A 56654-nucleotide genomic window follows, 5' to 3' on the forward strand; every position below is an offset into this window, starting at 1 on the left:
GCGGTCGGGTGCGTCGGTCTCGACGATGGCGATGACCTTGGCCGGATCGCAGCGCAGGTACGGCTCGCCGATGCGGTCGTCCGGATGCACCAGCGGGATGGGCTTGCGGTTCGGCGGCAGCGCGGTGCCGTAGTACACGTCGTGCATGCCCTCCAGGCCCGCGGGCTGCCAGCGGTTGACCTCCAGGATCACCTTGTCGGCCTGGTCCAGCCAGGTCTTGTTGTTGCCCACCGACGACGATGGCACCAGGCGGCCGTCCTCGGTGATGGCGGTGACCTCGACCACGGCCACGTCGACCGCGCCGAAGAAACCGAACCACGTGTGCTGGGCGACGTGGCTCAGGTGCAGGTCGATGTAGTTCAGCTCGCCGGCGTTGATGCGGTCGCGCAGGTTGGGGTCGGACTGGTACGGCAGGCGCAGTTCGATGCCTTCGGCGCGGGCCAGCACGCCGTCCAGCTCGGGCGCGGTGGACGCGCCGGTCATCACCTTCACGCGGAACGGCTCGCCGCGCGCGTGTGCCTGCTCGATCTGTGCGGCCAGGGCCTGCGGGACGGCCTTGGGATAGCCGGCGCCGGTGAAGCCGCTCATGGCCACGGTCATGCCGGGACGGATCAGGGCGGCGGCCTGCTCGGCGCTCATGCGCTTCTCGCGCAGGCCGGCGTGACGGATGCGGTCGTTCATGGGAATGGATGGCTCGGGGGAAAGGGAAGTCTAGTGGTCGTCCGTGCCAGCCGGGTTCCGGCGCCGGCGCGCCGGCTTTGCCGCGGATGGCAGGCGGCATCGTGGCCGGGCCTGTGGCGGTTTAACCTGACTGCGCGCAATTCCGGAGTCCACCATGCTGAACTCGCTGCTCGCCATCGCCGTGGGTGCCACGCTGGGCGCCTGGGCCCGCTGGGGACTGTCGATGCTGCTCAATCCGCTGCATGCGAACCTGCCGCTGGGCACGCTGGCGGCCAACCTGATCGGCGGCTACTTCATCGGCGTCGCGGTCGCGGTGTTCGCGCAATGGCCGTCGCTGGCGCCGGAGTGGCGCCTGTTCGTGATCACCGGATTGCTGGGCGGGCTGACCACGTTCTCCACCTTCTCCGCCGAGGCCATCGCGCTGCTGCAGCGGCAGGACCTGGGTGCGGCCTTCCTGCTGATAGTGGCGCATCTCATCGGCTCGCTGCTGATGACGGCGCTGGGGCTGCTGACGGTACGCGCGATCGCCTGACGCGACTGGCCTAGATGACGCGCAGCGTGATCGCCTTGAGCACCGCGCGCGTACGGTCGCGCGTGCCCAGCTTCTCCAGGATCACCGACACGTAGTTCTTCACCGTGCCTTCGGCCAGGAACATCGCGCGCGCGATTTCCTTGTTGGAGTAGCCACCGGCCAGCAGGCGCAGGATCGCCACCTCGCGTTCGGTGAAGTGTTCGCGTGGCGCGTCCTGCGCGTGGTACTGGTAGCGCGCGCGCACCGGTTCGGTGCTCACCGGCTGCAGCAGCGCTTCGCCGCCGGCCACGCGCACGATGGCCTCGCGCAGGTCCTCGGGCGCGGCGTCCTTGAGCAGGAAGCCCTGCGCGCCGGCCTCGGTCGCGCGCAGCAGCAGTTCGCTCTCGTCGAAGGTGGTGAGCAGCAGCACCGGAGTGCGATCTCCGCGTTCGCGCAGGCGACGCAACGCCTCGATGCCGTCCACGCCCGCCATGCGGATATCGCTGAGGATCACGTCGACGGGCGTTCCGGCAAGACGTTCGAGCAGTTGCGCGCCATCCTCCGCTTCGAAGGCGACTTCGATGCCGTGGCGTTCGAGCAGCGCGCGCAGCCCCGCGCGGACGATGGCCTGGTCGTCCGCCAGCGCGATGCGGATCGGCGTGCTCATGCGGGCAGGCTCGCGTCGATGCGCAACGCTCCGCGTTCGGAGGTTCCCAGTTCGATGCGTCCGCCGGCGGCGGCGATGCGCTCGCGCATGCCGGACAGCCCGTTGCCTTCACGTACGGGCGAACTCACGCGGCCGTCGTCCTCGACGTGGATGCGCAGGCGACCGTCACGGCAGGCCAGCGATACGTGCACCACGTCCGCATCGGCATGCCGTGCGCTGTTGGTCAGTGCTTCCTGCACCAAGCGCAGCACCGCTTCGGCGATGGCCGGGTCGGTCACGCGCACGGAGTCCTCGATCTGCAGTCGCAGTGCCGGACGCGGCAACGGTGCGGCCAGCGCGCGCAGCGCGGTCGCCAGGTCCAGGCCCTGGTCGAAGCGCATCGCCTGCACGATGCTGCGGATGTCGGACAACAGCTCGCTCGACAGCTGCTGCGCGAGCGCGATTTCCTGCCGCCCGGCGAACGCAGGATCGGCCGCCAGCGCGCGCAGGTTCAGCGTCATCGCGGTGAGCTTGTGGCCAGCGACGTCGTGCAGTTCGCGCGCCACGCGCAGCCGCTCGTTGTCGCGCGCGCTGTCGGCCAGCAACGCGCGCGTGGCGAGCAGGTCGGCATTCACCAGCGCCAGCCGGTCGCGAGCGCGCTCGGCGCTGCGCGCGTAGTGCGTGGTCAGTGCGGCGAACGCCTGGAAGCCGATGTACAGCGTCAACTGGATGTGCGGCGACGAATGCCCGCCCGCCTGCAGCGCCATGTAGAGCGCCGTGTTGAGCAGCACCGCCAGCACCAGCACCGTGCGCGGCGAGTAGTCCATCGCCAGCTCGGCCACCAGCACCACCAGCAGGATCGGCGCGATGCCGGTGCGCGGCGCGATGGCGATCAGCGCGAAGGCGCAAGCGGCCTGCAACAGGTACGAGCCTGCGCGCAGCACGGGTCTGCGCGGAACCCAGTCCACTGCCAGTACGCCCAGCATGGTGGCGCCGAGCAGCGGCCAGATCAGCGCGCGCTGCGGTCCTTCCACTTCGTGCTGCAGGCCATAGCCCACCGCCAGCAATGTGAATGCGGCGGCGAGGTTGAGCGGCTCCAGGGCCTTGCGGATGCGTTCGTGCATGGGCACATGCTGCGACCGGCGCCGCGGCCCCGCAATGGCGCCGGCGCAGAAAGTGACTTCCGGCAGGTCGTGGCGATGACTGCGGGCACTGCGGCCGCGGGCAGCCCGGGCGCATCGTGGCGGCACGTTCGATCAACCCGGAAGGATCGCTGTCATGACCGCCTACAAGCTGCTGGTCGCCGTGCACGTACTGGTGGGCGTCGTCGCCCTGGTCACGTTCTGGACCGCCGGACTGCTGCGCAAGGGCACGCCTGCGCACCGCAACACGGGTCGCGTTTACCTGCTGGCGATGCTCGGCATCATCGTCACCGGCGCGCCGATGGCCGTCGCGCGCTGGATCGACGGGCACGTCGTGACAGCGGCGTTCCTGGGTTACCTGGTTGTCATCACGGCTACGGGCACGTGGGTATCGTGGCGCGCGGTGCGCGACAAGGCGTCGATCGAACGCTTCACCGGCCCCGCGTACGTGGCATTGGGCGTGCTGTCGCTCGCGTCGGGTGCCGCAGTGCTGGCGTTGGGATTGAAGAACGGAACGCCGCTGCTGATCGGCTTCTCCAGCGTCGGCCTGATCACCGGCGCGGACATGCTGCGTCGCCGCCTGCGTCGTGCGCGCTCCGCAACACCGCGCTGGTGGATGACCCAGCACTACACCGCGATGATCGGCAACGGCATCGCCACGCACATCGCGTTCCTCGGCATCGGCCTGCCGCGACTGCTGCCGTGGGCCAACGGCACCGTGCTGCATTACCTGGCGTGGTTCGGCCCTCTGGCGGTGGCGATCGTCGCCAAGGTGGTGCTCGATCGCCGCTGGAAGCCGCGGCCCGCGCGCAACGCGATGCCGCAGGCCGCACGGGCGCAGGGCGCGTGAAGACCAGATTCCGATCGGTTATGTCGCGCTGACGAACCGTTGCCTGCGAACGGCCGCTGCATAACCCGTCGTTTACTTCCGCGCGCGCGCGTTCGCCTACGAATAGGCGCACCACGACCGGGAGGTACGACATGCGCATCAGCATCATCGGCGCCGGATTCAGCGGTTGCGCCCTGGCCACCGAACTCGCCCGCGCCGCACCGGCGGGCGTGGACATCCAGCTGGTCGGCGTGGCCGACACGTTCGGGCGCGGCGTCGCCTACGGCGAGGCGCGACCGGAGCACCTGCTAAACGTGCGGGCGCGCGACCTGGGGGCCACCGCCGACCATCCCGGCGAGTTCGCCGACTGGCTCAACCTCACCGAGCGCGCCCGCACCAGCTTCCTGCCACGCCTGGTGTACGGCGAGTACCTGCACTCGCGGCTGCAGGCTGCGGCGCAGCTGTCGCTGGCGGCGTTCAACCGCATCCCGCAGGAAGCCATCGCCATCGAGCGCGATGGCCGCGATTTCCGCGTGCACCTGGCCGACGGCTCGGACTTCCTCAGCGATCGCGTGGTGCTGACCGTGGGCGCGCTGCCGCCGCAGCCCCTTCCCGGCATCGGCCCGCGCCTGGCCGTGCACCCCAGCTACATCGCGTGGCCGTGGCAGAACGGGCTGGACGGCGTCGGCGCCATCGATCACATCGCCACGCACCAGCGCGTGCTGATCATCGGCACCGGGCTGACGATGGCCGATGTCGTTGCGACGCTGCACCGGCGCGGCCATCGCGGGCCGATCACCGCGCTGTCGCGCCACGGCCTGCTGCCGCAACCGCATACCGAAGAACCGGCGGCGCCGATCGCGTTGCCGCCGACGGTGCTGCAGGCGATCGGTGCGCACGACCTTCGCCAGCTGGTGCGCGCGTTGCGGGCGCTCACGCCGATCGTGCCGGACTGGCGTTGCCTGGTGGATGCGTTGCGGCCGTACCTGCAGAACTTCTGGCGCGGATTGTCGTCGACGCAGCGCGCGCAGTTCCTGCGTCATCTGCGTTCGCACTGGGAAGTGCTGCGCCATCGCCTCGCACCGCCACTGTCGCGCGAACTCGAAGAACTGCGCACGCGTGGCCGGTTGCGCGTGCGTGCCGGACGGCTGCTGCGCGCGCGACGCATCAACGACGCGGTGGAAGTGCTGATCCGCGAGCGGGGCTTCGCCCATGCCAGCCGTGAGGAGTTCGACGTGGTGGTGCGCGCTACCGGATTCGACACCGACGTCGATCGCACCAGCCACCCGCTGGTGTCGCAACTGCGCGATTCCGGCCTGATCAGCGCCGACCCGCTCGGCCTGGGCATCGAGGCCTCGCCGCGTTTCGAGGCGCTCGACCGCAACGGCCTGCCGGTGCGCGGGCTCTACGCGCTGGGCCCGCTGTTGCGCGCGCAGCTTTGGGAGATCACCGCGGTGCCCGAACTGCGCGTGGCCGCGCGCACGCTCGCCCGGCAACTGCTCGATCAGGAGCGGCGCGCAAGTGCTGATGTGTTGCGCGGCATGGAGGCGCTGGCGCGGCCGTGATCATTCAATGACTACGACTGTCGGAACGCACATCAACATGGATTCCAGCTTTCGCTGGAATGACGGCGAAGGAGGCGGATGCGCTGCGGGCCTGGGTCTCGGCCTTCGCCGGGACGGCGGTTCAAGCCCCTCTCCCTGTGGCGACCGTAGGGAGTGCAGGGCTGAGAGGGGTTGGGGTGAGGGTCGGCGGAGTGGGGTCGGCGCAGGTCGCCATACTGTCGTGAGCGACAGGCTGCGCGTCGCCTTGCATATGTCACAGACCAAGATGGATTCCAGCCTTCGCTGGAATGACGGCGAAGGACGGCGATGCGCTATGGGCCTGGGTCCGGCCTTCGCCGGGACGACGCGGGAAGGCGTGTACCGATTCCCTATTCCCCATTTCCTATTCCCAGGCCCTAAGCCTCACACATCCCCGTCCGTCGCCCAGCCCTCGCCGGTGCCGCGGTGGAACACGGTGTCGGTACCCAGCACGCTGCCGGCCGGGATCGACTCCTGCTGCGCCAGCTTCGCGTAGATCGGGGTGAAGTCCGGGCGCGTGGCGTCCATCAGCTGCTCGTAGCTGTCGATGACGAAGTACGTCTTCTGGTACGTATCGATGCGATAGCGCGTGCGCATGATCCGCTCCAGGTCGAAGCCGATGCGGTTGGGCGCGGCGCTTTCCAGGCTGTGGATCGATTCGCTCTTCGACGAGACGATGCCGCTGCCGTAGATGCGCAGCCCGTCGTCCTGGCGGATCAGGCCGAACTCCACCGTGTACCAGTACAGGCGCGTCAGGTTGACCAGCGCCTCCGGGTCGATGCCGTGCGCCTTCACGCCGCCGCGGCCGTAGGCCTGCATGTAGTCGGCGAAGACGGGATTCATCAGCAGCGGCACGTGGCCGAACAGGTCGTGGAACAGGTCGGGCTCGGCCAGGTAGTCCAGCTGCTCGGGCTTGCGGATCCACCAGGTCACCGGGAAGCGGCGGTTGGCCAGATGGTCGAAGAAAGTCAGCTCGGGCAGCAGGCCTTCCACGCCGATCAGTTCCCAGCCCGTGGTCTTGCGCAGGGTGCGGTTGAGCTCGTCGAACTTCGGGATGCGGTCCGGGCTCATGCCCATCGCCTCCTGCGTCCGCAGGAACTCGTCGCTGGCCCGTCCGACCAGGACTTCGCGCTGGCGCTTGAACAGCGTCGCCCACACCTCGTGGTCGGTGGCGCTGTAGCTGGACCAGGGCTGCTCCACGACCGTGGTCGTATACACCGGCACATAGCCCTTGTCGGTGAGCTGGTGTTCCACGCGATTGGGGGTGCCGAGGTTCATGGCGGTGCTCCTGGGTCGAACTTCGACTCTAGCGATGGCCACGCGCAATAGGCTTGCGTTGTTGCTCGACTGTGCACACCAAGCGCAAGATCCTTGCGTATCGGAGAAACCAGGCGCAATTCCATGCCAGCCATCGACCTCGACCGTACCGACCTGCTGGTGCTTGCCGAACTGCAGCGCCACGGCCGCCTGACCAATGCCGAACTGGCCGAGCGGGTGCATCTGTCGGCCTCGGCCTGCCTGCGCCGGGTGCAGCGGCTGGAGCGCGAGGGAGTGATCGCCGGTTATCGGGCCGAAGTCGACCCCGAACGCTTGGGCCTCGGGCTGCAGGCCTTCGTCCGCGTGCAACTTTCCCGGCACGATGCCGACTCGGTCGCCGCTTTTCGCGACTTCGTGAACCAGTGGGACGAGGTCGTGGCCTGCCATGCGCTGACCGGCGACATGGATTACCTGCTGCAGGTCGTGGTGCAGGACCTGGAGCACTTCTCGCGCTTCCTGCTGGACCGGTTGCTCAACCAGACCGGCGTGGCCGACGTGAATTCCAGCTTCGTCCTGCGCACCGTGAAGGCGTTCGGCGGGATGCCGCTGCCCGGTCGATGACCGTCTAAAGGCCGGGTTCTGCCACCAACGTCCGCGATCCGGCAATGATCATGCGCGACATCAGGGTCAGTTCGCGGATCAGCTCCGGGTCTCGCTCGCGTGGCAGGTCCATCGCGGTGGCGCCCATCGCGAACACTAGGCGGGTGATCGCCTTGGCGACCAGCGCCGGCTCGCGCAGCACGATCCCCTGGGCCGCATTGATCTGGATGAGGCTGACACGCAGCTCTTCCTCGAAGAACCGCAGCTGACGCTCGACCGCCTGCTTGAAGGCGTCCGAGCCTACCGTGCCCTCGCGCAGCAGCACGTGCAGCAGCTTGTCGTCGGCGCGCAGCTGCTCCATGAACGCCTCGACGGCGCCGCGCACCGCGCTGCGGTCGGTCGCGGCGCGCTGGCGGGCCGCCTCGATGATCTTCTGCAACGAATGCCCGGCAAGATCGATCAGCGCCACCGCCAGCTCGTCCATGTCGCGGAACTGGCGATAGAAGCTGTTGGGCGCGATGCCGGCCTCGCGGGCGACCTCGCGCAGGCTCAGCGTGGACACGCTGCGATGCGGGCCAATCAGCTTGAGCGCCGCCGCCAGCAGGTCCTCGCGGGAAATGGTGGCCTTGCGCCCGGCGGCATGCTCGCCGTCGGCGTGGAGTTCGGTACGTGGGCTCACGTGAAGGTCGGCCGCCGGCGTGTGACAGGTTCCGCATCATAATGAAGCATTGCTATACAGTCGTATACACATCTGTCTTTGCGCCTGTATAGTGCCTGGGCGATGAACGTTACCGCTGCTGTCCCCCGCTCCCGCCCCGGCCGCCTGCGCCGGCTTGTCCGTGCCGTCGTGGCGCCGGACGTGTTCGATTTCTGGGCCGGTCGGGTCAACCGCACCTGGGCCTGGGAACGCCCGCTGGCGCGGATCGTCGAGCGCCGCGTGGAGTCGGCCGACGCCGTGACCCTGGTGCTCAAGCCCAACCGCCACTGGCGCGGCTTCCGCGCCGGCCAGCACGTCAACATCGGCGTGGAGATCGGCGGTGCGCGGCTGACCCGCAGCTACAGCCTCAGCGAGGCACCGCGCGCCGACGGCCGCATCGCCATCACGGTCAAGCGCATCGAGGGCGGGCGGATGAGCGCCCACCTGCACGACCGCGCCTGCGTGGGCGACGTGATCACCCTCGACCAGGCTTTCGGCGAGATGACCTGGCGCGAGGCCGACGGCGGCTGGCTGTTCCTGGCCGCCGGCAGCGGCATCACGCCACTGATGGCGCTGGTGCGCGAGCACGCCGCGCGCGGCATGCCGGTACCGCTGACCCTGCTGTACTGGGCGCGCACCCGCGAGGAACTCTGCTTCGCCGACGAACTGCTCAAGCTCTCGGACGCGCACGCCAACTTCGCCGTGCATTGCCTGCTGACGCGGGAAACCGACGGCGGCGAGGCACCGCAGGGCCGCATCGATGCGGCGCAGCTGTCCGCGCGCGTGCCGGACCTGGCGACGCGGCACGTCTATGCCTGCGGTCCGGGTGGCTTCGTCGAAACCGCGCGCACGCTGGCGTCCGGCGCCGCGCGCAGCTTCCAGGCCGAAGCCTTCACCCCGCTCCCGCAGGCGTTCGAGGACAGCGGCGAAGCGCAGGTCACCCTGCAGCGCAGCGGCCGCCAGCTCACCGTGCCGCGCGGCCAGTCGCTGCTGACGGCGCTGGAGGCGGCGGGCCTGAAGCCCGCATCCGGCTGCCGCATGGGCATCTGCAACACCTGCGCGTGCGGCAAGGCATCGGGCGTCACACGCGACCTCAACACTGGCGACGTCCAGGCCGAGCCGGTATCCGCGCTGCGCCTGTGCATCAACGCCGCCGCCGGCGACCTCGTACTCGACCTGTAATGAACCGCACCATGACTTCATCCCGCAGCCGTGCCCTCATCCCCGCCGAACTCGACCGCTTCGGCGAGGAGCTCGACGCATTGCGCGCGCGCACCGTTGCCACGCTGGGCCAGCGCGACGCCGACTACATCCGCCGCATCGTCGCCTGGGTCCGCTGGACCGAGGTCGCCGGCCGCGGCCTGTTGTACGTGGGCGCGTTCTCGCTGCTGTTCGCCCCGGCGCTGCTGTGGCCGCTGTGTGTGCTCGGCGCGCTGGTGCTGGGCCTGTCCAAGATCCTCGAGAACATGGAGCTGGGCCACAACGTCATCCACGGCCAGTACGACTGGATGCGCGACCCGCATCTGGACGGCAAGACGTACGAGTGGGACATCGTCGGCACCGCGGACAACTGGCGGCACACGCACAACTTCCGCCACCACACCTACACCAACGTGCGCGGCCTGGACGACGACATCGGCTACGGCCTGCTGCGCATCTTCCCGGAACAGCGCTGGCGCCCGTACTACCTGATGCAGCCGGTCATCGCGGTGGTGTTCGCGCTGCTGTTCGAGTGGGGCGTGGCCATCCAGAACCTCAAGCTGGGCCGCTGGATCCACGGCAAGGTCTCCAACCGCCAGATGTGGCGCATGTTCAAGCCGGTGGGCCGCAAGATGGCGCGCCAGCTGGCCAAGGACTACGTCGTGTTCCCCGCGCTGGCCGGCCCCTTCTTCCTGCCGGTGCTGCTGGGCAACGTGGTGGCCAACATCCTGCGCAACCTGTGGACGTACACAATCATCTTCTGCGGGCACTTCACCGCCGATGCGGAGACGTTTCCGAAGGAATGCGTACGCAACGAATCGCGCGGCCACTGGTACCTGCGCCAGCTGCGCGGCTCGTCCAACATCGGCGGCGGGCGACTGATCGACGTGCTCTCGGGCAACCTGAGCCATCAGATCGAACACCACTTCTACCCGGACGTACCGGCCAACCGCTACGCGGAAATGGCGGTGGAAGTGCGCAAGATCTGCGCCCGCTACGGCCAGCACTACAACACCGGCTCGCTGCCGCGCCAGTTCGGCGAAGTGATCTGGCGCATCGTGCGCCACGCCTTCCCGAGCCGTCCGCGCAGGACGGCGCCGCTTGTGGCGGCGGAAGCGGCGTGATGCTTTTAGCCCGTCCTACCCTCGGGAGAGGGGCTGGGGTGAGGGTAACGAAGCGAACGCATAAAAAAAGCCCAGTGCATCACTGCACTGGGCTTTGTGCTTTAAAGCGCCTCGCCTCGCGGCGACCGCAGGGAGTGCAGGGCTGAGAGGGGTTGGGGTGAGGGTCGGGACAAGCGAGCACGTTCGCATTTGCAGTGCACCTCGCTTTAGGTCTCAGAAGAAAAACCAGCGCGTGTTGGCACTTGGTGTGTCGATGCTCCCGCTTCGTTGCCCCTCACCCCAACCCCTCTCCCGACGGGAGAGGGGCTAAAAACCTGGCCTAGGCCAGAACCTCACCGCGAAATCACGCCCTGCTCCGCCAATGCCTTGCACTGCGGGTCGCGGCGCAGCTTCGACATCCACTTGCGGTCTTCCTCTTCGCAGAACGCGCGCAGGCGGGCCTGCTCGGCCTTGGCGTCGGCGGCGCGGCGTGCGGCGAGCTGTTCGTCCACGCGCGCCTTCTGCCATTGCGCGACCTTCGCGCGGATCTGCGGCATCGCCGCCAGCGCGGCGCGTTCGCCTTCCATGATGGCGTTGTTGCGCTGCTCGAAATCGGCGGGGCCGATCTCGTTGACGCTCGGTCGGATCACCACGTCGGCGCGCGCCAGCTCCTGCGCGCCCAGCTTCTGTCCCATGATGGTGATCGACTGGTTGATGTTGCCCAGCACACTGCCCGGATTCTTGCCGCTGGCCTTGCTGGAGATGTCCACGGCGATGACGAGGTCCGCGCCGAGCTGGCGCGCGGCGTCCACCGGCACGGGGCTGACCACGCCGCCATCGACGTAGTGGAACTTGCCGATCGGCACCGCTTCGAACACGCCCGGGATGCTGCTGGAGGCGCGCACCGCCTGGCCGGTGTTGCCGCGCACGAACACGGTGCGGTCGCCGGTTTCCAGGTTGGTCGCCACCGCGGCGAACGGCTTCTTCATGCGTTCGATGGATTTGCCGCCCACCAGCTGGTTCACGTAGTCCTGCAGCTTCTGGCCCTTCACCAGGCCGCCGGAGAACAGGCTGACGTCGCGGATCGACGCCTCGTCGAGCGCGAAGGCGGTCTTCTGCATCGCGAAGGCGTCCATGCCGCTGGCGTACAGCGCGCCGACCACGCTGCCGGCGCTGGTGCCGGACACCACTTCGGGCTGGAAGCCATTGGCTTCCAGCATCTTGATCACGCCGATGTGCGCGAAGCCCTTGGCCGCGCCGCCGCCCAGTGCGATGCCGATGCGCACCTTCGGCGCCGCCACGGGCGGCGCGACCACGACGTTCGACGGCGGCGTCGGCTTGACGGCTTCGCCGCCTCCGCAGGCAGCGAGCACGACGGCAAGGAAGGTCAGGAGCAGCGGGCGCAACGAGGGGGACGGCGTCATCGTAGGACGGAAAGCGGAGGCGATCAGCGGCGCAGCATACATGCGGATGGAGGCGGATTCCGTGCGCAGACGGCGGCCGCGCAGGGGTGCAGGCTGGCGTTCATTTCTGCGGTTCGTCTTCGCGGGTGAAAAGCGAATCCCCCTTGATCCCCCTTTTTCAAAGGGGGAAATGAAGCGGTGGCCCGGATGCACCGTACCTGCTCCCCTCCCCTGATGGGGAGGGGTCGGGGGAGAGGAGAGAAGCGCCGTCACGGTCCGGCGTCGCGCGTGCGTCGCCGACAAGCGGCCTTCGCTCTCGACGTGCCGCGCATGGCCGTCAAACCTGCGCTCAGAAGCTGTTGTCGCCGTCCAGGATGCGGCCCAGTCCGCCGAGCACCGAACCCTCGCCGCGGGCCTGGCCGCCGCCCTGCGGCGCCGCGGCCAGCATGCGGCCGGCCATGCGCGAGAACGGCAGCGACTGCAGCCATACCTTGCCCGGTCCGGTCAGCGTGGCCAGGAACATGCCTTCGCCGCCGAACAGCATCGTCTTGACGCCGCCGACCGCGCGCACGTCCATCTGCACGGTGTCGTGGTAGGCCATGACGCAGCCGGTGTCGACGTCCAGGCGCTCGCCGGCGCGCAGTTCGCGCTCGATCACCGTGCCGCCGGCGTGCACGAATACCCAACCGTCGCCTTCGAGCTTCTGCATGATGAAACCCTCGCCGCCGAACAGGCCGGTGAGGATGCGCTTCTGGAACGCGATGCCCACCGACACGCCGCGCGCGCCGGCCAGGAAGCTGTCCTTCTGGCAGATCAGGCGGCCGCCGTGCTCGTCCAGCTTCATCGCCAGCACGGTGCCGGGGTACGGCGCGGCGAAAGCGACGCGCGCCTTGCCGCTGCCGGTGTGCGTGAACATCGTGGTGAACAGGCTCTCGCCGGTCAGCACGCGCTTGCCGGCCGAGAAGATCTTGTCCATGAGGCCGCCGCCCTGGCCGGTGTGGCGGCCGTCGCCGAACACCGTGTCCATCTGGATGGACGCGTCCTTGTACATCATGGCGCCCGCCTCGGCGATCGCGCTTTCGCCCGGGTCCAGTTCCACTTCGACGAACTGCATGTCGTTGCCGACGATGCGGTAGTCGATATCGTCGCTGCGGCCGCTCACCGGCGGCGCGGGCGGCGGCGTGTGCATCGGCTGTGCGCCGGTCGCCTCCGCGAATTCGGGCATCGACTTCACCGCCTGCCAGCCGGACAGCCCTTCGCGCCAGCACAGATCGTTGGGATGCCGGCGCGCGTGCGCCTGTGCGGCCACCGGATCGAGGGGCCCGACGCGCTGCGAATTGGCGCTGGAAACGAAGTACCACTGGGTCATTGCGGATCCTGCTGGCTGGGTCGAGCGGGCGAGTGTAGCCGCGCGCTGCGACAGCGCATCGGCTTGGAGGTCATCCGCGATTGGCTCCCCGTGCATCCACGTGCGACGGGAACCATGAGTTCCGGCACTGCAGGCGCCGCGCGGGCTGCGTTCCACTGCGCGGGCGCCGCATCGTCACGGAGGCTCCCATGCGAACCCGCGCGATCCTGTTCGTCGTCCTGCTGGTGCCGGCGGCTGCTGTCGCCGAATCGCGGTCCCTGCCGCTGCCCGATCCACCCGGCTACACGCTCAAGCGCACCGGCAACGTCGGCGACTTCGACTACTTCGCCGGCGGCTGGACCACGCACCAGCGACGCCTGAAGGAGCGTGGCGTGGGCAGCGACCAATGGGAGGAGTTCCCGGCGACGCTATGCATGTCGCCGCACCTGGACGGCATCGCCACGGTGGACGAGCTGTATTTCCCGACCAGGGGATGGGCCGGCCTCACCGTGCGCACGTTCGACCGGCAGAAGAAGCAGTGGTCGATCTACTGGGTCAGCAGCGAACGCGGCGTGCTGGAACCGCCGGTACTGGGCGGATTCGACGGCCGCGTCGGCGAGTTCTACGGCGAGGACCGCGACGGCGAGCGGCCGGTGAAGGTGCGCTATCGCTGGGACAAGCGCGACGCGGACCACGCGCGCTGGGAGCAAGCGTTCTCGTACGACGGCCGCACCTGGGAGACCAACTGGACCGCCGACTTCACCCGCGGCGACACCGCGACGCTGTGCCGCGACGGGCGCCCCAGGCGCTGAGCGTGCGCTGTCGGGATGTGCGTCGGACCGCTCCAGGCAAAAAGCCTGGTCGACGAGGTGGTCGAGCCTGGCGCGCCAGGCAAAAAGACTCGACGCCCAGGCAAAAAGGGTGGCGCACCAGGCAATAACACTGACGCGCCAGGTTCAAAGGCTCGTCGCAGTCGCGACCTGGGACCATCCGCCAGTCTTTTTGCCTCGCGCACCAGGTTTCGAGCCTGGCGTGCGAGTCTTTTTGCCTGGACGACGAGGCTCCGAGCCTGGCGCGCGAGTATTTTTGCCTGGCGCGCGTGGGCCGTCGGGCTAGCGCAGCGCCGCAAGCGCCGCGTGGCGGGCGTGCAGCGCGGTCGTGTCGAACAGCGGCACGTCGGCGTCGCCGTCGCCGATCAGCAGGCCGATCTCGGTGCAGCCCAGGATCACCGCCTGCGCGCCGCGTTCGACCAGGCGCGCGATGATCCGCCGGTACTGTTCGCGCGATTCCTCGCGGATCGTGCCCAGGCACAGCTCGTCGTAGATCACGCGGTGCACGGTCTCGCGGTCGTCCGCGTCCGGCACCAGCACCTCCAGTCCGTGCCGGTCAGCCAGGCGCTGGCGGTAGAAGTCCTGCTCCATCGTGAAGCGCGTGCCGAGCAGGCCCACGCGCTGCAGGCCATGACGGCGGATTTCCTCGCCGGTCGGATCGGCGATATGCAGCAGCGGCAGGCCGCTCGCCGCCTCCACCGCGTGAGCGACCTTGTGCATGGTGTTGGTGCAGATGACCAGCAGCTGCGCGCCACCGGCCTTCAGCGCGCGCGCCGCTTCGGCCAGCACCGCACCGGCCGCGTCCCAGTCGCCGGCGTGCTGCAGCTTCTCGATCTGCGCGAAGTCCACGCTGTACAGCAGCAGCCGCGCCGAATGCAGGCCGCCGAGTTGTTCCTTCACGGTCTGGTTGATCAGGCGGTAGTACGGCACCGTCGATTCCCAGCTCATGCCGCCGATCAGGCCCAGCGTCTTCATCGGGGTGTCCTCATGTCATCGCCTCGATCATCGCCTGTTCGAGCGAGCGCCGCGGGTCGGCGCGGATCGCTTCCAGTTCGCCCTTCGTCCATTGCCGGTGCAGGCGGCCGTCCACCATCAGCACGGCGCGGGTGATGAAGCGCTCGGCCATCTCCAGCGAATGCGTCGCCAGCAGCACGGCCGTGCCGCGCGCGCTGCACAGCTGCCGCAGGTGCTGCTTGAGCGCATGGGCGCTGACCGGGTCCAGGCCGTTCAGCGGTTCGTCCAGCACCAGCAGCGGCGGTTCGCCCAGCAGCGCCAGCACGATGCCCAGCTTCTGCCGCGTGCCGAGCGAGCAGTGCTCCACCCAGCGGTCGAGCATGGGCGTCAGCGCCAGCGCGTCGCACAACTGCAGCGCGTGCGACGGCACGGCCTGCAGTCCGCGCGCGCCGGCAAACAGCGCCAGGCATTCGCGCACCGTCAGCAGCGGCGGCAGCGCGTGCGGCTCCACCGAAAGGCCGAGCCGTTGCCGCGCGGCGACCGGATCAACCGCCATGTCGACGCCGCCGACGCGCACGCATCCCGACGTGGGCGCCAGCACGCCCGCCAGGCAGCGCAGCAGCGAGGTCTTGCCCGCGCCGTTCGGACCGATGAGCGCGACGAACTCGCCGACCTCCACCGACAGGTCGATGCCGTGCAGCACGGCGTGCCGGCCGATCGCCAGGTGCAGTCCGTCGACGTGCAGCGCGTGGGTCATGCGGCCCCGCGCGTCGCGCTGTGCAGCCGCCACGCCACGGGAATACAGGCGAGCACCAGCGCGATGATCCAGAGGGACAACGGCCCGCCGGTGAAGCCGAGCAGGGCATCGCCCAGCACGGCCAGCCCGAGCGCGCAGGCGGCGGCGAACAGCGGGTAGCGGATTGCGGCGTCGCGCCAGTCGCGCTGCGTCGCCGGCGTCGCGCGCAGCAGCTGCCAGGTCTGGATCGCGGCATCCGCGCACGCGCGCAGCGTGCTGGCCAGCCAGAGCCACGAGACCGTCACCAGCAGCAGGCCGAGCGCGCGCGTGATGCCGACGCGATCCGGCAGCGTCAACAGCAACGCACCGATGATCCAGAAATGCCCGCCCTGCCCCAGCCGCCATCGCACCAGCGCGGTGCGCCGTTGCCAGTCGGCCAGGTGCGGAAGGCGTGGGTGGTTCCTCGGCGTCCAGGCGAACAGCGCCTCGCGCCGACCCGTCCGCACCATCGCGTCATGCAGGGGCGGACGGCGCAGTCCCTGCCCGAGCGCCAGCGCGCTCCCGAGCAGCAGCCCGGTCGCGACGGGCAACCATGAGCCGGCCGGCGGAATGCTTTGCGGCGCATCGATGGCGGCCAGCGCGACCACCCCGCCCCATGCCGCCACGCCGATGGCCACGCGCACGAGCGCCGAGGCGACCAGCGCCAGCGGGATGCAGCGCGGCGCGACGGGCATGGCCGCCCACCAGCCGGTGCGCAGTTCGCGCGAGAGGTGGGCCAGCCGCGGTCCGATGGAGGCCGCCGCGATCAGCGACACCAGCATCAGCACCATGACGGGCCACCGCAGCGCGATGTCGGCCAGCCTGGCGGCGATGCGCGTCGGCGGCAGTTCCAGTGCGGCGGCAACCGCCAGGATCGTCGCCATTGCCGCCGCGGCCAGCAGCACCGGCCGCAGCGGCACTCCGCCGCGGCGCAGCGTGCGCCAGCGTTGCGCGAACCAGGGATGCAGCCAGCCGCCGCTCCGGTCGACGGTGACGATCCACATCCCGGTCAGTCGGCGGCCTTGGCGCTGCCGGTCTTCGCCGGCGTGCCGAACTTCTCGCCGAAGAAGTCGCCGGCGTTCCAGGCCGGACGCTGCGGTGCGTCCGCGATGCGGCGGCCGATGCGGGCATTGAGTTCGGCCAGTCGCGCCGCGTCGCCGTACTGGATGGGTTGCGACAGATCGTCGCCGGGCTGGTGGTAGCGCTGGCGCAGGAAGTCCTCCTGCACCTTCTTCGCGTCGCCGTCCACGCCCTGGTAGCCGCCGTCCAGGTACACCGCCGGCACGCCCGCGCGGATGAACGCGTACTGGTCGCTGCGCACGAACACCACTTCTTCCGGCGAGGGGTCGGGCGACAGCGCCACGCCGATCTCCTTCGCCGCCTGCTCCACCACGCCCTGCAGCGACGAATGCTCGATGCCGATGGGCACCACGTCCCTGGTCGGCGCCAGCAGCATCGGCATGTCCATGTTGACGTTGGCGACCAGTGAACCGGCCGGCACGGTGGGGTGCTGGGCGAACCATTCCGCACCCAGCAGGCCCTTCTCCTCGGCCGTCACCGCGACGAACAACAGCGAACGCTGCGTCGGCGTGTCGCCGTGCGCCAGGCGGTTGGCGGCCTCCAGCATCACCGCGATGCCCAGCGCATTGTCGAGTGCGCCGTTGTAGATCGCATCGCCGTCCACCGGCGCGCCGATGCCAACGTGGTCCAGGTGCGCGCTGAACACCACGAACTCGTTCTTCTTCGCCGCGTCGCGGCCGTCGATGCGTGCGACGACGTTGCGCGAATCCACCGGCGTGATCTGCGTGTGCGCGCGCAGGCTCACCGTGCCGGGCAGGTCGAACGCGGGCAGCTTGCCGTCGCGCAGCGCCTGGAACAGCTGCGCGGCATTGCGCCCGCCGCCGGACAGCAGCGCGTCGGCGGCGGCGGCGCTGACCATCGCGCTCACGCGCAGCTCGGGGAAGGTATCCACGCCCTTGCCGTCCTCGCCGCGCAGGCGCATGGACGGGCGGTTCCAGTTGCCGGCGAAGCGCGTCCACGGCGACTGCTTCTCCTCGTCGTCGGTCTGCACGACGATCGCGCCGATCGCGCCACGGCGGACCAGCTCCTCGGCCTTGGTGCGGCGCGAGGAATAGAACGCGCGGCGGTCGTTGTCGAAGCGCGCGGGCGCGCCGTTGAACAGCACCGCGATCTTGCCCTTCACGTCGACGCCGGCGAAGTCGTCCTGCTGCAGCTCGGGCGCGTACACGCCCTGCCCCACGAACACCGCCGGCGCCTCGACCGCCGCCTGCGCCTCGTTGAGGTTGGCGCTGGGCAGGAATTCGTCGCGGAAGCGCAGCGCGCGGGTCGTGCCGTCGCGTGCGATCGCCAGCTCGTTGCCTTCGGCCTGCAGCACGCCGCGCAGCATCGGCACGCGCTGGTAGTAGCTGCCGTCCTCGCCCGCGGGCGCCAGACCCATCGCGCGGAAGCGCTGGGCGACGTACAGCGAGGCGAGGTCGTAACCGCGGGTGCCGGCTTCGCGGCCTTCGAGCAGGTCGTCGGCCAGGAAGCGCACGTCCGCCTCGATGCGGCGCGCATCGGCGCTGGCGCTGGCATCGTACGTTTCCTTCACCGGCGCCGGCGTGGCGGCAGGCGGCGCCGCCTTCTGGCAGGCGGTAAGGGCAAGGGCGAGGCTGAGCAGCGCGATGCGGCGCATCGGTCGGTCCGGGCGATGGAAAGCCCGGACGCTAGCACCCGCCCGGGGCGCCGCCAATGCCGCAGGGCGACGGGTCACTCGTCGCGTGGACGGAAGCGCAGCACCACGCCGTGCTGGCGGTCGGGACGGTTCCACAGCACCGGCACCTCGCGCGGCGGCGGAGGTTCCAGTTCGTCCGACAGCGGGGTGATGGTCGCCTCTTCCTCGTCTTCCCAGCTGTAGCGCTTGCGCGGCGGCAGCGGGTCGATGCGTTGCAGCAGCCAAGCGGCGAGCACGCCCGCCATCGCGCCGCCCAGGTGCGCCTGCCAGGACACGCCCGGCTCGCGCGGCAGGATGGTCAGCAGCATGCCGCCGTAGAACATGAAGACCAGCATGGCCGCGGCGATGGAGGCGCGGTCGCGCCGCAGCAGGCCCAGCACGAACACCAGAAACATCAGGCCGTGGGTCAGTCCGCTCGCGCCCAGGTGCCGGCTGCCGGGATCGCCCAGCAGCCACGCGCCCAGCCCGGAACCCAGCCACAGCAGCGGCAGCGCGCGCAGCGTCGCGCGGGGGTACAGCCCGCCGGCCAGCGTGCCCAGCATCAGCAACGCGATCGCGTTGGCGGCCACGTGCTCGAACGAGCCGTGCAGCAGAGGCGCGGCCAGCACGCCGCGCAGGCCCTCCAACGACCACGGCTGCACCGTCCAGGCGGCCAAGTCGAAGTGGCCCTGCGCGCTGAACACGGCGATCAGCACCAGCACGAAGGCCAGGCTGAGGTTGAAGGCGCGCAGCCAGCGGCGCTTGTCGGCCTTGCGCTGCTCGGGCGTGTCGGGGACGGCTTCGGGCGTGGGCAGGTGCATGAGGAGGAGGTTGCGCCCGTGCGCGGCGAATGCAAGCGGCCCCTCGCGGGCTTGAGCGTCCCTCAGGTGGGCGGATGGGCCGATCGTTACGGTGGCGGCGTTGCGAGGTGGAGCAACAGCGAATCCCCCTCGGTCCCCCTTCTTCGAAGGGGGAAGAACAGCGGGTTGGTCGGGCTATCCGCTCGATTGTCTTCCTCGCTCACTTCAGGCCACCTCACTCAGGCCACCTCATCAGCTTTCTCACCTCGGCCTTGCTCATCTCAGCCTCCCTCACCTCAGGCGGCCCACCCCTGACAGCGCGCCTTCTTCTCCCCTCTTTGGAAAAGAGGGGTTGGGGAGATTCGCTCTTAGCAGCCCCCTCGCCTCAGCCTTCTCACCGACAACGCGCCCTTCTCCCCTCTGTGGAAAAGAGGGGCCGGGGGAGATTCGCTTTTAGCGGCCACCTTCACCTCAGCCTTCTCACCCCCGACAGCGCGCCCTTCTCCCCTCTTTGGAAAAGAGGGGTTGGGGAGATTCGCTCTCAGCAGCCACCTTCACCTCACCCTTCTCACCGAGAACGCGCCCTTTTCCCCTCTTCGGAAAAGAGGGGCTGGGGATTCGCTCTTAGCAGCCACCTTCACCTCACCTTCTCATCCACGACAGCGCGCACCTCTCCCCTCTTTGAAAAAGAGGGGCCGGGGGAGATTCGCTCTTCGCAGTCACCAATAACCCCGAATCACCGGCCAACCGGCGCCAACCCCGTAAAATGCCGCGATGAATACCCCCCTCCCCGCCGTACGCCTCAAGAACGCCTGGAAATCCACCCATCCCTGGATCTTCCAGCGCCTCGTCGAAAAGCCCGCCCAGCGGCCCAAGCCCGGCGCCATCGTCGACGTGATCGGTGTGGACGGCGACTGGATCGGCCGCGGCTTCTACAACGGCCACTCGCGCATCGCCGTGCGCATCCTCGAGACCCATCCGGATATCCAGGTCGATGCGGACTGGTTCGCGCGCAAGATCGCCGAGGCCGTGTCGCTGCGTCGCGACGTGCTGAAGCTGGACGAGGTCAGCGACGCTTGGCGCGTCGTGCACAGCGAGGGCGACGGGCTCTCGGGCCTGGTCGTGGACCGCTACGGCGACCTGCTGGTGGTGGAGTTCTTCAGCGCCGGCATGTTCCGCCATCGCGAATGGATCTACGACGCGCTGAAGCAGCAGTTTCCGGGCTGCCGCTTCTACAGCTTCGCCGACGAACACGTGCAGAAGCAGGAGTCGTTCGATTTCCGCGGCAGCGAGCCCGTGCAGCCGGCGGTGATCACCGAGTACGGCGTGAAGTTCCGCGCCGATCCGGCCGGTGCGCACAAGACGGGCTTCTTCGCCGACCAGCGCGAGAACCGCCAGTGGCTGTCGCAGCAGGTCGAAGGCAAACGCGTGCTCGACCTGTGCTGCAACACCGGCGGTTTCGCGGTGTACAGCGCCGTGCGTGGTGCCAGCGAAGTGACCGGCGTGGACATCGACGCCGACGTGATCGAGATCGCCAAGGGCAACGCGAAGCTCAACAACGTGCGCCCGCGCTTCGTGCAGGCCGACATCTTCCCGTGGCTGCGCGACGCCGGCATCCGCGGCGACCAGTACGACGTGGTGATCCTCGACCCGGCCAAGATGACGCGCGACCGCGAGCAGGTCATCCCGGCGCTCAAGAAATACCTCGACATGAACAAGCTGGCCCTGGGCGTGGTGAAGCCCGGCGGCCTGTTCGCCACGTTCTCGTGCACCGGCCTGGTCAGCGAGGAGCAGTTCCTCGACATGCTGCGCCGCGCCGCGTTCTATTCGAACCGCACCGTGCAGGTGCTGAAGATCGCCGGCGCCGGCGCCGACCACCCGTGGCTGGCCCAGGTGCAGGAATCGCGCTACCTCAAGGCGGTGTTCTGCCGGGTGCTGGACTGAACGTCGCGCTGCAACGCGCCGCATGCGCAAGGGCGTCGCGCGTGGTCTCAACTCCTGAGATGCATGCCGATACACTGGACCGTGTATCGAACCGCAAGAGGCCGCATCCATGGACACGCTGATCTACGCCGCCGGCGCCGTCATCGTGATCATGCTGGCCTACGTGGCGTGGCTGCTCACGCGGCTGGCGCGAGGCCAGCAGCACGGCGCCGACGGCATGGAAGTGGCCACGCTGCGTGAAGCCGAGCGGGCCAAGGCCATCGAACTGTCCGCGTTGCAGGTGCGACTGGCCGAGCGTGATGCGGATCTGGAATCGCGCGATCGCGAGCTGGCACGCATCGCGACCGAGCTGGAACAGGCCCGCGCCCGCGCCGAGCACCACGCCGCCGCCAGCACCGGCCTTTCGGCGCAACTGGGATCGAAGGAAACCGAACTGACCGACCTGCGCGCGCGCTTCGATGCGGAGCGTGCCGAGCTGTCCGCGCTGCGCGCGGAACTGCTGCAGCTGCGCGAGAAGCAGGCGCAGACCGAGGCGAACCTGGCGCATGCCGAGCAGGCCAAGGCCGAGATCAAGGGCTTCCTTGAAACCGCACAGTCGAAGCTGTCGGCCACCTTCGCGGAGCTTGCGGGCAAGACGTTCGAGGAGCGCGGCGCGCAGTTCGAACACAACGTGCGCAACGCTACGCAGCAGTCGAAGTCGGACATCGAAACGCTGCTCAAGCCGTTCGCCGAGCAGCTCAACACCTTCCGCACGCGCGTGGACACCGTCTACGGCGAGGAAGCCAAGCAGCGCGCCGAGCTCACCGGCGCGGTGAACGAGCTGAAGACGCTGAACCAGGACATGGCCGCGCAGGCATCGGCGCTTACGCGCGCGCTGAAGGGCAGCGCGAAGGTGCGCGGCGACTGGGGCGAATTGATGCTGGAGAGCGTGCTGCGCGGCTCCGGGCTGGAGGAAGGCACGCATTACGACCGCCAGTCCACCAGCGAGGACGACGACGGCCGACGCCTGCGCCCCGACGTGGTGGTGCGCCTGCCGGGCGATCGCCGCATCGTCATCGACAGCAAGGTCAACCTGATCGACTGGCAGCAGGCGATGAACGCTGAAACGCCGGAAGAGCAGCACGATGCGCTGCGCCGCCACGCCGTTGCGCTGCGCCAGCACATGAAGGACCTGGCCGACAAGAACTACCCCCGGGCCGTGGGCGAATCCGCGCTTGAAGTCACCGTGGCGTTCGTGCCGATCGAAGGCGCGCTGTCGGCCGCGCTGGGTTCGGATGCGGCGCTGCAGACCGATGCATTCGCGCGCGGCATCGTGTTCGCCTCGCCCAACACGCTGATGGCGGTGCTGCGCGTGATCGAGCGCCTGTGGACGCGCGACAAGATCCAGCGCCAGGCCATCGAGATCAGCAAGGCCGGCGGCCTGGTCCTCGACGCGCTGCAGAATTTCCTGTCCGATTTCGACGTGGTCGGCCGCAAGCTCACCGACGCGCACACGGCATTCACCGATGCGCGCAGCAAGCTCTCCGAATCCAGGCAGGCGGTGATCCCGCGTGCGCAGCGCCTGGTCGAGCTGGGCGTGAAAGGCAAGAAGACGCTGTCGTCCGAGCTGACGCCGGAAGAACAGGTGCTGCCGTTGCCGCTGGAGCGGTCGGGCTCGGGCGACTGAAGCGAATCCCCCTTGATCCCCCTTTTCCAAAGGGGGAAAAAGCATCGTGGTGTAGCGGCCGACGGTTGCACCGGTGTCGTGCCCGCTACGTCCACGTACCGATGCCTATACCTGCCCTCGCGACTTCAGCGTAGCAATGCCTGCTCCCCTCCCCTGATGGGAGGGGTTGGGGGAGAGGAGAGAAGGCCCGGCTCGCTTGCAGCACTGCGGCCAAATGTCCAGAAGCGAATCCCCCTTGATCACCCTTTTCCAAAGGGGAAAGAACGCCGTGGTCTGGCGCCGACGGTTGCATCGGTGTCGCGCTCGCTACGTCCGGGTACCGATGCCTATACCTGCTCTCGCGAATTCAGCGTAGCGATGCCTGCTCCCCTCCCCTGATGGGGAGGGGTTGGGGGAGAGGAGAGAAGGGCCGACACGCTTGCAGCACTGCGGCCAATGCGCAGAAGCGAATCCCCCTCGATCCCCCTTTTCAAAAGGGGGATGCGATGCACCGACGCCCCTTCCTCACGAATCCCGCAAAAGAAAAGCGGGCCATCGGCCCGCTTCTCGAAACAGCACCTTGCGCGAAACTCAGTTCACGTCGGTCGGCATCACTGGCATCGCGTCTACCGGCACGGTCGGGTTGTTCTCTTCGCGCAGGTAGTCGGGCAGCTGGTCGCTGTCGTCGCCGTTCATGCGGTCGCCGAAGATCTGGTAGTCGCGGCGCTGCATCCACGCGTCGCGCACCAGCGCGTAGTCGTCCTCGGCGCCTTCGCGGAAACTGTCGGTGGCCAGCAACTGCGAACGCACGTCGACCAGCTGCACGCCCTGCAAGGGGATGCGGATGTTGTCGGCTTCCACCTGGCGCAGCGGGCTCAGCGGTGCGTCGCCGACCATGCCGAAGCTGTCGCGCAGCGTGCGTGGGCCGAACAGCGGCAGCTCGACGTAGCGCGATTTCTTCCAGCCCCACACGCCCAGCGTCTGGCCGAAGTCCTCGCTCTTGTTGGGCAGCTTGGCGTCGGACGCCGGATCGAAGATGCCGGCGATGCCCAGCGTGGAATTGATCAGGAAGCGGCCCAGCGACTGGCCCGCCTGCTTCGGCTTGCCCTGCAGCAGCGCGTTGACCGCGGACACCGGCTGGCCGAGGTTGTTGAAGAAGTTGCTCACGCCCAGGCGGAACGGGCGCGGCACCACCTTCACGTAGCCACGGGCGAGCGGCTTGGCGACGGTGCGATCGACCGCGTTGTTGAAGCGGTGCATCTGCCGGTTGTAGCGCTCCCACGGGTCGTAGGTGCTGGGCGCGGCAGCAGGTGAGGGCAGGTTCGGGTCGCCGTACTCGCCGTAGAGGGCGTCGTAGTCGCGCTCCGCATCGGTGCGCGCATCACCTTCGTCCCTTGGCGGCACGGGTTCGGTTGCGGGCTCGGTCGGCGTCGGCGGGATGTCCGTCGGCGGCGGCGCGTCCGGAGGCGTGATTTCGCTGGGCGGGATCGTGGGCGCGGGTTCGGTGGTCGCCGGCGGCACGGTTTCCGGCGTCGGGCTCGGCGGCACGATCGGCTGCGTCGGCGGCGTGGTTTCCGGCGGCGGGGCCTGCACCGGTTCGCCGTCCTGCGCGGCCTTCACGCAGGCGCGTACGGCCTCGGTGTTCTCGCCGGCGGCCTTCATGCAGCGCTCGAAGGCTTCGCGCTGCTGTCCCGACAACGGACGGACGAGGATCTGCGCGTCGCCGATCAGCGGCACGCAGGCGAGCACGAATGCGATGAGGGGTGCGTGGGGGCGCATGGTCGCAGTTTAAGGGGCTCGGGGAAGGCGCGGCCGGGCGTCATGCGGCCACGGCCGGAACGGAGTGTCGCGGCTCAGCCGGCGAAGCCGAGCCTGGCGTCCAGGCGGTAGGCGGCGCGCAGCTCGGCCAGGCCGGGCGGCTCGCCGACCACCTCGGCGATGCCGAGGCGCTCGCACAGTTCGGCCAGCAGGGCCAGGCCGGCGCTGTCGACGCTGTCGACGGCCGTCAGGTCGATGCGGCGCGCGGCAGCATTGCGGACCTGGGGCCACAGGGGAGCGACGGCGGCGCGGTCGAGCGCGCCGCCGAATGCGAGGGTGTCACCGTCCTGGCGGACCGTCGCGGTCGTCATGTCAGTTGGTCGTTGCGGCCTGCGCCTGCAGCCTGCCCGCCTTGATGTCGGCAGCGACCTGCGGGATCGACTTCTGCTTGAGCGGCGCGTCGAACTGGTTGCGGAAGGTCTGCACGAAGCTGACGCCTTCCACCATCACGTCGAACACCTTCCACTGCGAGCCGACCTTGCGCATCAGGTAGTCGACCGGCACCGGCTCGTTGCCCTGGCGCAGGTACTCGCTGGAGACCTTGACGATGGCGCCGCCGCGCAGCGGCGTTTCGGACTTCACGCGAACCTTCAGCTTGGTGTTGAGGTCCAGCAGCGAGGAGCCGTAGCGCTGCATCAGGCTGTCGGCCAGCGCGTCGGCGAAGACCTTCACGTCAGCGTCCGAGGCACCGCGGCCGTGCACGCCCAGCACCAGGCGGGCGGAGTAGTCGCGGTCGAACATGTTGTCGAACTCGCTGGAGATGAAGTCGCGCAGCGCGGCGCGGTTCTGCATGAACTCGGAGCGGCGCGATTCCAGCGTGGCCAAGATGCGGGTGCTGTTGCTCAGCACCAGCTGGCTGGGCGAGCCGGCCGGTGCGGCGGTGGCGGCCGGCGCGGGTGCCGCGGCCTGGGCCAGCACGGCGGCGGGGGCCGCCACGGCCAGCGCGGCGGCGATGATCAGGGTCAGCGAACGGTGTGGGGTGCGCTTCATGGGGTCGGGGTCTCGTCCTTGGGGGCGGTATCGCCCTGGAGGTAATCGGGCACGGCGGTCTGGCCGGCGTCCTGCGCGGCATTGTCGGCGGGCTTGGCGCCACCGCCGCTGAACATGTACTTGCCCACCAGCTGGATCAGGTCCACGGCCGACTGGGTCAGGTAGAGCTCGTCGCCTGGCTTGAGGGTCTCCGGGTCGCCGCCCGGGGCCAGGTTGACGTAGCTCTCGCCCAGCAGGCCGCTGGTGAGGATGCTGGCGGCGGTGTCGGCGGGCAGCTTGTCGTAGCGCTTGTTCACCGCCAGGGTGACAACGGTATCGAACTTGACAGGATCGACGTCGATCTTGGCGACATGTCCGATGGAAACACCGCCAATCTTGATGGGCGCGTTGGGTCGCAGGGCGCCGATGGTGGAGAAGCGGGCAGTCAACTCGTAGGTGTCGCCGCCCACGCCCCAGCGACCGTTGGTCGAGGCCAGGGCCAGCACCAGCAGCGAGGCCAGTGCCAGCAGCAGGAAGGCGCCTACGGCGAATTCGATTCGGGGAGCGCGAATGCTCATGGTGTTTCCTTGAAAGCCCTTTCGACGCGGATGAACGCAGATGAAGGCCGATAAGGCCCAAACGGCAGGGCCCTATCCGCGCTCGTTTGCACTGGTCCGTGTCTGAAAGTCACTGGAAGAGAAAGGCCGACATGACGAAGTTGAACATCAGCACCAGCAGCGAGGCGTTGACCACCGCGCGGGTGGTCGCCACCGAGGTGCCCTCGATGGTCGGCTCGGCGTGGTAGCCGACGTAGGCGGCCACGAGGGCCGACGTGCCGCCGAACACCGCCGCCTTGACGAAGGCCATCAGGAAGTCGTCGGTGAAATCGACGCTGTCCCGTAGCACCTGCCAGAAGGTGCCGTTGTCCAGGCCGATCACGTGGATCGACTCGAAGTAGCTGGCCGTGATCGCGGAGCTGATGAAGAAGGCCGTCAGCAGCGGCACGCACAGCACCGCGGCCCAGAAGCGCGGCGCCACGGCCTTGCCGATCGGATCGATGGCCATCAGTCCCAGCGCGGTGATCTGGTCGGTGGCGCGCATCAGGCCCAGTTCGGCGGCGATCGAGCTGCCGGCGCGGCCGACGAAGAGCAGGGCGGTCAGCACCGGGCCGAGTTCGCGGTACAGGCCCAGGCCGAGCAGGGCGCTGACCTGCGCCGTCGCACCATACGTCTCGAGCGCGCGGTAGCCCAGCAGGGTGACCGAAAGTCCGACGAAAGCGCCACCAACGACGATGATCGGCAGCGAACGTGCACCGATCTTGTAGATTTCGCGAACGAGCTCGCGCCAGAAGTCGGCGGTGGGCCGGGAGGCCCGCAGGACCGACAGGGCGAACAGGCCGGCCCGGCCAAGCGAGCGGGTGGCGGCGACGAAGGGCATCAGGCGGCCTCCGAACTGCGGGGGGCTGCATCGAACGCGATCGGCCCGTCCGGTTCGCCCCGCAGGAACTGGCGCACGAACGGGTCCTGGCTGGCTTCCAGCTCGGCCGGCGTGCCCGAGAAGACGATGCCGCCGTTGGCGATCACGATGGCGTGGTCGGCCACCGGCAGGGTTTCGTGCACGTGGTGGGTGACGACGACGCTGGTCAGGCCCAGCGTGTCGTTGAGGCGGCGGACCAGGTCCATCACGACGCCGGAGGCGATGGGATCGAGGCCGGTCAGCGGCTCGTCGTAGATCATCAGCGGCGGATCCAGCGCCAGTGCGCGCGCCAGCGCGACCCGACGCGCCATGCCGCCGGACAGCTCGCGCGGATACGCATCGGCCACCGCGCGCAGGCCGACCGCGTGCAGCTTCATCAGCACCAGCCGGCGGATCACCGCGTCCGGCAGGTGGGTGTGCGCACGCAGGGGCAGGGCGACGTTCTCGGCCGCGGTGAGGTCGGTCAGCAGCCCATTGCCCTGCAACAGCACGCCGATGCCCTTGCGCAGCTCGAGCAGTGCGCGGCGGCCCTGCGGCACCGGCTGACCCAGCACTTCGACCGTGCCCGATGCCGGCGCGAGTTCGCCGGTCAGCGCGGACAGCAGCGTCGACTTGCCGCTGCCGGACGGACCGAGCACCGCGACGATGCTGCCGCGCGGAACGTCCAGGCTGATGTCGCGCAGCACGCTGCGTCCACCGCGATCGAGGCGGAGCTGGCTGAGGCGGACGATGGGACCGGGCTGGCTCATGCGCGAGGGCGTGGAAGGTCGGCTGCGGAGCAAGGCTCGGCAGCTTGGCCGGAGGTGACTGAACGGGAACCGGCATTGTGGCAGGTTCCCCGGTGATCCTCGACAGCACGGGATCGGCGCCATTGTCGACGCGCGTTTTTGGGGCCGCTTAAACATCGCGTCTCGGCGCGCGCGACGGCGCTCCGGCAAGATAAACGCGATGCCCAGCCGCCCCGACTTCCGTCTTTACCATTCCAACGCTCTGGACGTGCTGGCTGGCCTGTTGGCCGAACAGGTGGCGACGCTGCCCGCCGACGGCGACTGGCTGCGTCCTGACGTGGTGCTGGTGCCGCAGTTCTCGATGCGGCGGTGGCTGCAGCAGGTGCTGGCCGAGCGCCTGGGCATCTGCGCGAATCTGGTGTTTCTGACGCCGGGCGAGTTCGTCGACCGCGTGCTCGACGCCAACCTGGGCGATGCGCCGGCATCCGAACGCCTGGCGCCCGACACGTTGCGCTGGCACCTGCTGCGCGAACTGCGCACGGCGCCACCGCAGGCGCTGGCCGGCTTCACCGGCGACGATCCGCTGCGCGCGTGGACGCTGGCCGAAGCGCTGGCGGAAACCTACGAGCGTTACCAGGCCTGGCGCCGCGACTGGCTGCTGCGCTGGGAGCGCGGCCCGAAGGATGCGGACGACTGGCAGGCGGCGCTGTGGCGCCGCATCGCGCGTGGCCGCGCGCATCGTGCGCAACGCATCGACGAATACCTGCGCCGTTTCGACCACGACGGCAGCGACGTGCCGCACGGCGTGCCGCCGCGGCTGTTCGTGTTCGCCTGCCAGAACGTCTCGCCCGACGTGCTGCGCCTGATCACCAGCCAGGCGCGCGCCGGCGAGCAGCACTTCTACCTGCACACGCCGGCCCGGGCGTTCTGGGGCGACCTGTCGCGCTGGGATGCGTACCAGCCGGCCAGCGACGACGACTTCCTGGACGGCGATGGCGCTCCCAATCCGCTGCTGGCCGCATGGGGCCAGGCCGGACGGGACTTCGTCGCCGCGCTGGTCGGCGGCGAGGCGAGGGTGCCGAGTTTCGAACTGGCGCCGCATGCGGAACCCACGCACGCGACGTTGCTCGGACGCCTGCAGGCGGACGTGCTGGACAACCGTGCGCCGCTGGCTGGTTTGCGGGACTCGGGACTCGGGATCCGGGACCCGGAGGCGGCAACCGCAACGACAACGGCAACAGCAGCGCCTGGATCTGCGACCGCCGAGCAAACGACAAGTGCTTCCGGGCGCGCGGCGCAAACCTCAGGCGCAGGCCACGAGTCCCGAGTCCCGAGTCCCGAGTCCCGGCGTTCCTGGCCCCGTAACCAAGTCGACCGGCACGACGCCAGCCTGCAGTTCCACGCCTGCCACACGCGACTGCGCGAAGTGCAGGTGCTGCACGACCAGCTGCGCGCGCTGCTGGAATCGCCACCGCGCGATGGCGAGGAACCGCTGCAGCCGCGCGACATCGCCGTGCTGGCGCCCAACATCGACCTGTACACGCCGCACATCGAGGCCGTGTTCGGCAGCGCGCTGGGCACCTCGCGCGAGCTGCCGTACACCATCGCCGACACCAGCCCGCTGGCGAGCTCGCCGCTGGCCGAAGCCTTCCTGCGGTTGCTGGAACTGCCGCTGCGCGCGCCGGACCTGGTCGACGTGCTCGACCTGCTGGCCGTGCCCGCGGTCGCGGCGCGCTTCGGCATCGACGACCAGGACCGCGGCGCGCTGCAGGACTGGCTGGAGCAGGCCGGCGCGCGCTGGGGCCTGGACGCACTCGACCGTGCGCGCGAAGACGACGCAGGGCGAGGTAACGGTGCGTACACGTTCGAGTTCGCCCTCGACCGGCTGCTATTGGGCTATGCCAGCGGCAGCGACGAGGACATCGGCGACGTCGCGCCCTGGCCGGAACTCGAAGGCCAAGCCGCCGACACGCTGGACGCGCTGCTGCGCCTGCTCGCGGTGCTGCGCATGGCCCGCGTGCGCCTGGCGCAGCCGCAGTCGCCGCTGCAGTGGCAGCAGGCGCTGGAAGACCTGCTGGACGGCGCGTTCGCCGCAGAGCGCGACGGAGCCGACGCGGTCGTGCTGCGCCGCCTGCGCGAGGCCATCGCGGAATTCGCGCAGGGCGCGGCGATCGCGCAGTTCGATTCGCCGGTCGAACACGCCGTGGTGCTGGAACATCTGCGCGCGGAACTGGGCAGCGCCGATGCACGCGCACCGTTCCTGAGCGGCGGCGTGTGCTTCGGCCGGATGGTGCCGATGCGGCTGATTCCGTTCCGCGCGATCTGCCTGCTGGGCATGGAGGAGAACGCGTTTCCCGCGCGCGATCCGCGCGACCCGCTCAACCGCATTACCCGCGCGCTGGACACGCGCGAGCGCCGGGTCGGAGATCCTTCGCGGCGCGATGCCGACCGCTACCTGTTCCTGCAGCTGTTCGCCTCCGCCGGCCGCGTGCTGTACCTGAGCTGGTGCGGCATGGATCCGCGCGACAACTCGCGGCGGGAACCGTCGGCGGTGGTCAGCGAACTGCTCGACGTGGCCGCGCGCTACCACGCCGGCGAGCCCGAAGCGGTGCGCGAGGCGCTGGTGGTGCGGCATGCGCTGCAGCCGTTCGCACCGGCGGCCTTCGGCGCACCGCACGAAGGCGAACATCTGCCCGAAGGCCTCGCCCATGAGCCGCGCCGTTTCAGCTTCGACGCGCGCTGGTTTCCGGCCGCCAACGAGGCGCCGCGCGCCGACCTGCCCGGCCCGTTCGCGCCGCCGCAACTGTGGTTGCCGGAACGCCGTGTGGATTCGACCAGCATCGTCACGATGGACCGCGTGCGGCGCGCGCTGATGCGCCCGCATGCGGTGTACCTGCAGGACGGACTGGGCCTGCGCCTGCCCGAGGACGAGCCGCCGCTGCCCGAGCACGAACCGCTCGGCGCACCGGACGCGCTCCAGCAGTACGGCCTGCGCCAGGCAGTGTTCGGGGCCTGGCTGTGTGCGCAGCGCCGGCCCGATGCGAAGGCGCTGCACGCGCACCTGCTGGCGCGCGCGCAGGCGGCGCCCGGTGCGGACGGCCTGGCCACGGTGGCGGAGGTGATCGAGGAGATCGAACCCTTCGCGCTTCTTGCGCTGGAGTCTGGCTTCGGCGCGCAGAGCGCCCGCGTGCCGGTCAGCATCGAGTGCGGTGCGCATCAATTGCGCGCCACGCTCGACCAGGTGCACGGCGACCGCGTGCTTCGTGTCGCCCTGCGTCCGAAGGGGCTGCATGGCGGCCACGCGGTGCGGCACGGCCTGGATCGCCTGTGCGCCGCGGTGACCGGGCTGTCGCTGTACGAACTCGCGCGGCCCGCCGACGGTGAGGAGCCGCAATGGCTGGAACAGCCGCCGCTCGACGCGTCGCAGGTGCCGGCCATCCTCGACTCGCTGCGTGCGCTGCGCGAACGCGCGCTGCACACGCCGTTGCCATTCCTGCCGCGTTCTGGCTACAGCTACGTGCTGGCCCTGGCGGACAAGGGCGAGGACGGCGCGCTCAAGGCTGCGCGCGACTGCTGGGCGGGCAGCGACTGGCAGCAGGACGCGGCCGAAGCATCGCCGGCCACGCGGCTGGCGCTGCGCGGTCGCGATCCCTTCCTCGATGACGATGCGGAATCGCAGGCGCGTTTTGTCGCGCTCGCCGATGCGGTGTTCGCGGCGCTGCGCGGCGAAGCGCCGGTCGATGTGGAGGCGCTGGCATGAGCGCCACCGTCTTCGACACTCCGCTCGATGCGCGCGGCCTGATCGAGGCCAGCGCCGGCACCGGCAAGACGTATGCGCTGGCCGGCCTGTTCGCGCGTGCGGTGATCGTTGGCCGCCTGCGCGTGCCGCAGATCCTCGCCGTCACCTACACGGTCGCCGCCACGCAGGAGCTGCACGAACGCGTGCGCCTGCGCCTGCAGCAGGCCGCCGAACTGGCCCAGCAATGGCGCGAAGGCGATGCGGCGGAAGTCCCCGGCGACAGCGCCGAGACCGCGCTGCTGCGCCGCCTGATCCACGCGGCGCTGCACGACGAACCTCGCGAATCGCTGGACGCATTGCGCCTGCGCCTGCAACGCGCCGCGCGCGAGATGGACCTGGCCGCCATCACCACCATCCACGGTTTCTGCCAGCGCGTGCTGGCCGAGCACGCACTGGAAACCGGCCAGCCGCTGCTCGCGCCCGACGTGATGCCCGGCAACGCCGCGCAGCGCAGTCTGCTGGCGGTGGAATTGTGGCGCGATCTTGCGCACGACCCGGCCGGTGCCGCGTTCCTGCAGGCGCATTTCGGCGGCGTGGACGCGCTGGCCGAGGCGATGCGCACGCTGCTGTCGCCGGAACCGCTGCTGCCGCTCGCACCGCAAAACGACGCTGTCGCCGCGTGCGCGCGGGCGTGGGATGCGCTGTGGCAGGGCTATCTGGAAACCGGCGAGCAGGCGCGAGCGGAACTCATCGAGGCCAACCGCAAGCGCGTGCTGAGCAGCGCGCGCGACAAGGCGATCCCGGTCGACGAATTGTTCGACTGGCTCGCGGCGCAGGACGGCACGCAGCCGCTGCGGGCGCATCCGCTGCTGTCGCGGCTGACCCATGCGGGGCTGGAGCGCGCCTACCTGAAGAGTTCCAAGGCGCCGCTGCCGGAGCCGGCGTTGCTGGTGCACGTCGAAGCCTGGCTGCGCGCGACGGAGGCGGCCGATGTGCAACGCCTGCACGCGCTGCGTGACGCCGCGCGCCGGCGCGATGCGGCCGACAAGCAGGCCTACCGCTACGTGGATTTCGACGACCTGGTGAACGCAGTGCACGCAGCCGCGGTCGATCCGAACGTGGCGCCGGGCCTGTCCGCGGCGCTGCGCGAGCAGTTCGCGCTGGTGCTGGTGGACGAGTTCCAGGACACCGATGCGCGGCAGTGGACCATCTTCGAGCGCCTGTTCGGCGAAGGCGGGCTGCTGCTGGTCGGCGATCCCAAGCAGGCCATCTACCGCTTCCGCGGCGGCGACGTCGAGACCTACCTGCTGGCCCGCGGCAGCGCTGCGCTGGCGGCGCCATTGCGCGAGAACTTCCGCTCGCGGCCGTGCGTGCTGGCGGCGGTCAACGCGATGTTCGAGGCGGCGCCGCAGGGCGTGCTGGGGCAGGGCATCGGGTTCCTGTCCACCGGCGCGGGCGGCAAGGCCTGCGACGAGGACCTGCTGATCGAGGATGCACCGGCGCGCGCGTTGATCTTCCATCGCGTGCCGCCGCGGCAGGACACCGGCAAGGAGTGGAACAAGCGCGACTCCATCCGCATCGCCGCGCAGCTGTGCGCCGATGCGATCCGCGACCTGCTGCATCGCGGCCGCAAGGGCCGTGCGCAGCGTGTGGACCGCGGCCGGCTGCGCACGCTGCAGCCGCGCGACTTCGCGGTGCTGGTGCGCACGCACGACGAAGGCGCCGCGATCCGCGAGGAACTCGCGCGCCGCAACGTTCCGGCCGTGACGGCCGGGCGCGGCAGCATCTTCGCCAGCGAACAGGCGCAGATGCTGCTGATGCTGCTGCTCGCGCTGGCCGCGCCGGGTGACGAGCGCCGGTTGCGCGCCCTGCTCGCCACGCCGCTGTTCGGCTTCGATGCCGCCGCGCTGTGCGCGTTGGACGACGACGGCGAGGCGCTGCGCCGCTGGCAGGACGAGCTGATGCACTGGCGCCTGCGCTGGGAGCGCCACGGCCCGCAGGCGCTCCTCGCCGACGTGCTGGCTCGCCAGGCCTCGCAGCTGCTGGTCCGTGCCGACGGCGAGCGCGAGCTCACCTACCTGTTGCAACTGGGCGAACTGATGCAGGAAGCGCGCTCGCGCCGGCTCGGGCCGCAGGGCCAGCTCGACTGGCTGCAGGGCGCGATCACGCATGCAGACGCCGACGACGAGACACAGTGGCCGCGCCTGGAATCCGATGCGGGCCGCGTGCAGATCCTCACCCTGCACAAGAGCAAGGGCCTGGAGTTCCCGCTGGTGTTCCTGCCGTTCGCGGGCATCGGCCGCGGCAACGGTCGCGGCAGGGAGTTCATCGACTACCACGACGACGCCGGCCGGCGCGTGCGCCAGTGGCGCACGGATTTCGTGCACGGCCACGAACTGCCCTGGAAGGACGCATGCCGGCGCGCCGAAGAGGAAGAGAAGGCCGAGGACATGCGCCTGCTCTACGTCGGCCTCACCCGCGCGCGCGACGCGCTGTGGCTGTGCGGCGGCGCGCTGGCGTCCAGCGGCAACACCGCGCTGCATCGGCTGCTGGGCGGCAACGCTCCCAACGAGACGCTGATCGAGGCGCTGGGCGATGCCTTCGTGATGAGTGAGGGATTGCCGATGGCACAGCCTTCGAGCCTGCCGCCACCACCGCTGCCCGCCGTGCCGGAACCGCGCGTGGCGCATCGCGTGCTGCGCCGCGACTGGTGGATCCACAGCTTCAGCCAGCTGCACCGGCAGCGGCCGCACGGCGCCAATGCGCTGGTCGAGGAAGCGCCCGCCGACGACGAACGGCCGCTCGCCGCTGCCGCCGTGCCCCTCGCGCCGGTACGCTTCGGCGGTACGCGCTTCGGCAACGCGCTGCATCTGGCGCTGGAGCGCGTGGACTTCGCGCGCTGGTGCGACGTGGATGGCAGCGACGTGCCGGAAGGCCAGCACAAACCGCTGGTGGATGCGCTGCGCGCGCAGGACTATGCCGAGGCCGACCTGGAAGACGGCGTGCGCGAACTCGCGCCGCTGATCGCACGCACGCTCAACGCACCGTTGCCGACGACCGACGGCGCGGCGGCGGTGCGCCTGTGCGAACTCGCGCCGGCCGCGCGCCTGTCCGAACTCGAATTCCACTTCACCCTGGCCGACACCGACACCGCCGCGCTGCTCGCGCTGCTGCATCGCCATGGCGTCGCGGCGGACCGGCAGGGTTTCGGCGCCTGGCCGAGCCTGTCCGGCCTGATGAACGGCAAGATCGACCTGACCTACCGCCATGACGGCCGCATCTACGTGCTGGACTACAAGTCGAACCTGCTGCCCGACTACGGCGAGGACGCGCTGGCGCAGGCGATGCGCCACAGCGAGTACGACCTGCAGGCGCTGCTGTACGTGGTCGCGCTGCACCGCTGGCTGCGGCTGCGCCTGGGGGCGGCTTACGACTACGCACGCGACTTCGGCGGCGTGCGTTACGTGTTCTGCCGCGGCCTAGAGCCGGACGACCCCGCGCGCGGCGTGATCGCGCCGCGCTTCGATGCGGCACTGGTGGAAGCGGCCGACGCCCTGTTCGCGCCGAACGGAGGCCGCGCATGAGTCGGCCGGTGCTGTTCGACTCTCCGCTGCGCGTGGTGGACCGCGCGTTTGCGACGACGCTGCAGCGCCTGCAGCCCGACACCGACCCGCAGGTGCTGCGCGCCGCGGAACTGGCCACGTGGGTGGTCAGCCTGGGCCATGCCGGACTGGACCTGCGCGACCCGCCCGAAGGCATCGACGCACCCGACGCGGACCGCTGGCGCGCCGCGCTGCAGGCCTCGCGCTGGGTGGCCACGCCGGAACCCGACGCGCCCGCGCCGGCGGACGTGCCGCTGGTGCTCGAAGGCGACCTGCTCTACCTGCGCCGCTATCGCGAATACGAGCGCCGCCTCGCCGCACGCCTGCGCGCGCTGGCGGGGCAGGGCAGGGACGTTGGCGACCTGGCGTCGCTGAAGCCGCTGTTCGCGCAGTTGTTCCCGCACGGGCGCGGCCGCAATGCGGACGATGGCGGACAGGCGCGCGCGGCCGCGCTGGCGCTGGTGCAGCCGCTGCTGCTGCTCACCGGCGGCCCCGGCACCGGCAAGACGACCACGCTCGCTCGCCTGCTGCTGTTGTCGATCGCACGGCAGCGGCAACTGGGGCGCATGCCGCGCATCGCGCTGGCCGCGCCGACCGGCCGTGCCGCCGACCGCATGGCGCAGAGCCTGCAGCACGCCGCGACGCAGCTGCGCACGGCCGGTGTCGATCCGGAACTGTGCGATGCCTTGCCGCTGCAGGCGCAGACGCTCCACCGCCTGCTGGGCACCATTCCGGACCGGCCGCGTTTCCGCTTCGACGCGGATCATCCGCTGCCGTACGACATGGTGGTGGTCGACGAAGCCTCGATGGTCGACCTGCCGCTGATGTGCAAGCTCGCCGAGGCGGTGCCCGATGGCGCTTCGCTGGTGCTGGTGGGCGATCCGCACCAGCTGCCGTCGGTGGAAGCCGGCGACGTGCTGGCGGCGATCGTGGCCGCCACCGGCGACGGCGACGCGTTGCCGGCGCCCATCGAAAGTGCGCTGGCACCCTTGCTGGGCGCGCCGCCGACGGGCGATCTGTTCGCGCAGGCCGACGAGGCGCCGCTGGCGGGACACCGCGCGCACCTGCGCCGTGGCTGGCGACAGTCATCCGAACTCGACCTGGCGCCGCTGGCCGACGCCATGCGCAACGGCGATGCCGACCGCGCCGTCGCGTTGCTGCATGCGCAGAAGCTGCGCGGCGTGGAATACCACGAGGACGCTGTCGATCCGCTCGCGCAGCCATTGCGCGATGCGCTGCTGGCGCCGTGGCGCGAGCTGATCGCCGCCACCGAGCCATTGCCCGCGCTGGCCATCGCCGCGCGTGCACGCCTGCTCACCGCACTGCGCGAAGGACCGGCCGGTGCGACGCATCTCAACCAGCGCATCGAGGAGGCGCTCGCCGGTGCGCAGCGCGATCCGTACTTCCACGGACGCCTGCTGCTGGTCACCGAGAACAGCTACCGCCACGGCCTGTTCAACGGCGACATCGGCGTGTGCCAGCACGACGCCTCGGGACTGCCGGTGGCGTGGTTCGCCGGCGGCAGCGAGGGCGTGCGCGGCTTCCACCCCGCCTCGCTGCCCGCTCACACCGGTGCGTTCGCGATGACCGTGCACAAGGCGCAGGGTTCGGAGTTCGACAGCGTGTGGCTGCTGCTGCCACGGCAGGACGCGCGCACGCTTTCGCGCGAGCTGCTGTACACGGCCATCACCCGCGCGCGTCGCGAACTGCACGTGTGCGCGGGCGAGGCTGTGCTGCGTGCCGCCCTGGACCGCCACGCCGCGCGCGTGTCCGGCCTGGCGTGGCGCTTGCGCGCGCGCTGAAACTCAGTCCGCTTCCGCGAACGTGGCCGCCGCGTCGGCGCCGGCCCCGTCGGCATGCACCACCAGGAAGCCGCGCGTGGTCGAGGTCTGCGGATTGAGCGGCGCGTACATCGCCTCCCACATCGTTTCCAGCTCCACCCAGGTCGGCGGGTACTTGTGTGCGGCCACGTCCAGCACCAGCAGCCGGTCGGTGCCTTCGTGGTACGCGGCGATGGGCGAGATGTGGCCCATCGGCGTCTGGCCCAGATAACTGCGCTGGTAGTTCACCAGCAGGTAGTCGCCCTCGCGCGCGAGGTTGCTGCGGACGATGTCGCGGAACTCGCGGACGTTGCTTTCGGATGCGTGCACCACGGTGACGTTGGCGCCGTGCGCGCGCAGCAGTTCGCCGAAGTCGCGCAGCGACATGCCGGTGAAGCTGACCTTCAGCGGGTGCGCCTTCACGTCCGGATCGGCGAACAGCGCCTTCTGGTCCAGCGGCGTCTGCGTCGCACCGGCCGCGTTGAGCGTGGTCAGTGCACTGGCCACGCCACAGAACGCGCGGCGCGACTGCGGCACGAAATTCGTGGTCAGGCTGGGGTAGTCGGCGATGGCGCGGCTGTCGGCCAGCAGCGACTGGCCCGCCTCCGATTCCAGCGCGATCAGGTGCGACGGCATCGGCTGCGGGTCCGGCGAGGGCGTGCGCAGGTACTTGTTCCAAGCGGTGCCCGTGCCCGCCGCCAGCGCAACGGCGGCGAGCACGGCGAATCCAGCGACCAGATGTCTCATGGCGATCCCGACGTGTGTGCGGGAGACGGCGCTCGCACCGTCTCACTGCACGAAGCAGATCGCGTTGGCTATCAAATCGGGGTGAACTGCCTGAACGACGCCTTCATCGGCGTGCCGCTACGCCGTCGGGCGATCCGGTGCGGCCGCACTGCGTCCGCGCGTGAGGTAGGGCAGCGCGAACAGGTACAGCCCGCTGATCATCAGCAGGATCAGCGGCACCAGCGCGAGGATGCCCACCCACACCGCCTGCCAGCCCTGCGCCAGCGCGACCAGGTTGAGGATCACCGTCGCCGTGAAGGCGATCGAGAGCCAGCGATGCGCCTGTCGGATCCACTTGTTCCAGTTCATGCCGGCCGCCTCGATTCGATCATCTTCCAGCCGTTGCCGGACGGGTCGCGGAAGTTCGCGTCGACGTTGCCATAGCGCTCCTCCGGCGGCTGGGTGAACTCCACGCCCTGCGCGCGCAGGCGCTCGTAGGTGCCGCGACAGTCGTTCACGTTGAGCACCAGCGGCGGCATCGCGCCCTTGGCGACGATCTCGCGCACGGTCTGCGCCGTGGCGTCGTCCAGCACCGGCGCCTGCGGCTTGAACAGGCCCAGCTGCAGCGACGGTTGCTCCGGATGGTGCACGGTGAGCCAGCGGTAGTCGCCGTTGCGCACGTCGGTGTGCACCTGGAAGCCGAGCTTGCCGACGTAGAACTGCAATGCCTCGTCCTGGTCGCGGACGTAAAGACCCATCACTCCGATGCCCTGGTTCATGTGACCTCCGTGGTTGGTGTGGGCGCTTTTGTAGCAGCCGCCTCCTGGCGTCGCTTCTCCGAAACTGCGGTAGTGAGATCCGGCCGGTGCGCGGCAGCCAGAAAGCACGCCGGGATGCGGTCGAGCGGCTGTTGCGCGGCCTGCGTGCGTTCGCGCAGTTCGCCCGGGCTTTCGCCGGTGATGTCGCGGAAGGTGCGTCCGAACGTACCCAGGCTGTTCCAGCCGGTCTGCAGGGCGATGTCGAGGATGGGCTGGTCGGTGTCGCGCAACAGGGCCTTGGCGCGTTCGATGCGGCGCGTGAGCAGGTAACGGTGCGGCGGCACGCCGAAGGCGTCCTTGAACGAGCGCGCGAAGTGCGCCTCGGACACGGCGCTCACGCGCGCCAGCCGGCGCACCGGCCATTGCTCGTGCGAGGCGGCATCCATGCGGTCCTTGGCGCGCAGCAGGCGACGCAGCAACTCGGGGTCCTGCCCGTTGTTGCGGCGTCCGGTGCCCCCGTTGCCGTCGAAGCCTGTACCCATGGCGGCGCGCGTTCCTCATGCCGGTGCGGCGTGCAACGTGCCCGGCGGGCACGGGCGTGGAACCTTACCGGAAAGGCGTCATCCAGCAACGTCTTTGGAATCGGTTCGATGCCCGGCGCCGCCGGGCGCTCGCACGCTCAATCCGACTCGATCTGGACTCCGGGGAACATGTCCCGCTGCAACTGCTCGGTCATCTCGCAGGCATCCGGATCGGCGCGATGCACGAACGAAACCTGCGAGCCGCGCGGGCTGGTGAGGATGATGGTGCAGTCCCTCCATCCACAGGAGGGGCCGTGTGCCTCCAGTCTCCAACCGGGCGGCAGACTCTGCACTGGCTGACTCATGGGAGCTCCTCGTCTGGCTGGCCGGCAACGCATGTGCCGGCGTGGCTGATCACCCGATGGACTGGTTCACCCTCGGGATGCCGGAATCTCCGTATCCGACAGGCCCTCCGGCAGGTGTCCGTCGATCAGGTGCGGCGCGGCATCGACGTAGCCCGGCTCCCTGTTCGGGCGTACATGGTCCAGGCGTTCGGACGCCCGCAGTTCCGAGGCCAGCTGTCGCGTGAGGTCGCATGCGAACTGGAACGGCTTGTGGACGTACGTGATCTCCCGGCCCTCGGGATTGACGATGCGGATGCAGCAGTCGCGTCTTTCACGCGAGGGGCCCAATGCTTCTATCTGCCACCCGGGCGGCAGACTCTGGATTCTGAGGTTCATGTCCGATTCCCTGTTCAGACCGGCGGTGACACTAACCCCCGTTGCGCCATCGGCGCGTGATTGTCCGGGGCCCATCAAGGATGACGTCGACGCGGTCGGACCGAGGTCAAGACCGCCTGGCTTCACCACGGCCTCACGCTCGAACAAACGGCCGCAGTCCGGAGACGTTCAGCGCGCGACGACGACCATCGGACGCACCTTCCGCGGAGCGACGCCATGAAACGCATGCAATGGCTGGTACTGACGCTTGCCCTCGCCGGTGGCGCGCCCGCGTATGCCGACGACCCGTACGAGCACGAGAAGAAATGGGCCGAATGGGCGCGCGAGGACGCCAAGCGTCACGACGAATGGGTGCGCGAGTCGCGCAAGGCCGAAGCGGAGTACTGGCGCGAACGCGACAAGGCCGAGGCCGAGTACTGGCGTGAGCGGGACAAGGACGAACGCGAGGCCTACCGCGAATGGCTGAAGGACCGCGCCGAACACGATCGCGAAGCCATGAAGGCGCTGCGCGAATACGAGCGCGACTGGGACGACTGAACGTCCAGCGCCAGCCGCGCAAGCGGCGAAGGGAAACCAGGATGGCAACGCCAGCGCCGGGCTGGCGTTGCCCGATGCATTACACCAGCGCCGGATCCTCCCCTTCGCTGGCGGCGACCGGTTCTTCTTCCGCCTTCGACTTGCGCTTGGCCTTGACTTCCGTCTGCTTGGCGACCTTCGCCAGTTCGGCGTTGATCGCGTCGGCGGCTACCTTTTCCGCGGCCTGGTAACGCGCACGCACGTTGGGGCAGAGCACCTGCATGTAGTCGGCGTCGAAGTTCAGGCGCTCGACCAGGAAGTCGACGAACGCGCGCACCTTCGGCGACTGCACGCGGCCGCGCGGGAACACGGCGTTGAACTCGTATTCCGGGCCGGTCCAGCCGGCCAGCACGCGCTGCACGTAGCCCTGTTCGGCATACGCCTTGACCGTGACGTCGGCGGCCAGCATCAGGCCTTCGCCGCACAGCAGCGCGCCGCATAGCGGACCGGGATCGTTGGCCACCAGCACCGGATCGATGCGGTAGTCGATCGCGCGCTGGCCGTCGTTCAAGGTCCAGTAGAACGCGCCGTTGCGGCGTGCCTTCGACGGCGCGACGGTGCGGTGGTGCTGCAGGTCGTCCGGATGCAGCGGTTCGCCGTGGCGCGCGATGTAGCCGGGACTGGCGTAGACCTGCGTGCGGAACGTCGCCAGGCGGCGGGCGATGAGGTTGGAGTCGGGCAGGCTGCCTACGCGCAATGCGACGTCGAGTTCCTTGTCGATGATGTCGACCTGCTCGTTGGTCAGCACCATCTCCACGCGCACTTCCGGATGGCGCGCGTGGAATTCGCCCAGCAGTGGCGCGATCCACGTGATGCCGACGGAGTAGGGCGCGGTGAAGCGCAGCCATCCGCGCGGACCGCCCTGCAGCTGGCCGACGGCGCTTTCGGCCTCGTCCAGTTCGCGTGCGATGCGCTGGCAGTGTTCGTAGTACACGTTGCCAGCTTCGGTCAGGCCGAGCTTGCGTGTCGTGCGATGCAGCAGCTGCGCGCCCAGGCGCGATTCCAGCTCCTGCACCTTGCGGCTGACGGTGGTCTTGGGCAGCTGCAGGGCACGGGCGGCGGAGATGAAACTGCCGTGCTCGACCACCTTGACGAAGATGAGCGTGTCGTTGAGATCGCGGGCCATGGTGGGGGGCTCCTGTTGGCTCAGCGGAGGGAACGGTCCGGCTGAAGGGTAATTTGGACCGATGACGGGACAATTATTCCCTCGAAGTCGGACTAATCAAGTGCCATTTGCAGGCCTAGTCTGTGCCGCAGGTTCCCCGGATGGCTCCCCCATGCTCACCCCCCGCCAAGCCCGTTACGTCTTCCTCCCGGTCATGCTGGCCGCCATGGCGGCGCTGGTCGGTGTCGCGCTGATCGTGGTCCAGCAAGGCCTTGCGGCCGGTCCGGACGAGTTCTGGATGCTCGCCTGGGTGCTGGCCTTCGTGCTCGCCCTGCCGGGCGCCATGCTGCTGCTGCCGGTGGTCGGGGCGCTGATGCGCTCCCTCACCCGGCACCACACCGTCCCGCCCGCGGGAGAAACCATCCCGAATTCGGGACACTGGAGCCGGTGATGACCCCGCTTGCCGCCAAGGCCACGGCGTCCAGGTCGCGCTTGGCCAAGGCTCCCGTGGTGGTGCTGGGCGCCACCGGTGGGGTCGGTCGCGGCGTGGTCGAGGCCGCGCTGGCCACTGGCCGGCCGGTGATCGCGGTCGCCCGCGACAAGGCCGGCCTGCAGTGCCTGCGCGGCAAGCATGCCGATGCCGACCTGAGCATCGTGGCTGGTTCGGTCAGCAGCGACGCCGAAGGCGCGCGGCTGGCCAAGGCGCTGCGCAAGCTCGGCCGTCCCATCGGCGGCGTGATCGCGGCGGTGTCCGGCGGCATGACGCGCGGCCGCCTGCTCGATCATCCCGCCGCGTTCCTGCGCCAGACGCTGGACGAGGACCTGCTGCCGCACCTGGCGGCGGCCCGGCACCTGCTGCCGCTGCTGGCCGAGGCCGACCGCGGCGGCACCTACGTGCTGATCGGCGGCCCCGGCGCGGAGCGGCCGTGGGCGGGCTACGGGCACCGGTCCATTGCCACCGCGGCGCTGCGCATGCTCGCGCGCGTGCTGCACGAGGAGGCCCGCACCCTCGGCGTGCGCGTGCAGCTGCTGGCCATCGAAAGCCCGGTGTGCACCGAACTCAATCGCGCGCACGCCTGCGAACAGTGGCCCAGCGCGCTCTCGGTGGGCCAGCGCGCGCTGGCGCTGGTCGAACCCGACGGCACCCAGCCGGCGCAGGCAGTGGTGCGTTTCGGCGACGTCACGCCGGCATCTGTCACGCCGGATGTCGATTCCGCGTCCATTGATTCGACGAACTTGCAGGACCCCACGCAACGCGAAGCGGCACCCGTCGCTATGGCGACCGACACGGAGGAGGCAGGACTGCTGCCATCACGTTGTCTGCAGGACGCGCGCACGCTGCTGCGGAGCCTGATCACTCCAGATAACCACAACAAATAACCACAACAACTCAGGAACGCTCGCCATGACCCCCCGCAAAGCTTTAGCCCGGTCCGGAACCGGAATTCCATTCCTCGCCCTGGCGACCGGTCTGCTGATGGCGGCCATCGCCACCGCGTGCAGCAGCCAGGCCGAGCCCGGCGCCGGCATGCCGCCGCCGCCGGAAGTCAGCGTGGCGCAGGTCCTCAGCAAGGAAGTCAGCCGTTGGGACGAGTTCACCGGTCGCGTCACCGCGATCGAGACGGTCGAACTGCGTCCGCGCGTGTCCGGCTACGTCCAGCAGGTGGCGTACAAGGAAGGCCAGGAAGTGAAGAAGGGCGACCTGCTCTTCGTCATCGACCCGCGTCCGTACCGCGCGCGCCTGGCCCAGGCCGAGGCCGACCTCGAACGCGCCCGCGCAGAAGCCCGCCTGGCGCAGATGCAGGACAAGCGCGCGCAGACGCTGGTGGAAGCCAAGGCGATCTCGCGCGAGGAGTTCGAGACCCGCCGTGCCGCCAGCACGCAGGGCGATGCCGCCGTGCGTGCCGCCGAAGCGGCACTGGAGAACGCGCGCCTGGACCTGCAGTTCACCACCGTGCGCTCGCCCATCGACGGCCGCGCCGGACGCGCGCTGGTCACCGAGGGCAACCTCGCCCAGGCCGACTCGACACTGCTGACCACCGTGGTCTCGCAGGATCCGGTGTTCGTCTACTTCGAAAGCGACGAACAGAGCTTCCTGCGTTATCAGGAGCTGGCCCGCAAGGGCGAGCGCGCCTCGACGCAGAACCCGGTGCGCGTGGGCCTGGCCAGCGAGCAGGGCTATCCGCACGAGGGCACGGTCGACTTCGTCGACAACCAGGTCGATCCGAGCACCGGCACCATCCGCGCGCGCGCCGTGCTGCGCAACCCGGACCGCATCTTCACCCCGGGCCTGTTCGCCCGCGTGCAGCTGCAGGGCAGCGGCAAGTTCAAGGCGATGCTGGTGGACGACAAGGCCGTGCTGACCGACCAGGACCGCAAGTACGTCTACGTGCTGGGCGAGAAGAACGCCGCCACGCGCAAGGACGTGGTGCTGGGCCCGGTCGTCGACGGCCTGCGCGTCGTGAACTCCGGCCTGGCGCCGACCGACAAGGTGATCGTGCACGGCGTGCAGAAGGTGTTCTTCCCGGGCATGCCGGTCTCGCCCAAGCAGATCGCGATGGGCGCGCCTGCACCGCAGCCGGACGCCAAGGTGGCGATGAAGTAGGCGTCGAAGTGATCTGACCCCTCCCCCTGCTTGCAGGGGGAGGTTGGGAGGGGTGAGGCAGGTCGTTTACGCGGCACTGCCGAACGACCGGCCATGGATGGCCGGGCAGGACTCACCGGAGACCATGACGTTTTGCCATGGACGGCAGCGACGCCGCTTCACCCCTCCCCAACCCTCCCCTGCAAGCAGGGGAGGGGGCCAAAAGCAGAACCAACCGGCGATGCGCCACCGCATCGCCCAGGACCGTTGCGGCTTCGTGCCGCGCAAGGAACCCTCATGGACTTTTCAAAGTTCTTCATCGACAGGCCGATCTTCGCCGCGGTGTTGTCGATCGTGATCTTCGCCGCCGGCCTGATCTCGATCCCGCTGCTGCCGATCGGCGAATACCCCGAAGTGGTGCCGCCCTCGGTGGTGGTGCGTACCGTGTATCCGGGCGCCAACCCCAAGGTCATCGCCGAGACCGTCGCCACGCCGCTGGAGGAATCCATCCGCGGCGTGGAAGGCCTGATGTACATGAAGTCGGTCGCCAGCTCCGACGGCGTGCTGACCACCACCGTGACCTTCAATCCGGAGGTGGACGCCGACGAGGCCACCGTGCGGGTGCAGAACCGCGTCAGCCAGGCGCTGGCACGACTGCCCGAGGACGTGCGGCGACAGGGCGTGACCACGCAGAAGCAGTCGCCGGTGTTCCTGATGGTGGTGCACCTGACCTCGCCCAGCGGCAAGTACGACACGCTCTACCTGCGCAACTACCTGCGCCTGCACGTGAAGGACCAGCTCGCCAGCATCCCGGGCGTGGGCGATGCCCAGGCCTTCGGTGGCGGCGACTACGCCATGCGCATCTGGCTGGATCCGGACAAGGTCGCCGCGCGCGGCATGACTGCCAGCGACGTGCTGCGCGCCGTACGCGAGCAGAACATCCAGGTCTCCGCGGGCCAGCTCGGCGCCGAGCCCATGCCCAACGGCAGCGAATCGCTGACGCTGATCAACGCGCGTGGCCGCCTGGCCACGACCGAGGAGTTCGGCGGCATCGTGCTCAAGACGGGCGAGGGTGGTGAAGTGGTGCGCCTGTCCGACGTCGCGCGAGTCGAACTGGCCGCGGGCGACTACAGCATGCGCGCACGGCTGGACGGCCAGAACGCCGCGGCCATCGGCATCTTCCAGGCGCCTGGCGCGAACGCGCTGCAGATCCGCGACGAGGTGATCCGTCGCATGGACGAGATGTCCAAGCGCTTCCCGCCGGGCATCGAGTACAAGTCGATCTACGACACCACCATGTTCGTGCGCGACTCCATCAAGTCGGTGATCACGACGCTGCTGGAAGCCACGCTGCTGGTGGTGCTGGTGGTGATCCTGTTCCTGCAGACCTGGCGCGCCTCGATCATCCCGCTGATCGCCGTGCCGGTGTCGGTGGTGGGCACCTTCGCCGCGCTGTACCTGCTGGGCTTCTCGATCAACACGCTGACGCTGTTCGGGCTGGTGCTGGCCATCGGCATCGTGGTGGACGACGCCATCGTCGTGGTGGAGAACGTCGAGCGCCACATCGAGGACGGCGCAACGCCGCTCGAAGCGGCGCACCTGGCGATGAAGGAAGTGTCCGGGCCGATCATCGCGATCGCGCTGGTGCTGTGCGCGGTGTTCGTGCCGATGGCGTTCCTGTCGGGCGTGACCGGCCAGTTCTACAAGCAGTTCGCGGTGACCATCGCCATCTCGACGGTGATCTCGGCGATCAACTCGCTGACCCTGTCGCCGGCCCTGGCCGCCCGCCTGCTCAAGCCGCACGACGCGCCCAAGGATGGCCTGTCGCGCCTGATCGAACGTCTCTTCGGCTGGGTGTTCCGCCCGTTCAACCGCTTCTTCAACACCAGTTCGGAGCGTTACCAGCGCGGCGTGTCCAAGGCGCTGGGCAAGCGTGGCGCGGTGTTCGTGGTCTACGCGGCGTTGCTGCTGGCCACCGGCCTGATGTTCCAGGTGGTGCCGCGCGGCTTCATCCCGACGCAGGACAAGTCGTACCTGATCGCCGGCATCAAGATGCCCGAGGGTTCCTCGATCGAGCGCACGGACGCGGCGCTGAAGAAGATCGGCGAGATCGCGATGAACATCGACGGCGTGCAGAACGACGTCGCGTTCCCCGGCTTCAATCCGCTGCAGTTCATCAACACGCCCAACTACGGCGTCACCTTCATCAACCTCAAGCCCTTCGGCGAACGCCGCAGCGCAACGGAGATCAACGCCGAACTGAGCGCCAAGATTTCCGCGATCCAGGAAGGTTTCGCCTTCTCGCTGCTGCCGCCGCCGATCGACGGCCTTGGCACGGGTTCGGGCTACTCGGCGTTCATCGAGGACCGCGGCAACCTGGGCTACGGCGCGCTGCAGAGCGCGGTGCAATCCTTCCAGGGTGCGGGTGCGCAGACGCCGGGGCTGGGTTTCATCAACTCCAGCTACCAGGCCAACGTGCCGCAGCTCGATGCCGAGGTCGACCGCGTGAAGGCCAAGGCGCAGGGCGTGCCGCTGACGGAGCTGTTCGACACGCTGCAGACCTACCTGGGTTCGGCCTACGTCAACGACTTCAACCTGTTCGGACGCACCTGGCAGGTCATCGCGCAGGCCGACGGTCCGTACCGCGACAGCGTCGAGGACATCGCCAACCTGCGCACCCGCAACGAGAACGGCGAGATGGTGCCGATCGGTTCGATGGTGAAGGTCACCCAGACCTACGGCCCCGACCCGGTGATCCGCTACAACGGCTACCCGGCCGCCGACATCCTCGGCGAAGCCGACCCGCGCGTGCTGTCGTCGGCGCAGGCGATGGAGAAGATCGAGGAGCTCGCGCAGCAGGTCCTGCCCAACGGCATGGAAATCGAGTGGACCGACCTGAGCTACCAGCAGGCGACCCAGGGCAAGGCGGCGCTGATCATCTTCCCGCTGGCCGTGCTGCTGGCCTTCCTGGTGCTGGCCGCGCTGTACGAAAGCTGGACGCTGCCGCTGGCGGTGATCCTGATCGTGCCGATGTGCATGTTGTCCGCACTGCTGGGCGTGTGGCTGACCGGCGACAACAACGTGTTCGTGCAGGTGGGTCTGGTGGTGCTGATGGGCCTGGCGTGCAAGAACGCGATCCTGATCGTCGAATTCGCCCGCGAGCTGGAAATGCAGGGCAAGGGCATCGTCGAAGCCGCGCTTGAAGCCTGCCGCCTGCGTCTGCGTCCGATCGTGATGACCTCCATCGCGTTCATCGCCGGCACGGTGCCGCTGGTGATCTCGCACGGCGCGGGCGCCGAAGTGCGCCAGGCCACGGGTATCACCGTGTTCTCCGGAATGATCGGCGTGACCCTGTTCGGCCTGTTCCTGACGCCGGTGTTCTACGTCGCGCTGCGCAAGCTGGCCAACCGCCCGCTGGTGAGCCATGGCACGTCCACGGTGACCTCGCACGCGGGCCACGCCGCGACGACCGAAGCCTGATCGAGCGGGGAACGAGTGCGCAGGAGCGGAAAACGAGTGAAAGCACTCGCCGACTCCTCCACTCGTTCCTCGTTTCTCTCCACTCGTTCCTGATTTTTGGAGCAACCGATGTCCATTTCCCCCACCAACGGTTCCAAGGTCGCGCTGGTCACCGGCGCCACGCGCGGCATCGGCCTGGAGACCGTGCGCCAGCTCGCGCAGGCCGGCGTGCACACGCTGCTGGCCGGACGCGACCGCAGCCGCGCGGTCGAGGCCGCGCTCAAGTTGCAGGGCGAAGGCCTGCCCGTCGAGGCCATCGCGCTGGACGTGACCGACACGGCCAGCATCCAGGCGGCCGTGCAGGAAGTCGCGCGCCGCCACGGCCGGCTCGACATCCTGGTCAACAACGCCGGCATCGTCGCCGAGGACAAGCGCCAGACGAAGCCGTCGCTGCAGCCGCTGCAGGCGTGGCGCGAAACGTTCGAGACCAACCTGTTCGGCGTGGTCGCCACCACGCAGGCCTTCCTGCCGCTGCTGCACAGCGCGCCGGCCGCGCGCATCGTCAACGTATCCAGCGTGCTCGGCTCGCTGGGCGCGCACAGCGATCCCGCCTCGCCGATCTACGAGTTCAAGGGCATCCCCGCCTACAACGCGTCCAAGAGCGCGGTGAACTCGTGGACGGTGCACCTGGCCTACGAACTGCGCGGCACGCCGATCAAGGTCAACGCCGTGCATCCGGGCTACGTGAAGACCGACATGAACGCCGGCGAAGGCGAGATCGACATTCCCACCGGCGCCAAGACCAGCGTGTCGATGGCGCTGCTCGATGCCGACGGCCCGACCGGCGGCTACTTCCATCTGGGAGAAACCCTGCCATGGTGATCCGCACCCTCACCCTCGGCGTTGCGGCGGCCCTGCTGGCCGCCTGCGCCGTCGGTCCCGACTACGTGCGTCCGACGGTGTCGACGCCGGCGACGTTCGCGCGCGACGAAGCACCGGTGGTGGCCGCAAACGGCACCGCTGCTGCGGACACGACTGAAGCCGCCACGCCGCAGGCCGACGCCGAGTTCTGGCGCAGTTTCAACGATCCACTGCTGACGCGGCTGGTCGAGGAAGCACTGACCGCCAACCACGACCTGCGCATCGCCCTGGCCAGCTACGACCGCGCCAATGCGCTGCTGCGCAACGCCAAGCTGGATCGCTATCCAACGGTCACCGCCAGCGCCAGCGGCGGCGAGCAGCGCTTCAGCGCCGACCAGAGCCCCGGCGTGAGCCGCGCGGATCGCGACGTCGAAAGCTACAGCGCGCAGGCCGACGTGAGCTGGGAGCTCGACCTGTTCGGCCGCGTGCGCCGCAACGTCGAATCGCAGCGCGCCGAGGCCTGGGCCACGGCGTCCGACCTGGACGCGCTGCAGGTGGCCATCGTCGGCGAGGTGGCGCGCAGCTACGTCGAACTGCGCGGCCTGCAGGAACGCCTGCGCGTGGCACGCGACAACTCCGAGAACCAGCGCGAGACGCTGCGCTTGGTGCAGGCGCGTTTCGACGCCGGCCGCGGCACCGAGTTCGACACCTCGCGCGCCCGCGCGCAGCTCGAAGCCACGTTGGCCCGCGTGCCCGCGCTGGAGGCGCAGGTGGCGGTCACCATGCATCGCCTGGCGGTGCTGACCGGGCAGACACCCGACGCGCTGATCGCCGACCTCACGCCGGTGCAGCCGCTGCCGGCTTTGTCGGCCAGGCTCGACCCGGGTACGCCGGGCGAACTGCTGCGCCAGCGCCCCGACGTGATCGCCGCCGAGCATCGACTGCATGCGGCCACCGCGCGCATCGGCGTGGCCACCGCCGACCTGTTCCCGCGCTTCACTCTGGGCGGTCTGATCGGCAGCCAGGCGGTGGACACCAGCGCGCTGTTCGAACGCGACAGCGAAACGCGTCTGGCGTTCCTGGGCATCGACTGGTCGTTCCTCGACATCGGCCGCGTGCGCGCACGCATCGCCGCCGCGGATGCAGACGCCGAGGGCGAACTGGCGCGTTACCAGCAGTCCGTGCTGCTGGCGCTGGAGGACACCGAGAACGCACTGGTGCGCTATGCGCGTGCCCGCGTCGAGGACCAGCACCTGGAACAGGCCGCCACCGACAGCGCCACCGCCGCGCGCCTGGCGCGCGTGCGTTACGAAGCCGGCGCGGCCGACCTGTTCGAAGTGCTGGATGCCGAGCGCACGCAGCTCAACGCCCAGGAAGCCTTTGCCGATGCGCGCACGCGCAGTGCCAGTTCGGCCGTCGCGCTGTACAAGGCGATGGCCGGCGGCTGGCCCACGCGCGTGCCGCTGCGCGAGAAGGTCGCCTCGCGCTGACGCTTTACCGCTCCCCTGCCGACGCCGGCGGCGACACGTGCTCCCCTCCCTCACGCGTGTCGCCGTCGGCGCTTCGGTTCCATTCCGTCAGGCGGTGGCCCACCGCCTTTCACGCCGCGGGGAGTGAATCCCGCCCCGCGGCGTCTTTTTCGCCGCCGCGCCCGGTGGAGTAGCATTCCCGTCCCCCACTTCGAGGCCCGCGCCATGGCCCACGACGACAAGCCCACCCGCGAACAGGCCGAAGCCGCCGTGCGCACCCTGCTGCGCTGGGCCGGCGACGACCCGCTGCGCGAAGGCCTGCTCGACACGCCCAAGCGCGTGGCCAAGGCGTACCAGGACTGGTTCAGCGGCTACGGCGAGGACCCGGCCGACTACCTCAAGCGCACGTTCGAGGAAGTCGAGGGCTACGACGAGATGATCGTGCTGCGCGATATCGAATTCGAAAGCCATTGCGAGCACCACATGGCTCCGATCATCGGCAAGGCCCACGTGGGCTACCTGCCCGACGGCAAGGTGGTGGGCATCAGCAAGCTCGCCCGCGTGGTGGAGACCTACGCGCGCCGCCTGCAGGTGCAGGAAAAGATGACCGCGCAGATCGCCCAGGTGATCCAGGATGTGCTGCACCCGCGCGGCGTGGGCGTGGTGATCGAAGGCGCGCACGAATGCATGACCACGCGCGGCGTGCACAAGCGCGGCGTGAGCATGATCACCTCCAAGATGCTCGGCAGCTTCCGCGAGGACGCGCGCACGCGCGCGGAGTTCCTGCAGTTCATCGATGTGGGGCCGGGGCGGTAGGGCGCGCAGGGGATTACGGGCCCGCTCATCCCTCGACTTCGCTGCGCTCGGCACGAACGAACCGCGCAACACGCACAAAAAAGCCCCGCCGAAGCGGGGCTTTTTGCGTATCCGATGCAGGGCGCACCGGTATCGCGTCTTACGCCACCTTCACGATGCGCAGCGGGTTGTCCCATTCCTTCAGCAGTTCGGCTTCGCGGGCCTTGGCCTTGTGCAGGTGGTCTTCCTTCACGTGGCCGTAGCCACGGATGTGCTCCGGAATGCTCGCGATCTCGGCGGCAAGATCGACGTTGCCGCGATCGAGCTTGCCGAGCAGGCCTTCGATTGTGCGGAAGTAATCCTCGATCAGCTGGCGCTCCATCTTGCGCTCCTCGGTCTTGCCGAAGATGTCGAACGCGCCGCCGCGCAGGAAGCGCAGCTTCGCCATCCACTTGAACGCGGTGAACACCCACGGACCGAATTCCTGCTTGATCAGGCGGCCTTGCGCGTCCTTCTTCGCCAGCAGCGGCGGGGCGAGGTGGAACTTGAGTTTGTAGTCGCCATCGAACTGCTGTTCGAGCTTCCGCTGGAACTCGCCGCTGGTGTACAGGCGCGCGACCTCGTACTCGTCCTTGTACGCCATCAACTTGAACGCGTAACGCGCCACGGCCTCGGTGAGGTCGGTGGTGCCGGCGACGTTGCGTTCGGCGGCATGCACCTTCGCGACGAAATCGCTGTAACGCTTGGCGTAGGCTGCGTTCTGGTAATCGGTAAGGAACTTCACGCGGCGCTCGACCAGTTCGTCCAGCGAGCGCGACAGGCGCTCGTCGTCCAGCGGCAGGAATGCGACGGTATCGCCGCCGTGCACGGGCACGTGGCGCAGTTCGTCCTCGCGACGCGTGCTGCGCGGCGCGGACGTCGCGCCCCATTCGTTGCCTTCCCACGCGCCCGGCGACAGCATCGGCAACGCGCCCGGCGTGGCTTCGGCCGCGGTCGGCGCGTTGCGGATCAGGCCGGCCGCTTCCATCACGGCGTTGGGATCGACCACCGCCAGGCGGCCCCAGGCGAACGCGGTCTTGTTCATCTCGATGGCGGCGCCGTTGAGTTCGATGGCGCGCATCAGCGACTCCATCGACAGCGGCACCAGGCCCTGCTGCCAGGCGTAGCCGAGGATGAAGAGGTTGGTGGCGATGGCGTCGCCCATCAGCGCGGTGGCGAGCTGCGTCGCATCGACGACGTGCGGGTCCTTGCCGCCCAGGGCCACGCGCACGGCCGCGATGATGTCGGCCGCCGGGAACTGCATGTCCGGGCGCGTGGTGAACGTGCCCGGCATCGCCTCGTAGCTGTTGAGCACGACGTTGGAGCGCCCGGCGCGCACCTTCGACAGCGCCCAGTAGTCGTTGACGACCACCATGTCGCAGCCCAGCACCAGGTCGGCCTCGCCCGCGGCGATGCGCACTGCGTGGATGTCTGCCGGCGTACGCGCGATGCGGATGTGCGTGGTGACGGCGCCGCCCTTCTGCGCCAGGCCGGTCTGGTCGAGCACCGTGGCGCCCTTGCCTTCCAGGTGGCCGGCCATGCCCAGCAATGCGCCGATCGTCACCACGCCGGTGCCGCCGACGCCGGTGATCAGGATGTTCCAGGGCTGCGACAGGTCGCTGGCGACCTTCGGCATTGGAAGATCGGCGAGGCGATCCTTGGCCGAAGAACCCTTCTTCTTGCGCAGGCCGCCGCCTTCCACCGTGACGAAGCTCGGGCAGAAGCCGTTGACGCAACTGTAGTCTTTGTTGCAGTTGGACTGGTCGATCTCGCGCTTGCGGCCGAACTCGGTTTCCTTCGGCAGCACCGATACGCAGAACGACTTCTTGCCGCAGTCGCCGCAGCCTTCGCACACCAGCGAATTGACCATCACCCGCTTTTGCGGATCGACCATCTTGCCGCGCTTGCGGCGACGACGTTTCTCGGTGGCGCAGGTCTGGTCGTAGATGAGGACCGTGGTGCCGGGCGTTTCGCGCAGGCGCTTCTGGATGGTGTCCAGCTCCTTGCGGTCAAAGAACTCGACGCCTTCGGGGAAGATCTCGCGCTTGCTCCACTTGGCGATGTCGTCCGACAGCACGACGATCGTCTGCACGCCCTCGCTGCGCACCTGGTGCGCGATCTGCGGCACCGACAGCGTGCCGTCCACGGGCTGGCCGCCGGTCATCGCGACGGCGTCGTTGTAGAGGATCTTGTAGGTGATGTTGACGCCGGCGGCGATCGACTGGCGGATCGCCAGCGAACCGCTGTGGAAGTACGTGCCATCGCCGAGGTTCTGGAACACGTGCGGCGTCTCGGTGAACGGCGCCTGCCCCGACCACGTGACGCCTTCACCGCCCATGTGGGTGAAGGTGTCGGTGCTGCGGTCCATCCACGTGACCATGTAGTGGCAGCCGATGCCGCCCAGTGCGCGTGAACCTTCCGGCACCACGGTGGAGGTGTTGTGCGGGCAACCCGAGCAGTAGTGCGGCACGCGCGGGAACTGCGCGCGCGGCAGGGCGAGTTCGGATTCCTTCTCGGCCATCCAGCGCAGTACGTTCTCGATGTGCTCGGAATTGAAGAAGCGCTGGATGCGGCGGCCGATCACGCCGGCGATGGTCGCGGGCGTGAGTTCGCCGGTGGAGGGCAGGATCCACTCGCCGTTCTCGTCGTACTTGCCGACGATCGACGGGCGCTGGCCGCTCCAGTTGTACATGTACTCCTTCATCTGGCGCTCGATGAAGGCGCGCTTTTCCTCGACGACGACGATGTCTTCCAGGCCCTGCGCGAAACGGGTGATGCCGACGGGCTCCAGCGGCCAGGTCATGCCGACCTTGTAGACGCGGATGCCCAGGTCCGCGCAGGCCTGCTCGTCCAGGCCCAGGTATTCCAGCGCCTGCAACACGTCCAGGTACGACTTGCCGGTGGTGACGATGCCCAGGCGTGCGCGCGGCGAATCGATCACCACGCGGTCGATGCAGTTGGCGCGCGCGAACGCCTGCGCGGCGTTCACCGCGTACTTGTGCAGGCGCATTTCCTGGTTCATCGGCGGATCCGGCCAGCGGATGTTGAGTCCGCCTTCCGGCATCTCGAAGTCTTCCGGCAGCACGATGCGCGTGGCCATCGGATCGACGTCGACGGACGCGGACGATTCCACCGTCTCGGCGATGGTCTTGAAGCCGACCCAGCGCCCCGTGTAGCGCGACATCGCCCAGCCCACCAGGCCCATGTCGAGGATGTCCTGCACGCCGGCCGGGTTGAGGATGGGCATCATCGCGCTGACGAATTCGTCTTCCGAACCGTGCGGCAGCGTCGAGGAACGGCAGGCATGGTCGTCGGCCGCCAGCGCGAGCACGCCGCCGTACTGCGAGGTGCCGGCGGCATTGGCGTGCTTGAACACGTCGCCGGTGCGGTCCACGCCCGGGCCCTTGCCGTACCACATGCCGTACACGCCCTGGACCTTGGCGCCCGGGAACAGGTTGGTCTGCTGCGTGCCCCAGACCATGGTCGCGCCCAGGTCTTCGTTGAGGCCCGGGGTGAACTTCACACCGGCGTTCTCGAGGAACTTGCGCGCGCGCCACAGCTCCAGGTCGAACCCGCCCAGCGGCGAGCCGCGGTAGCCGGAAATGAAGCCGGCGGTGTTCAGGCCGGCGGCCTCGTCGCGCAGCCGCTGCATCAGCGGCAACCGCACCAGCGCCTGCACGCCGGACAGGTAGATGCGGCCCTTCTCGCGGCTGTACTTGTGTTCCAGCGAGTAGTCGGTGTCGAGCACCGAGTTGGTGAGCGCGGTGTTCGCCGAGGACGGCGAGCTGAGTTCGGCGGTGCTGGTCATGCGTGGCTCCGGCGCGGCGGGGGCCGCGTGGGTGGCTGCGGAACGCCCGGCATCAAGCCTCACGGCCGGCGGCCGCGAGGTCGAAAGTACCGGGCAAAGACCCGGAATTGTAGCAGTCGGTCCCGGTTCGGCCGGGAGGCGGGGTGCCGGAGAGTGTCGGGGAGTGACGCGGGCTGTTCAGGCGGGTAGGCCGAGCGTCCGTAGGAGCGAGCTTGCCCGCGACACGTTGTGTGTTGGGGTCGGCTGCACTGGTCGCCAGCAAGCTGGCTCCTACACGAAAGCGAGCGCGCCGTAGGGGGGTTTCAACCCGCCGGTTTGCATCCGAGCACCGCGAAAAGGCGGGTTGAAACCCGCCCTACATCAATCGGCCTTGCCGCCGATCCACGTTCCCTGCACCTGCAGGTCGTCGTCCAGCACCACCAGGTCCGCGCGATACCCCGGCGCGATGCGGCCCAGTTCCCCGCCCAGGCCGATGAACTGCGCCGGATACTGCGATGCCATGCGGCAGGCTTCGTCCAGCGGCAGGCCGAGCCGACGCACCGTGTTGCGCACCGCGCTGGCCATGTCGAGCGCCGAGCCGGCCAGCGTGCCGTCGGCGGTGGTGCACTGGCCGTCGCGGCAGATCATCGGCACGCCATACAGTTCGAACGACTCGCGCTCGCCGCCGACCGGCGGCATGGCGTCGGTGACCAGCATCATCTTCCCGCGCGGGCGGGCGGCGATGGCCACGCGCAGCGTGGCGTCGTGCACGTGGTAGCCATCGACGATGAGGCCGCACCAGGCCTCGGCATTTTCCAGCGCCGCGCCGACGGCTCCGGGCTCGCGCGAGTTCATCGGCGTCATCGCGTTGAACAGATGGGTAACGCCGGTGATTCCGGCGGCAAAGCCGTCGCGCAGCTGTTCGTACGTCGCCGCGGTGTGGCCGGCGGCCAGGATCACGCCGCGCGCGGCCAGCGCCTGCAGCGTCGCCGTGTCGAAACGTTCCGGTGCCAGCGTCAGCAGCGTGCGCCCGTTGCGCAGCGCCGAGACGAGGGTCAGTTCGGCGGCGTCGGGCGTGTGGAACTTGGCGGGGTCGTGCACGCCCTTGCGCGCGGCGTTGAGGTACGGACCCTCCAGATGGATGCCGAGAATGCCCGGCACGTCCTGCGCAATCGCCTCGTCGGTGGCGGCGATGGCGCGGCACATCACCGCGACGTCGTCGCTGATCAGCGTCGGCAGCATTCCGGTGGTGCCGTACTTGCGATGCGCCGCCGCGATGCGGCGCAGGCCATCGACGGTGGGCTCGTCGTTGAACAGCACGTCGCCACCGCCGTTGACCTGCGTGTCGATGAAGCCCGGGACCAGATAGCGGCCGCCCAGGTCGATCGTTTCGGCGTTCTTCGACGCCGGTCCCGGCAACACCGCGACGATATGGCCGTCTTCCACGACCACGCTGACGTCGGATTCGAAGCCGTTGTCGGTGAGGACGCGGCCATTGGTGAAGGTGGTGGTCATGGTCATGGAGCGAATCCCCCCTGCCCCCCTTTTCCAAAGGGGGGAACAGCGACGGGTGCAGTTTCGCGCGCGAATGCCAGTCCGCCATCGAGCGACCTAATCGGAGCCGTTCGCGGCAGGGCCGCAGCCTGCGCGCACCGAAGCCGGTGAATTCCCCCCCTTTGGAAAAGGGGGGCAGGGGGGATTCGCCTCATCAGACCGTCTCGGTGACCTTGTTCAGATGCGGCGGCACGTCCGGGTTATGCCCACGCGCAATGGCGAGCGCATTCACCGCCTTGTAGAAGCTCTGCACCGCCAGCAGCGGCGTGCAGGCAGGATGCGGCGCAGCCGGCATCGGCAGCGTGCCGGGGCCGGCTACGGCGCCCGGATACGCCAGCCACACCGGCGCGCCGCGGTGGCGGAATTCCTCGGCGACCGCTGCGGTGCCGCTGCCGGTGTCGTCGTCCTGTGCGAAGGCCAGCACCGGGAAGCCCGGGCCGACGATCGCCATCGGGCCGTGCTTCACCTCGGCCGAGGAGAACGCCTCGGCGTGCAGGCCGCAGGTTTCCTTGAACTTCAGCGCCGCTTCCTGCGCCGCGCCCAGGCCCAGGCCGCGACCGACCACGAACAGGTTGTGCGCGTCCTTCAGGCCCTCGACCAGCGGCGTCCAGTCCTGCGCCCACGCAGCGCGCAGCGCATCGGGCAGCGCGTCGAGTGCGCGCAGCAGCGCGGCGTCGCCGCTCCAGCGTGCGGTCAGCTGCAGCAGCGCGGCCAGCGAGCACAGGTAGCTCTTGGTGGCGGCCACGCTCTTTTCCGGCCCGGCGCGCAGCGGGATTACGGTGTCGGCCAGCTGCGCCAGCGGCGAGTCCTCGACGTTGACCAGCGCCACGACCACCGCTCCGGCGGCCTTGGCGATCTCGGCGTTGC

47 protein-coding genes and 1 pseudogene (1 of these 48 running past the window's edge) are annotated in these 56654 nt (G+C 69.3%); 20 read left to right on the plus strand and 28 right to left on the minus strand.

What is annotated here, in order from left to right; translation table 11 throughout:
- A pseudogene (locus VFE83_RS02295) lies at nucleotides 1-681 on the minus strand (propionyl-CoA--succinate CoA transferase); the annotation flags it as partial.
- 154 nt (nucleotides 682-835) lie between these two features.
- Here VFE83_RS02295 and crcB point away from each other — a divergent pair.
- A complete protein-coding gene (gene crcB, locus VFE83_RS02300; RefSeq protein WP_324903256.1) occupies nucleotides 836-1213 on the plus strand; it encodes a fluoride efflux transporter CrcB in 378 nt (125 codons plus the stop codon).
- Nucleotides 1214-1223: 10 nt separating this feature from the next.
- On the opposite strand, the gene VFE83_RS02305 is transcribed toward crcB, so the two are convergent.
- Both VFE83_RS02305 and VFE83_RS02310 read right to left on the minus strand, forming a co-directional pair.
- Nucleotides 1224-1859 carry a response regulator transcription factor gene (locus VFE83_RS02305; protein WP_324903257.1) on the minus strand — a complete coding sequence of 212 codons (636 nt, stop codon included), beginning with the start codon at nucleotides 1857-1859 and terminating at the stop codon, nucleotides 1224-1226.
- A complete protein-coding gene (locus VFE83_RS02310) occupies nucleotides 1856-2962 on the minus strand; it encodes a sensor histidine kinase (RefSeq protein WP_324903258.1) in 1107 nt (368 codons plus the stop codon). Before VFE83_RS02310 ends, VFE83_RS02305 begins: the two co-directional genes overlap by 4 nt.
- 154 nt (nucleotides 2963-3116) lie before the next feature.
- Here VFE83_RS02310 and VFE83_RS02315 point away from each other — a divergent pair, with 154 nt between their 5' ends.
- A complete protein-coding gene (locus VFE83_RS02315) occupies nucleotides 3117-3830 on the plus strand; it encodes a hypothetical protein (RefSeq protein WP_324903259.1) in 714 nt (237 codons plus the stop codon).
- 131 nt (nucleotides 3831-3961) lie between these two features.
- Nucleotides 3962-5374, plus strand: a complete 1413-nt coding sequence (locus VFE83_RS02320) for an FAD/NAD(P)-binding protein (protein ID WP_324903260.1) — start codon at nucleotides 3962-3964, stop codon at nucleotides 5372-5374.
- A gap of 402 nt (nucleotides 5375-5776) precedes the next feature.
- Here the strand turns inward: VFE83_RS02320 and phhA are convergent, their stop codons facing one another.
- Nucleotides 5777-6670: a phenylalanine 4-monooxygenase gene (phhA, locus tag VFE83_RS02325; RefSeq protein ID WP_324903261.1), complete on the minus strand. Its 894-nt coding sequence runs from the start codon at nucleotides 6668-6670 to the stop codon at nucleotides 5777-5779.
- 123 nt (nucleotides 6671-6793) lie between these two features.
- On the opposite strand from phhA, the gene VFE83_RS02330 reads away from it, so the two are divergent.
- Entirely contained in the window at nucleotides 6794-7270 is a 477-nt protein-coding gene (locus VFE83_RS02330; protein ID WP_324903262.1) for an Lrp/AsnC family transcriptional regulator, read from the plus strand.
- Between the two features lie 4 nt (nucleotides 7271-7274).
- Here the strand turns inward: VFE83_RS02330 and fabR are convergent, their stop codons facing one another.
- A complete protein-coding gene (gene fabR / locus VFE83_RS02335; protein WP_324903263.1) occupies nucleotides 7275-7928 on the minus strand; it encodes an HTH-type transcriptional repressor FabR in 654 nt (217 codons plus the stop codon).
- A 102-nt stretch (nucleotides 7929-8030) separates the two neighbouring features.
- On the opposite strand from fabR, the gene VFE83_RS02340 reads away from it, so the two are divergent.
- Complete coding sequence (locus VFE83_RS02340) at nucleotides 8031-9128, plus strand: ferredoxin reductase (RefSeq protein WP_324903264.1); 1098 nt, start codon at nucleotides 8031-8033, stop codon at nucleotides 9126-9128.
- Between the two features lie 11 nt (nucleotides 9129-9139).
- Nucleotides 9140-10270, plus strand: a complete 1131-nt coding sequence (locus VFE83_RS02345; RefSeq protein WP_324903265.1) for an acyl-CoA desaturase — start codon at nucleotides 9140-9142, stop codon at nucleotides 10268-10270.
- Nucleotides 10271-10602: 332 nt separating this feature from the next.
- Here VFE83_RS02345 and VFE83_RS02350 read toward each other — a convergent pair whose 3' ends face one another.
- Complete coding sequence (locus VFE83_RS02350; RefSeq protein ID WP_324903266.1) at nucleotides 10603-11673, minus strand: patatin-like phospholipase family protein; 1071 nt, start codon at nucleotides 11671-11673, stop codon at nucleotides 10603-10605.
- 328 nt (nucleotides 11674-12001) lie between these two features.
- On the minus strand, nucleotides 12002-13021 hold the full coding sequence (locus VFE83_RS02355) for a TIGR00266 family protein (RefSeq protein ID WP_324903267.1): 1020 nt from the start codon (nucleotides 13019-13021) through the stop codon (nucleotides 12002-12004).
- Between the two features lie 188 nt (nucleotides 13022-13209).
- Here VFE83_RS02355 and VFE83_RS02360 point away from each other — a divergent pair, with 188 nt between their 5' ends.
- A complete protein-coding gene (locus VFE83_RS02360) occupies nucleotides 13210-13812 on the plus strand; it encodes a hypothetical protein (protein WP_324903268.1) in 603 nt (200 codons plus the stop codon).
- A 300-nt stretch (nucleotides 13813-14112) separates the two neighbouring features.
- Here VFE83_RS02360 and VFE83_RS02365 read toward each other — a convergent pair whose 3' ends face one another.
- The 5 genes from VFE83_RS02365 to VFE83_RS02385 all read right to left on the minus strand — a co-directional run bounded on the left by VFE83_RS02365 (nucleotide 14113) and on the right by VFE83_RS02385 (nucleotide 19093).
- Nucleotides 14113-14805: an aspartate/glutamate racemase family protein gene (locus tag VFE83_RS02365; protein ID WP_324903269.1), complete on the minus strand. Its 693-nt coding sequence runs from the start codon at nucleotides 14803-14805 to the stop codon at nucleotides 14113-14115.
- A gap of 10 nt (nucleotides 14806-14815) precedes the next feature.
- Nucleotides 14816-15541, minus strand: a complete 726-nt coding sequence (locus VFE83_RS02370) for an ABC transporter ATP-binding protein (protein ID WP_324903270.1) — start codon at nucleotides 15539-15541, stop codon at nucleotides 14816-14818.
- Entirely contained in the window at nucleotides 15538-16563 is a 1026-nt protein-coding gene (locus VFE83_RS02375) for a hypothetical protein (RefSeq protein WP_324903271.1), read from the minus strand. The genes VFE83_RS02370 and VFE83_RS02375 overlap by 4 nt, the downstream gene beginning before the upstream one ends.
- A gap of 5 nt (nucleotides 16564-16568) precedes the next feature.
- A complete protein-coding gene (locus VFE83_RS02380) occupies nucleotides 16569-18254 on the minus strand; it encodes a M28 family metallopeptidase (RefSeq protein WP_324903272.1) in 1686 nt (561 codons plus the stop codon).
- Nucleotides 18255-18328: 74 nt separating this feature from the next.
- The gene (locus VFE83_RS02385) at nucleotides 18329-19093 is read right to left on the minus strand and encodes a rhomboid family intramembrane serine protease (protein WP_324903273.1); all 765 of its coding nucleotides are present in this window, start codon (nucleotides 19091-19093) and stop codon (nucleotides 18329-18331) included.
- A 753-nt stretch (nucleotides 19094-19846) separates the two neighbouring features.
- On the opposite strand from VFE83_RS02385, the gene VFE83_RS02390 reads away from it, so the two are divergent.
- Nucleotides 19847-21016, plus strand: a complete 1170-nt coding sequence (locus tag VFE83_RS02390) for a class I SAM-dependent rRNA methyltransferase (protein WP_324903274.1) — start codon at nucleotides 19847-19849, stop codon at nucleotides 21014-21016.
- A 109-nt stretch (nucleotides 21017-21125) separates the two neighbouring features.
- The gene (gene rmuC, locus VFE83_RS02395; protein ID WP_324903275.1) at nucleotides 21126-22682 is read left to right on the plus strand and encodes a DNA recombination protein RmuC; all 1557 of its coding nucleotides are present in this window, start codon (nucleotides 21126-21128) and stop codon (nucleotides 22680-22682) included.
- 570 nt (nucleotides 22683-23252) lie between these two features.
- Here rmuC and VFE83_RS02400 read toward each other — a convergent pair.
- The 6 genes from VFE83_RS02400 to VFE83_RS02425 form a co-directional block, all read right to left on the minus strand.
- Nucleotides 23253-24440 (minus strand): VacJ family lipoprotein, encoded by a 1188-nt coding sequence (locus VFE83_RS02400; RefSeq protein ID WP_324903276.1) that lies wholly within the window; start codon nucleotides 24438-24440, stop codon nucleotides 23253-23255.
- Nucleotides 24441-24514: 74 nt separating this feature from the next.
- Complete coding sequence (locus tag VFE83_RS02405) at nucleotides 24515-24790, minus strand: STAS domain-containing protein (RefSeq protein ID WP_324903277.1); 276 nt, start codon at nucleotides 24788-24790, stop codon at nucleotides 24515-24517.
- 1 nt (nucleotide 24791) lies between these two features.
- Nucleotides 24792-25469 carry an ABC transporter substrate-binding protein gene (locus tag VFE83_RS02410; protein WP_324903278.1) on the minus strand — a complete coding sequence of 226 codons (678 nt, stop codon included), beginning with the start codon at nucleotides 25467-25469 and terminating at the stop codon, nucleotides 24792-24794.
- Nucleotides 25466-26026, minus strand: a complete 561-nt coding sequence (mlaD, locus tag VFE83_RS02415; RefSeq protein WP_414674673.1) for an outer membrane lipid asymmetry maintenance protein MlaD — start codon at nucleotides 26024-26026, stop codon at nucleotides 25466-25468. The genes VFE83_RS02410 and mlaD overlap by 4 nt, the downstream gene beginning before the upstream one ends.
- Nucleotides 26027-26135: 109 nt before the next feature.
- Nucleotides 26136-26885 carry an MlaE family lipid ABC transporter permease subunit gene (locus VFE83_RS02420; protein ID WP_324903279.1) on the minus strand — a complete coding sequence of 250 codons (750 nt, stop codon included), beginning with the start codon at nucleotides 26883-26885 and terminating at the stop codon, nucleotides 26136-26138.
- Complete coding sequence (locus VFE83_RS02425) at nucleotides 26885-27673, minus strand: ABC transporter ATP-binding protein (protein WP_324903280.1); 789 nt, start codon at nucleotides 27671-27673, stop codon at nucleotides 26885-26887. The genes VFE83_RS02420 and VFE83_RS02425 overlap by 1 nt, the downstream gene beginning before the upstream one ends.
- A gap of 199 nt (nucleotides 27674-27872) precedes the next feature.
- Here VFE83_RS02425 and recC point away from each other — a divergent pair, with 199 nt between their 5' ends.
- Genes recC through recD form a run of 3 tightly spaced genes read left to right on the plus strand, consistent with a single transcriptional unit; the run spans nucleotide 27873 to nucleotide 36795 of the window.
- A complete protein-coding gene (gene recC / locus VFE83_RS02430; protein WP_324903281.1) occupies nucleotides 27873-31412 on the plus strand; it encodes an exodeoxyribonuclease V subunit gamma in 3540 nt (1179 codons plus the stop codon).
- On the plus strand, nucleotides 31409-34975 hold the full coding sequence (locus VFE83_RS02435; RefSeq protein ID WP_324903282.1) for an exodeoxyribonuclease V subunit beta: 3567 nt from the start codon (nucleotides 31409-31411) through the stop codon (nucleotides 34973-34975). The genes recC and VFE83_RS02435 overlap by 4 nt, the downstream gene beginning before the upstream one ends.
- Nucleotides 34972-36795: an exodeoxyribonuclease V subunit alpha gene (gene recD / locus VFE83_RS02440; protein WP_324903283.1), complete on the plus strand. Its 1824-nt coding sequence runs from the start codon at nucleotides 34972-34974 to the stop codon at nucleotides 36793-36795. Before VFE83_RS02435 ends, recD begins: the two co-directional genes overlap by 4 nt.
- 3 nt (nucleotides 36796-36798) lie before the next feature.
- Here recD and VFE83_RS02445 read toward each other — a convergent pair whose 3' ends face one another.
- The 6 genes from VFE83_RS02445 to VFE83_RS02470 all read right to left on the minus strand — a co-directional run bounded on the left by VFE83_RS02445 (nucleotide 36799) and on the right by VFE83_RS02470 (nucleotide 39558).
- Entirely contained in the window at nucleotides 36799-37560 is a 762-nt protein-coding gene (locus tag VFE83_RS02445; protein ID WP_324903284.1) for a phytochelatin synthase family protein, read from the minus strand.
- Between the two features lie 117 nt (nucleotides 37561-37677).
- Nucleotides 37678-37908, minus strand: coding sequence for a hypothetical protein (locus tag VFE83_RS02450; RefSeq protein WP_324903286.1), 231 nt, complete (start codon nucleotides 37906-37908; stop codon nucleotides 37678-37680).
- Entirely contained in the window at nucleotides 37905-38318 is a 414-nt protein-coding gene (locus VFE83_RS02455; RefSeq protein ID WP_324903287.1) for a VOC family protein, read from the minus strand. Before VFE83_RS02455 ends, VFE83_RS02450 begins: the two co-directional genes overlap by 4 nt.
- Nucleotides 38315-38839 (minus strand): helix-turn-helix transcriptional regulator, encoded by a 525-nt coding sequence (locus tag VFE83_RS02460; RefSeq protein WP_324903288.1) that lies wholly within the window; start codon nucleotides 38837-38839, stop codon nucleotides 38315-38317. The genes VFE83_RS02455 and VFE83_RS02460 overlap by 4 nt, the downstream gene beginning before the upstream one ends.
- A 137-nt stretch (nucleotides 38840-38976) precedes the next feature.
- The gene (locus VFE83_RS02465; protein ID WP_324903289.1) at nucleotides 38977-39183 is read right to left on the minus strand and encodes a hypothetical protein; all 207 of its coding nucleotides are present in this window, start codon (nucleotides 39181-39183) and stop codon (nucleotides 38977-38979) included.
- A gap of 66 nt (nucleotides 39184-39249) precedes the next feature.
- A complete protein-coding gene (locus tag VFE83_RS02470; protein ID WP_324903290.1) occupies nucleotides 39250-39558 on the minus strand; it encodes a hypothetical protein in 309 nt (102 codons plus the stop codon).
- A gap of 216 nt (nucleotides 39559-39774) precedes the next feature.
- Here VFE83_RS02470 and VFE83_RS02475 point away from each other — a divergent pair, with 216 nt between their 5' ends.
- Nucleotides 39775-40095, plus strand: a complete 321-nt coding sequence (locus tag VFE83_RS02475) for a hypothetical protein (RefSeq protein WP_324903291.1) — start codon at nucleotides 39775-39777, stop codon at nucleotides 40093-40095.
- 79 nt (nucleotides 40096-40174) lie between these two features.
- Here VFE83_RS02475 and VFE83_RS02480 read toward each other — a convergent pair whose 3' ends face one another.
- Nucleotides 40175-41260, minus strand: coding sequence for a LysR family transcriptional regulator (locus tag VFE83_RS02480; RefSeq protein ID WP_324903292.1), 1086 nt, complete (start codon nucleotides 41258-41260; stop codon nucleotides 40175-40177).
- Between the two features lie 151 nt (nucleotides 41261-41411).
- Here VFE83_RS02480 and VFE83_RS02485 point away from each other — a divergent pair, with 151 nt between their 5' ends.
- The 7 genes from VFE83_RS02485 to folE all read left to right on the plus strand — a co-directional run bounded on the left by VFE83_RS02485 (nucleotide 41412) and on the right by folE (nucleotide 50428).
- Nucleotides 41412-41690, plus strand: coding sequence for a hypothetical protein (locus tag VFE83_RS02485; RefSeq protein WP_324903293.1), 279 nt, complete (start codon nucleotides 41412-41414; stop codon nucleotides 41688-41690).
- Nucleotides 41690-42619 carry an SDR family oxidoreductase gene (locus VFE83_RS02490; protein WP_324903294.1) on the plus strand — a complete coding sequence of 310 codons (930 nt, stop codon included), beginning with the start codon at nucleotides 41690-41692 and terminating at the stop codon, nucleotides 42617-42619. Before VFE83_RS02485 ends, VFE83_RS02490 begins: the two co-directional genes overlap by 1 nt.
- 97 nt (nucleotides 42620-42716) lie before the next feature.
- Nucleotides 42717-43844, plus strand: coding sequence for an efflux RND transporter periplasmic adaptor subunit (locus VFE83_RS02495; RefSeq protein ID WP_324903357.1), 1128 nt, complete (start codon nucleotides 42717-42719; stop codon nucleotides 43842-43844).
- Between the two features lie 276 nt (nucleotides 43845-44120).
- Entirely contained in the window at nucleotides 44121-47303 is a 3183-nt protein-coding gene (locus VFE83_RS02500; RefSeq protein ID WP_324903295.1) for a multidrug efflux RND transporter permease subunit, read from the plus strand.
- Between the two features lie 108 nt (nucleotides 47304-47411).
- Nucleotides 47412-48164 (plus strand): SDR family oxidoreductase, encoded by a 753-nt coding sequence (locus VFE83_RS02505; RefSeq protein ID WP_324903296.1) that lies wholly within the window; start codon nucleotides 47412-47414, stop codon nucleotides 48162-48164.
- Nucleotides 48158-49633: an efflux transporter outer membrane subunit gene (locus VFE83_RS02510; protein WP_324903297.1), complete on the plus strand. Its 1476-nt coding sequence runs from the start codon at nucleotides 48158-48160 to the stop codon at nucleotides 49631-49633. Before VFE83_RS02505 ends, VFE83_RS02510 begins: the two co-directional genes overlap by 7 nt.
- A 204-nt stretch (nucleotides 49634-49837) precedes the next feature.
- On the plus strand, nucleotides 49838-50428 hold the full coding sequence (gene folE, locus VFE83_RS02515; protein ID WP_324903298.1) for a GTP cyclohydrolase I FolE: 591 nt from the start codon (nucleotides 49838-49840) through the stop codon (nucleotides 50426-50428).
- A gap of 139 nt (nucleotides 50429-50567) precedes the next feature.
- Here the strand turns inward: folE and VFE83_RS02520 are convergent, their stop codons facing one another.
- The 3 genes from VFE83_RS02520 to VFE83_RS02530 form a co-directional block, all read right to left on the minus strand.
- The gene (locus VFE83_RS02520; RefSeq protein WP_324903299.1) at nucleotides 50568-54254 is read right to left on the minus strand and encodes an indolepyruvate ferredoxin oxidoreductase family protein; all 3687 of its coding nucleotides are present in this window, start codon (nucleotides 54252-54254) and stop codon (nucleotides 50568-50570) included.
- Nucleotides 54255-54614: 360 nt separating this feature from the next.
- Entirely contained in the window at nucleotides 54615-55748 is a 1134-nt protein-coding gene (gene nagA / locus VFE83_RS02525) for an N-acetylglucosamine-6-phosphate deacetylase (RefSeq protein WP_324903358.1), read from the minus strand.
- A gap of 193 nt (nucleotides 55749-55941) precedes the next feature.
- Nucleotides 55942-56654 carry the 3' portion of an SIS domain-containing protein gene (locus VFE83_RS02530; RefSeq protein WP_324903300.1) on the minus strand. Its footprint extends 325 nt past the window's final position, so 713 of the gene's 1038 nt are visible here — the last part of the coding sequence; its start codon lies off the right edge, out of view; it ends in the stop codon at nucleotides 55942-55944.

The sequence above is a fragment of the Lysobacter sp. genome, assembly GCF_035655815.1.
Classification (GTDB): Bacteria; Pseudomonadota; Gammaproteobacteria; order Xanthomonadales; family Xanthomonadaceae; genus Lysobacter_J.

Excerpts from the sequence above, each read along its gene's own strand:
- folE (WP_324903298.1), top strand. The coding sequence starts at position 49,838 with ATGGCCCACGACGACAAGCCCACCCGCGAACAGGCCGAAGCCGCCGTG.
- VFE83_RS02495 (WP_324903357.1), top strand. The coding sequence starts at position 42,717 with ATGGCGGCCATCGCCACCGCGTGCAGCAGCCAGGCCGAGCCCGGCGCC.
- VFE83_RS02520 (WP_324903299.1), bottom strand. The coding sequence starts at position 54,254 with ATGACCAGCACCGCCGAACTCAGCTCGCCGTCCTCGGCGAACACCGCG.
- VFE83_RS02410 (WP_324903278.1), bottom strand. The coding sequence starts at position 25,469 with ATGAAGCGCACCCCACACCGTTCGCTGACCCTGATCATCGCCGCCGCG.
- VFE83_RS02475 (WP_324903291.1), top strand. The coding sequence starts at position 39,775 with ATGAAACGCATGCAATGGCTGGTACTGACGCTTGCCCTCGCCGGTGGC.
- VFE83_RS02355 (WP_324903267.1), bottom strand. The coding sequence starts at position 13,021 with ATGACCCAGTGGTACTTCGTTTCCAGCGCCAATTCGCAGCGCGTCGGG.
- VFE83_RS02455 (WP_324903287.1), bottom strand. The coding sequence starts at position 38,318 with ATGAACCAGGGCATCGGAGTGATGGGTCTTTACGTCCGCGACCAGGAC.
- VFE83_RS02305 (WP_324903257.1), bottom strand. The coding sequence starts at position 1,859 with ATGAGCACGCCGATCCGCATCGCGCTGGCGGACGACCAGGCCATCGTC.
- VFE83_RS02480 (WP_324903292.1), bottom strand. The coding sequence starts at position 41,260 with ATGGCCCGCGATCTCAACGACACGCTCATCTTCGTCAAGGTGGTCGAG.
- VFE83_RS02405 (WP_324903277.1), bottom strand. The coding sequence starts at position 24,790 with ATGACGACCGCGACGGTCCGCCAGGACGGTGACACCCTCGCATTCGGC.
- VFE83_RS02450 (WP_324903286.1), bottom strand. The coding sequence starts at position 37,908 with ATGAACTGGAACAAGTGGATCCGACAGGCGCATCGCTGGCTCTCGATC.
- VFE83_RS02485 (WP_324903293.1), top strand. The coding sequence starts at position 41,412 with ATGCTCACCCCCCGCCAAGCCCGTTACGTCTTCCTCCCGGTCATGCTG.
- VFE83_RS02425 (WP_324903280.1), bottom strand. The coding sequence starts at position 27,673 with ATGAGCCAGCCCGGTCCCATCGTCCGCCTCAGCCAGCTCCGCCTCGAT.
- VFE83_RS02445 (WP_324903284.1), bottom strand. The coding sequence starts at position 37,560 with ATGAGACATCTGGTCGCTGGATTCGCCGTGCTCGCCGCCGTTGCGCTG.
- VFE83_RS02505 (WP_324903296.1), top strand. The coding sequence starts at position 47,412 with ATGTCCATTTCCCCCACCAACGGTTCCAAGGTCGCGCTGGTCACCGGC.
- VFE83_RS02510 (WP_324903297.1), top strand. The coding sequence starts at position 48,158 with ATGGTGATCCGCACCCTCACCCTCGGCGTTGCGGCGGCCCTGCTGGCC.
- VFE83_RS02400 (WP_324903276.1), bottom strand. The coding sequence starts at position 24,440 with ATGCGCCCCCACGCACCCCTCATCGCATTCGTGCTCGCCTGCGTGCCG.
- VFE83_RS02390 (WP_324903274.1), top strand. The coding sequence starts at position 19,847 with ATGAATACCCCCCTCCCCGCCGTACGCCTCAAGAACGCCTGGAAATCC.
- phhA (WP_324903261.1), bottom strand. The coding sequence starts at position 6,670 with ATGAACCTCGGCACCCCCAATCGCGTGGAACACCAGCTCACCGACAAG.
- VFE83_RS02435 (WP_324903282.1), top strand. The coding sequence starts at position 31,409 with ATGAGCGCCACCGTCTTCGACACTCCGCTCGATGCGCGCGGCCTGATC.
- rmuC (WP_324903275.1), top strand. The coding sequence starts at position 21,126 with ATGGACACGCTGATCTACGCCGCCGGCGCCGTCATCGTGATCATGCTG.
- VFE83_RS02500 (WP_324903295.1), top strand. The coding sequence starts at position 44,121 with ATGGACTTTTCAAAGTTCTTCATCGACAGGCCGATCTTCGCCGCGGTG.
- crcB (WP_324903256.1), top strand. The coding sequence starts at position 836 with ATGCTGAACTCGCTGCTCGCCATCGCCGTGGGTGCCACGCTGGGCGCC.
- VFE83_RS02460 (WP_324903288.1), bottom strand. The coding sequence starts at position 38,839 with ATGGGTACAGGCTTCGACGGCAACGGGGGCACCGGACGCCGCAACAAC.
- VFE83_RS02345 (WP_324903265.1), top strand. The coding sequence starts at position 9,140 with ATGACTTCATCCCGCAGCCGTGCCCTCATCCCCGCCGAACTCGACCGC.
- recD (WP_324903283.1), top strand. The coding sequence starts at position 34,972 with ATGAGTCGGCCGGTGCTGTTCGACTCTCCGCTGCGCGTGGTGGACCGC.
- VFE83_RS02360 (WP_324903268.1), top strand. The coding sequence starts at position 13,210 with ATGCGAACCCGCGCGATCCTGTTCGTCGTCCTGCTGGTGCCGGCGGCT.
- VFE83_RS02310 (WP_324903258.1), bottom strand. The coding sequence starts at position 2,962 with ATGCACGAACGCATCCGCAAGGCCCTGGAGCCGCTCAACCTCGCCGCC.
- VFE83_RS02375 (WP_324903271.1), bottom strand. The coding sequence starts at position 16,563 with ATGTGGATCGTCACCGTCGACCGGAGCGGCGGCTGGCTGCATCCCTGG.
- VFE83_RS02370 (WP_324903270.1), bottom strand. The coding sequence starts at position 15,541 with ATGACCCACGCGCTGCACGTCGACGGACTGCACCTGGCGATCGGCCGG.
- VFE83_RS02365 (WP_324903269.1), bottom strand. The coding sequence starts at position 14,805 with ATGAAGACGCTGGGCCTGATCGGCGGCATGAGCTGGGAATCGACGGTG.
- VFE83_RS02330 (WP_324903262.1), top strand. The coding sequence starts at position 6,794 with ATGCCAGCCATCGACCTCGACCGTACCGACCTGCTGGTGCTTGCCGAA.
- VFE83_RS02470 (WP_324903290.1), bottom strand. The coding sequence starts at position 39,558 with ATGAACCTCAGAATCCAGAGTCTGCCGCCCGGGTGGCAGATAGAAGCA.
- recC (WP_324903281.1), top strand. The coding sequence starts at position 27,873 with ATGCCCAGCCGCCCCGACTTCCGTCTTTACCATTCCAACGCTCTGGAC.
- VFE83_RS02385 (WP_324903273.1), bottom strand. The coding sequence starts at position 19,093 with ATGCACCTGCCCACGCCCGAAGCCGTCCCCGACACGCCCGAGCAGCGC.
- VFE83_RS02490 (WP_324903294.1), top strand. The coding sequence starts at position 41,690 with ATGACCCCGCTTGCCGCCAAGGCCACGGCGTCCAGGTCGCGCTTGGCC.
- VFE83_RS02380 (WP_324903272.1), bottom strand. The coding sequence starts at position 18,254 with ATGCGCCGCATCGCGCTGCTCAGCCTCGCCCTTGCCCTTACCGCCTGC.
- VFE83_RS02340 (WP_324903264.1), top strand. The coding sequence starts at position 8,031 with ATGAACGTTACCGCTGCTGTCCCCCGCTCCCGCCCCGGCCGCCTGCGC.
- VFE83_RS02320 (WP_324903260.1), top strand. The coding sequence starts at position 3,962 with ATGCGCATCAGCATCATCGGCGCCGGATTCAGCGGTTGCGCCCTGGCC.
- VFE83_RS02350 (WP_324903266.1), bottom strand. The coding sequence starts at position 11,673 with ATGACGCCGTCCCCCTCGTTGCGCCCGCTGCTCCTGACCTTCCTTGCC.
- VFE83_RS02315 (WP_324903259.1), top strand. The coding sequence starts at position 3,117 with ATGACCGCCTACAAGCTGCTGGTCGCCGTGCACGTACTGGTGGGCGTC.
- VFE83_RS02465 (WP_324903289.1), bottom strand. The coding sequence starts at position 39,183 with ATGAGTCAGCCAGTGCAGAGTCTGCCGCCCGGTTGGAGACTGGAGGCA.
- mlaD (WP_414674673.1), bottom strand. The coding sequence starts at position 26,026 with ATGAGCATTCGCGCTCCCCGAATCGAATTCGCCGTAGGCGCCTTCCTG.
- nagA (WP_324903358.1), bottom strand. The coding sequence starts at position 55,748 with ATGACCACCACCTTCACCAATGGCCGCGTCCTCACCGACAACGGCTTC.
- VFE83_RS02420 (WP_324903279.1), bottom strand. The coding sequence starts at position 26,885 with ATGCCCTTCGTCGCCGCCACCCGCTCGCTTGGCCGGGCCGGCCTGTTC.